The 55,913-nt window shown below is 60.0% G+C and carries 56 protein-coding genes; 24 read left to right on the top strand and 32 right to left on the bottom strand.

Features of this window, described 5'->3' with window-relative positions; all coding sequences use genetic code 11:
* Positions 1 to 74: 74 nt before the first annotated feature.
* The gene (locus tag QN377_RS09980; protein WP_094999426.1) at positions 75 to 359 is read right to left on the bottom strand and encodes a hypothetical protein; all 285 of its coding nucleotides are present in this window, start codon (positions 357 to 359) and stop codon (positions 75 to 77) included.
* A 235-nt stretch (positions 360 to 594) separates the two neighbouring features.
* Here QN377_RS09980 and leuS point away from each other — a divergent pair, with 235 nt between their 5' ends.
* From leuS to QN377_RS09955, 5 genes are all read left to right on the top strand, one after another.
* The gene (gene leuS / locus QN377_RS09975; protein ID WP_322213689.1) at positions 595 to 3,201 is read left to right on the top strand and encodes a leucine--tRNA ligase; all 2,607 of its coding nucleotides are present in this window, start codon (positions 595 to 597) and stop codon (positions 3,199 to 3,201) included.
* 89 nt (positions 3,202 to 3,290) lie between these two features.
* A complete protein-coding gene (gene lptE / locus QN377_RS09970) occupies positions 3,291 to 3,896 on the top strand; it encodes an LPS assembly lipoprotein LptE (RefSeq protein WP_094999428.1) in 606 nt (201 codons plus the stop codon).
* Between the two features lie 42 nt (positions 3,897 to 3,938).
* Positions 3,939 to 4,976 carry a DNA polymerase III subunit delta gene (gene holA / locus QN377_RS09965; protein WP_094999429.1) on the top strand — a complete coding sequence of 346 codons (1,038 nt, stop codon included), beginning with the start codon at positions 3,939 to 3,941 and terminating at the stop codon, positions 4,974 to 4,976.
* A gap of 174 nt (positions 4,977 to 5,150) precedes the next feature.
* Positions 5,151 to 5,300 carry an alternative ribosome rescue factor ArfA gene (gene arfA / locus QN377_RS09960; RefSeq protein WP_003444166.1) on the top strand — a complete coding sequence of 50 codons (150 nt, stop codon included), beginning with the start codon at positions 5,151 to 5,153 and terminating at the stop codon, positions 5,298 to 5,300.
* Positions 5,301 to 5,350: 50 nt separating this feature from the next.
* Positions 5,351 to 6,661, top strand: coding sequence for a lytic murein transglycosylase (locus tag QN377_RS09955; protein WP_094999430.1), 1,311 nt, complete (start codon positions 5,351 to 5,353; stop codon positions 6,659 to 6,661).
* 38 nt (positions 6,662 to 6,699) lie between these two features.
* Here QN377_RS09955 and QN377_RS09950 read toward each other — a convergent pair whose 3' ends face one another.
* The 13 genes from QN377_RS09950 to QN377_RS09890 form a co-directional block, all read right to left on the bottom strand.
* The gene (locus QN377_RS09950) at positions 6,700 to 7,650 is read right to left on the bottom strand and encodes an LD-carboxypeptidase (RefSeq protein WP_322213690.1); all 951 of its coding nucleotides are present in this window, start codon (positions 7,648 to 7,650) and stop codon (positions 6,700 to 6,702) included.
* 4 nt (positions 7,651 to 7,654) lie between these two features.
* Positions 7,655 to 8,695: a lipoyl synthase gene (gene lipA, locus QN377_RS09945; protein ID WP_094999432.1), complete on the bottom strand. Its 1,041-nt coding sequence runs from the start codon at positions 8,693 to 8,695 to the stop codon at positions 7,655 to 7,657.
* A gap of 1 nt (position 8,696) precedes the next feature.
* Positions 8,697 to 9,350 carry a lipoyl(octanoyl) transferase LipB gene (gene lipB / locus QN377_RS09940; RefSeq protein ID WP_094999433.1) on the bottom strand — a complete coding sequence of 218 codons (654 nt, stop codon included), beginning with the start codon at positions 9,348 to 9,350 and terminating at the stop codon, positions 8,697 to 8,699.
* On the bottom strand, positions 9,350 to 9,625 hold the full coding sequence (locus tag QN377_RS09935) for a DUF493 domain-containing protein (protein WP_016779266.1): 276 nt from the start codon (positions 9,623 to 9,625) through the stop codon (positions 9,350 to 9,352). Before QN377_RS09935 ends, lipB begins: the two co-directional genes overlap by 1 nt.
* A gap of 79 nt (positions 9,626 to 9,704) precedes the next feature.
* Positions 9,705 to 10,862 carry a D-alanyl-D-alanine carboxypeptidase family protein gene (locus QN377_RS09930; protein WP_094999434.1) on the bottom strand — a complete coding sequence of 386 codons (1,158 nt, stop codon included), beginning with the start codon at positions 10,860 to 10,862 and terminating at the stop codon, positions 9,705 to 9,707.
* Positions 10,863 to 11,038: 176 nt separating this feature from the next.
* Complete coding sequence (locus QN377_RS09925; RefSeq protein ID WP_094999435.1) at positions 11,039 to 12,028, bottom strand: septal ring lytic transglycosylase RlpA family protein; 990 nt, start codon at positions 12,026 to 12,028, stop codon at positions 11,039 to 11,041.
* Positions 12,028 to 13,038, bottom strand: coding sequence for a lytic murein transglycosylase B (gene mltB / locus QN377_RS09920; protein ID WP_094999436.1), 1,011 nt, complete (start codon positions 13,036 to 13,038; stop codon positions 12,028 to 12,030). Before mltB ends, QN377_RS09925 begins: the two co-directional genes overlap by 1 nt.
* Positions 13,039 to 13,055: 17 nt before the next feature.
* Positions 13,056 to 14,159: a rod shape-determining protein RodA gene (rodA, locus tag QN377_RS09915; RefSeq protein WP_165484550.1), complete on the bottom strand. Its 1,104-nt coding sequence runs from the start codon at positions 14,157 to 14,159 to the stop codon at positions 13,056 to 13,058.
* A gap of 31 nt (positions 14,160 to 14,190) precedes the next feature.
* Positions 14,191 to 16,086 carry a penicillin-binding protein 2 gene (gene mrdA / locus QN377_RS09910; protein WP_094999438.1) on the bottom strand — a complete coding sequence of 632 codons (1,896 nt, stop codon included), beginning with the start codon at positions 16,084 to 16,086 and terminating at the stop codon, positions 14,191 to 14,193.
* 12 nt (positions 16,087 to 16,098) lie between these two features.
* Positions 16,099 to 16,566, bottom strand: coding sequence for a 23S rRNA (pseudouridine(1915)-N(3))-methyltransferase RlmH (gene rlmH, locus QN377_RS09905; RefSeq protein ID WP_003444191.1), 468 nt, complete (start codon positions 16,564 to 16,566; stop codon positions 16,099 to 16,101).
* 9 nt (positions 16,567 to 16,575) lie between these two features.
* Entirely contained in the window at positions 16,576 to 17,070 is a 495-nt protein-coding gene (rsfS, locus tag QN377_RS09900; RefSeq protein WP_016779261.1) for a ribosome silencing factor, read from the bottom strand.
* A gap of 72 nt (positions 17,071 to 17,142) precedes the next feature.
* Positions 17,143 to 17,865 (bottom strand): nicotinate-nucleotide adenylyltransferase, encoded by a 723-nt coding sequence (gene nadD, locus QN377_RS09895; protein WP_232527619.1) that lies wholly within the window; start codon positions 17,863 to 17,865, stop codon positions 17,143 to 17,145.
* Positions 17,834 to 19,105: a glutamate-5-semialdehyde dehydrogenase gene (locus QN377_RS09890; RefSeq protein WP_322213695.1), complete on the bottom strand. Its 1,272-nt coding sequence runs from the start codon at positions 19,103 to 19,105 to the stop codon at positions 17,834 to 17,836. Before QN377_RS09890 ends, nadD begins: the two co-directional genes overlap by 32 nt.
* Positions 19,106 to 19,281: 176 nt before the next feature.
* Here QN377_RS09890 and QN377_RS09885 point away from each other — a divergent pair, with 176 nt between their 5' ends.
* Together QN377_RS09885 and QN377_RS09880 are read left to right on the top strand one after the other, a co-directional pair.
* Complete coding sequence (locus QN377_RS09885; protein ID WP_094999968.1) at positions 19,282 to 19,950, top strand: DNA-3-methyladenine glycosylase; 669 nt, start codon at positions 19,282 to 19,284, stop codon at positions 19,948 to 19,950.
* A 161-nt stretch (positions 19,951 to 20,111) separates the two neighbouring features.
* The gene (locus QN377_RS09880) at positions 20,112 to 21,428 is read left to right on the top strand and encodes a bifunctional DedA family/phosphatase PAP2 family protein (RefSeq protein WP_095019052.1); all 1,317 of its coding nucleotides are present in this window, start codon (positions 20,112 to 20,114) and stop codon (positions 21,426 to 21,428) included.
* A 2-nt stretch (positions 21,429 to 21,430) separates the two neighbouring features.
* Here QN377_RS09880 and QN377_RS09875 read toward each other — a convergent pair whose 3' ends face one another.
* The 3 genes from QN377_RS09875 to QN377_RS09865 are packed head-to-tail and all read right to left on the bottom strand — an operon-like array spanning position 21,431 to position 23,107.
* Positions 21,431 to 22,021 (bottom strand): LON peptidase substrate-binding domain-containing protein, encoded by a 591-nt coding sequence (locus tag QN377_RS09875; RefSeq protein ID WP_095019053.1) that lies wholly within the window; start codon positions 22,019 to 22,021, stop codon positions 21,431 to 21,433.
* Between the two features lie 10 nt (positions 22,022 to 22,031).
* The gene (locus QN377_RS09870; RefSeq protein WP_094999443.1) at positions 22,032 to 22,748 is read right to left on the bottom strand and encodes an LrgB family protein; all 717 of its coding nucleotides are present in this window, start codon (positions 22,746 to 22,748) and stop codon (positions 22,032 to 22,034) included.
* Positions 22,745 to 23,107, bottom strand: a complete 363-nt coding sequence (locus QN377_RS09865; RefSeq protein ID WP_094999444.1) for a CidA/LrgA family protein — start codon at positions 23,105 to 23,107, stop codon at positions 22,745 to 22,747. The genes QN377_RS09870 and QN377_RS09865 overlap by 4 nt, the downstream gene beginning before the upstream one ends.
* 166 nt (positions 23,108 to 23,273) lie before the next feature.
* Here QN377_RS09865 and QN377_RS09860 point away from each other — a divergent pair, with 166 nt between their 5' ends.
* Together QN377_RS09860 and QN377_RS09855 are read left to right on the top strand one after the other, a co-directional pair.
* Positions 23,274 to 24,956: a C13 family peptidase gene (locus QN377_RS09860; RefSeq protein ID WP_095019054.1), complete on the top strand. Its 1,683-nt coding sequence runs from the start codon at positions 23,274 to 23,276 to the stop codon at positions 24,954 to 24,956.
* 49 nt (positions 24,957 to 25,005) lie between these two features.
* Positions 25,006 to 25,647 carry an oxidoreductase gene (locus QN377_RS09855; protein WP_094999446.1) on the top strand — a complete coding sequence of 214 codons (642 nt, stop codon included), beginning with the start codon at positions 25,006 to 25,008 and terminating at the stop codon, positions 25,645 to 25,647.
* A 16-nt stretch (positions 25,648 to 25,663) separates the two neighbouring features.
* On the opposite strand, the gene QN377_RS09850 is transcribed toward QN377_RS09855, so the two are convergent.
* From QN377_RS09850 to QN377_RS09835, 4 genes are all read right to left on the bottom strand, one after another.
* Entirely contained in the window at positions 25,664 to 25,951 is a 288-nt protein-coding gene (locus QN377_RS09850) for a YceK/YidQ family lipoprotein (RefSeq protein WP_095019055.1), read from the bottom strand.
* Positions 25,944 to 26,573 carry a flavin prenyltransferase UbiX gene (ubiX, locus tag QN377_RS09845; protein WP_094999448.1) on the bottom strand — a complete coding sequence of 210 codons (630 nt, stop codon included), beginning with the start codon at positions 26,571 to 26,573 and terminating at the stop codon, positions 25,944 to 25,946. Before ubiX ends, QN377_RS09850 begins: the two co-directional genes overlap by 8 nt.
* Entirely contained in the window at positions 26,570 to 27,919 is a 1,350-nt protein-coding gene (mpl, locus tag QN377_RS09840) for a UDP-N-acetylmuramate:L-alanyl-gamma-D-glutamyl-meso-diaminopimelate ligase (RefSeq protein ID WP_094999449.1), read from the bottom strand. Before mpl ends, ubiX begins: the two co-directional genes overlap by 4 nt.
* Positions 27,920 to 28,108: 189 nt before the next feature.
* Positions 28,109 to 29,989 (bottom strand): sigma-54-dependent Fis family transcriptional regulator, encoded by a 1,881-nt coding sequence (locus tag QN377_RS09835; protein ID WP_094999450.1) that lies wholly within the window; start codon positions 29,987 to 29,989, stop codon positions 28,109 to 28,111.
* Positions 29,990 to 30,335: 346 nt separating this feature from the next.
* Here QN377_RS09835 and QN377_RS09830 point away from each other — a divergent pair, with 346 nt between their 5' ends.
* From QN377_RS09830 to QN377_RS09795, 8 genes are all read left to right on the top strand, one after another.
* On the top strand, positions 30,336 to 31,856 hold the full coding sequence (locus QN377_RS09830; protein WP_095020958.1) for an aldehyde dehydrogenase family protein: 1,521 nt from the start codon (positions 30,336 to 30,338) through the stop codon (positions 31,854 to 31,856).
* Between the two features lie 193 nt (positions 31,857 to 32,049).
* Entirely contained in the window at positions 32,050 to 33,495 is a 1,446-nt protein-coding gene (eat, locus tag QN377_RS09825; RefSeq protein WP_094999452.1) for an ethanolamine permease, read from the top strand.
* A gap of 52 nt (positions 33,496 to 33,547) precedes the next feature.
* Positions 33,548 to 34,948: an ethanolamine ammonia-lyase subunit EutB gene (locus QN377_RS09820; RefSeq protein WP_095020960.1), complete on the top strand. Its 1,401-nt coding sequence runs from the start codon at positions 33,548 to 33,550 to the stop codon at positions 34,946 to 34,948.
* Positions 34,949 to 34,950: 2 nt separating this feature from the next.
* On the top strand, positions 34,951 to 35,748 hold the full coding sequence (gene eutC, locus QN377_RS09815) for an ethanolamine ammonia-lyase subunit EutC (protein ID WP_095023464.1): 798 nt from the start codon (positions 34,951 to 34,953) through the stop codon (positions 35,746 to 35,748).
* Positions 35,749 to 35,960: 212 nt separating this feature from the next.
* Positions 35,961 to 36,614, top strand: a complete 654-nt coding sequence (locus tag QN377_RS09810) for a DedA family protein (RefSeq protein ID WP_094999455.1) — start codon at positions 35,961 to 35,963, stop codon at positions 36,612 to 36,614.
* 15 nt (positions 36,615 to 36,629) lie between these two features.
* The gene (locus QN377_RS09805) at positions 36,630 to 37,442 is read left to right on the top strand and encodes a zinc-dependent peptidase (RefSeq protein WP_094999456.1); all 813 of its coding nucleotides are present in this window, start codon (positions 36,630 to 36,632) and stop codon (positions 37,440 to 37,442) included.
* A gap of 101 nt (positions 37,443 to 37,543) precedes the next feature.
* Positions 37,544 to 38,071, top strand: coding sequence for an inorganic diphosphatase (ppa, locus tag QN377_RS09800; protein WP_016779241.1), 528 nt, complete (start codon positions 37,544 to 37,546; stop codon positions 38,069 to 38,071).
* A gap of 206 nt (positions 38,072 to 38,277) precedes the next feature.
* Positions 38,278 to 39,012 (top strand): LexA family transcriptional regulator, encoded by a 735-nt coding sequence (locus QN377_RS09795; protein ID WP_095019059.1) that lies wholly within the window; start codon positions 38,278 to 38,280, stop codon positions 39,010 to 39,012.
* A gap of 216 nt (positions 39,013 to 39,228) precedes the next feature.
* Here the strand turns inward: QN377_RS09795 and QN377_RS09790 are convergent, their stop codons facing one another.
* Positions 39,229 to 40,311: a PDDEXK nuclease domain-containing protein gene (locus QN377_RS09790; RefSeq protein ID WP_095019060.1), complete on the bottom strand. Its 1,083-nt coding sequence runs from the start codon at positions 40,309 to 40,311 to the stop codon at positions 39,229 to 39,231.
* 490 nt (positions 40,312 to 40,801) lie between these two features.
* Here QN377_RS09790 and QN377_RS09785 point away from each other — a divergent pair, with 490 nt between their 5' ends.
* From QN377_RS09785 to QN377_RS09770, 4 genes are all read left to right on the top strand, one after another.
* Entirely contained in the window at positions 40,802 to 41,044 is a 243-nt protein-coding gene (locus QN377_RS09785; RefSeq protein ID WP_019824297.1) for an exodeoxyribonuclease VII small subunit, read from the top strand.
* Entirely contained in the window at positions 41,041 to 41,928 is an 888-nt protein-coding gene (gene ispA / locus QN377_RS09780; protein WP_153327130.1) for a (2E,6E)-farnesyl diphosphate synthase, read from the top strand. Before QN377_RS09785 ends, ispA begins: the two co-directional genes overlap by 4 nt.
* A 132-nt stretch (positions 41,929 to 42,060) precedes the next feature.
* Positions 42,061 to 43,959, top strand: coding sequence for a 1-deoxy-D-xylulose-5-phosphate synthase (dxs, locus tag QN377_RS09775; RefSeq protein WP_094999460.1), 1,899 nt, complete (start codon positions 42,061 to 42,063; stop codon positions 43,957 to 43,959).
* A gap of 187 nt (positions 43,960 to 44,146) precedes the next feature.
* A complete protein-coding gene (locus QN377_RS09770) occupies positions 44,147 to 46,030 on the top strand; it encodes a TonB-dependent receptor domain-containing protein (protein ID WP_095019062.1) in 1,884 nt (627 codons plus the stop codon).
* Between the two features lie 98 nt (positions 46,031 to 46,128).
* On the opposite strand, the gene QN377_RS09765 is transcribed toward QN377_RS09770, so the two are convergent.
* The 10 genes from QN377_RS09765 to nrdR all read right to left on the bottom strand — a co-directional run bounded on the left by QN377_RS09765 (position 46,129) and on the right by nrdR (position 53,627).
* Complete coding sequence (locus tag QN377_RS09765; protein ID WP_095019063.1) at positions 46,129 to 46,920, bottom strand: cobalamin-binding protein; 792 nt, start codon at positions 46,918 to 46,920, stop codon at positions 46,129 to 46,131.
* Positions 46,920 to 47,339, bottom strand: coding sequence for an MFS transporter (locus QN377_RS09760; protein ID WP_094999463.1), 420 nt, complete (start codon positions 47,337 to 47,339; stop codon positions 46,920 to 46,922). Before QN377_RS09760 ends, QN377_RS09765 begins: the two co-directional genes overlap by 1 nt.
* Positions 47,336 to 47,953, bottom strand: coding sequence for a GTP cyclohydrolase II (ribA, locus tag QN377_RS09755; RefSeq protein ID WP_165446501.1), 618 nt, complete (start codon positions 47,951 to 47,953; stop codon positions 47,336 to 47,338). The genes QN377_RS09760 and ribA overlap by 4 nt, the downstream gene beginning before the upstream one ends.
* 223 nt (positions 47,954 to 48,176) lie before the next feature.
* Positions 48,177 to 49,136, bottom strand: coding sequence for a thiamine-phosphate kinase (gene thiL / locus QN377_RS09750; RefSeq protein ID WP_095019064.1), 960 nt, complete (start codon positions 49,134 to 49,136; stop codon positions 48,177 to 48,179).
* Positions 49,137 to 49,151: 15 nt separating this feature from the next.
* Positions 49,152 to 49,652: a transcription antitermination factor NusB gene (gene nusB / locus QN377_RS09745; protein ID WP_095019065.1), complete on the bottom strand. Its 501-nt coding sequence runs from the start codon at positions 49,650 to 49,652 to the stop codon at positions 49,152 to 49,154.
* Positions 49,649 to 50,125: a 6,7-dimethyl-8-ribityllumazine synthase gene (gene ribE / locus QN377_RS09740; protein WP_322213708.1), complete on the bottom strand. Its 477-nt coding sequence runs from the start codon at positions 50,123 to 50,125 to the stop codon at positions 49,649 to 49,651. The genes nusB and ribE overlap by 4 nt, the downstream gene beginning before the upstream one ends.
* Before the next feature lie 90 nt (positions 50,126 to 50,215).
* A complete protein-coding gene (gene ribBA / locus QN377_RS09735; RefSeq protein ID WP_094999467.1) occupies positions 50,216 to 51,307 on the bottom strand; it encodes a bifunctional 3,4-dihydroxy-2-butanone-4-phosphate synthase/GTP cyclohydrolase II in 1,092 nt (363 codons plus the stop codon).
* 16 nt (positions 51,308 to 51,323) lie between these two features.
* On the bottom strand, positions 51,324 to 51,986 hold the full coding sequence (locus QN377_RS09730; protein WP_086795767.1) for a riboflavin synthase: 663 nt from the start codon (positions 51,984 to 51,986) through the stop codon (positions 51,324 to 51,326).
* A gap of 46 nt (positions 51,987 to 52,032) precedes the next feature.
* A complete protein-coding gene (gene ribD / locus QN377_RS09725) occupies positions 52,033 to 53,166 on the bottom strand; it encodes a bifunctional diaminohydroxyphosphoribosylaminopyrimidine deaminase/5-amino-6-(5-phosphoribosylamino)uracil reductase RibD (protein WP_322213709.1) in 1,134 nt (377 codons plus the stop codon).
* Entirely contained in the window at positions 53,163 to 53,627 is a 465-nt protein-coding gene (nrdR, locus tag QN377_RS09720) for a transcriptional regulator NrdR (protein ID WP_029611200.1), read from the bottom strand. Before nrdR ends, ribD begins: the two co-directional genes overlap by 4 nt.
* Before the next feature lie 139 nt (positions 53,628 to 53,766).
* Here nrdR and QN377_RS09715 point away from each other — a divergent pair, with 139 nt between their 5' ends.
* The 3 genes from QN377_RS09715 to trxA are packed head-to-tail and all read left to right on the top strand — an operon-like array spanning position 53,767 to position 55,809.
* The gene (locus QN377_RS09715; RefSeq protein ID WP_322213710.1) at positions 53,767 to 54,216 is read left to right on the top strand and encodes a hypothetical protein; all 450 of its coding nucleotides are present in this window, start codon (positions 53,767 to 53,769) and stop codon (positions 54,214 to 54,216) included.
* A complete protein-coding gene (locus QN377_RS09710; RefSeq protein WP_094999469.1) occupies positions 54,213 to 54,902 on the top strand; it encodes a class I SAM-dependent methyltransferase in 690 nt (229 codons plus the stop codon). Before QN377_RS09715 ends, QN377_RS09710 begins: the two co-directional genes overlap by 4 nt.
* Positions 54,903 to 54,933: 31 nt before the next feature.
* Positions 54,934 to 55,809 (top strand): thioredoxin, encoded by an 876-nt coding sequence (trxA, locus tag QN377_RS09705; protein WP_094999470.1) that lies wholly within the window; start codon positions 54,934 to 54,936, stop codon positions 55,807 to 55,809.
* The last annotated feature ends 104 nt before the right edge of the window (positions 55,810 to 55,913 follow it).

Raw genomic sequence — 55,913 nt, 5'->3', positions numbered from 1 at the left:
GTAATGCATCAACCCGGAGGTACAACTTTCTTGATGCGGCTTTGTTGAAGGCCGGGCTTGAATCGCCGTATGGCCTAAGCTCCCTGCACCCTGTCTTTAAGCCAGATAACCTTGGCCCTGGGGGCATCCTGCATGTTCACGCTGCCTTGCGAGCGTTTAATTGCCTCACGCCCGATCCGGTTCAAATAGAGGTTGATCAACTCCAGCTCGGCATGACTCAAGCCTCGCAATTCCAACTCGACTGGGCGTTCATCACGTAATTGGACAGCCGTCTTTGCTGAATCAAGAGCCACACTCAAACGATCAATCAGCCGCTCATACACTTGCGATGTTGCTACGCTGCGTTGCAACTCTGCCATCCGTCCACCTCATTTAAGGAAATGAATCTCCCCCACAGGAGAGCTTAGCTGCGCTTGTAAAAGCGGCGTGCTGCTGCGACCAACGGAGTGATGAGGCAATCAGGGTTTCCCTCGATAGAGCGGGGTCATGTATGCTACGGGACTTCCTGTAACCCCTGCTCCAACCTGACCGGGCAACACTGTCGCCGGTCTATGTTGAAGAGGATTAGGCCACCCTTTATCAGTACAAGTAGCCATGCACGAACAATATCAGCCCCGTGAAATAGAAGCCGCCGCCCAATCATTCTGGGACAACCAAAAGTCCTTCGAAGTCAGCGAAGATCTAGGCAAAGAGACGTTCTACTGCCTATCGATGTTCCCGTACCCAAGCGGCAAGCTACACATGGGGCACGTGCGCAACTACACCATCGGTGACGTGATCTCCCGTTACCAGCGCATGCTCGGCAAAAACGTCCTGCAACCCATGGGTTGGGACGCCTTTGGCATGCCGGCCGAAAACGCCGCGATGAAAAACAAGGTCGCGCCGGCCAAATGGACGTACGAAAACATCGCCTACATGAAAACCCAGCTGCGCAGCCTGGGTCTGGCCGTTGACTGGTCGCGCGAAATCACGACCTGCAAGCCGGATTACTACCGTTGGGAACAATGGCTGTTCACCCGCCTGTTCGAAAAAGGTGTGATCTACCGTAAAAACGGCACCGTGAACTGGGACCCGGTGGACCAGACCGTTCTGGCCAACGAGCAAGTGATCGACGGCCGTGGCTGGCGTTCGGGCGCGGTAATCGAAAAACGCGAAATCCCGATGTACTACTTCAAGATCACCGCTTACGCGGATGAGCTGCTTGAAAGCCTCGACGACATGCCGGGCTGGCCCGAGCAGGTTAAAACCATGCAGCGCAACTGGATTGGTAAATCCCGCGGCATGGAAGTGCAGTTCCCTTACAACGTCGAGTCCATCGGCGCAGCAGGCGCGCTCAAGGTTTTCACCACCCGCCCTGATACCTTGATGGGCGCGACCTATGTCGCTGTGGCTGCCGAGCACCCGCTCGCCACCCAGGCAGCGCAGGGAAACCCCGAGCTGCAAGCGTTTATCGCTCAGTGCAAAGGCGGCAGCGTGGCAGAAGCCGACATGGCAACCCAGGAAAAAATGGGCCTGCCAACCTCCCTGTTCGTCGAGCACCCGCTGACCGGCGAAAAGCTTCCTGTATGGGTCGCCAACTATGTACTGATGCATTACGGCGACGGCGCGGTGATGGCTGTACCAGCACACGACGAGCGTGATTTCGAATTCGCCACCAAGTACAACCTGCCGATCAAGCCGGTTGTGCGTACCAGTGCTGGCGACGAGTCACCGGCACCGTGGCAGGACGCTTACAACGAGCACGGCCCGCTGATCAACTCCGGCGAATTTGACGGCCTGGATTTCGACGCCGCATTCGCCGCCATCGAAGCCGCCCTGGCTGCCAAAGGCCTGGGCCAGGCGCGCACCCAGTTCCGCCTGCGTGACTGGGGCATCAGCCGCCAGCGCTACTGGGGCTGCCCGATCCCGATCGTGCATTGCGATACCTGCGGTGACGTACCAGTGCCTGAAGCCCAGCTGCCAGTGGTCTTGCCAGAAGATGTCGTACCCGATGGCGCCGGTTCGCCACTGGCACGCATGCCTGAATTCTACGAGTGCAGCTGCCCTAAATGTGGCGCACCGGCCAAACGCGAAACCGACACGATGGACACCTTCGTCGAGTCGTCGTGGTACTACGCACGTTACGCCTCGCCGCACTATGAAGGCGGTCTGGTCGAGAAATCGGCAGCAGACCACTGGCTACCGGTGGACCAGTACATCGGCGGTATCGAACACGCCATTTTGCACCTGCTGTACGCGCGCTTCTTCCACAAGCTGATGCGTGACGAAGGCCTGGTCAGCTCCAACGAGCCGTTCAAGAACCTGTTGACCCAGGGCATGGTAATCGCCGAGACCTACTTCCGTACGCTGGACAACGGCGGCAAGGATTACTTCAACCCGGACGACGTGGAAATCGAACGTGATGCCAAGGCCAAGATCATCGGCGCCACGCTGAAGAGTGACGGCCTGCCGGTGGAAATCGGCGGCACGCAGAAAATGTCCAAGTCGCTCAACAACGGTGTTGACCCGCAATACATGATCGAACAGTACGGCGCAGACACCTGCCGCCTGTTCATGATGTTTGCTTCGCCGCCTGACGCAAGCCTGGAATGGTCCGACTCGGGCGTTGAAGGCTCCCACCGCTTCCTCAAGCGTGTATGGCGCCTGGCCCATGCCCATGTAGGCCAAGGCCTGCCGGGCGCGCTGGATATCGCCAGCCTGAACGATGAGCAAAAAGTCATTCGCCGTGCCATCCACCAGGCTATCAAGCAAGCCAGCCAGGACGTCGGCCAGCACCACAAGTTCAACACCGCCGTCGCCCAGGTGATGACCGTGATGAACGTGCTCGAAAAAGCACCGCAAGCGACTGAACAAGACCGCGCCCTGCTGCAGGAAGGTCTCGAGACTGTAGCTCTGGTACTGGCGCCGATCACACCGCACATCAGCCATGAGCTGTGGAACCGGTTGGGGCATGCAGGTGCAATCATCGACGCTGCATGGCCAACCCTGGATGAAACCGCGCTGGTTCAAGACACCCTGCAACTGGTTATCCAGGTCAACGGCAAGCTGCGCGGGCATATTGAAATGCCAGCTGCTGCCAGCCGTGAAGAGGTTGAAGCTGCTGCCCGCACCAACGAAAACGTACTGCGCTTTACAGAAGGCCTGACGATTCGCAAAGTGATCGTGGTACCAGGCAAATTGGTCAATATCGTCGCCAGCTAACTGGAACAGGCGCCCGCGTCATGCGCGGGCGCCCAACAAGACCTTCAGGGCCGCGTGGTCGGCCCATCTGGTTTCAAGGGGAGCAACACATGATCAAACGCAACTTGCTGGTGATGGGTCTCGCAGTTCTGTTGAGCGCCTGCGGCTTTCAACTGCGCGGTACCGGCACCAACCAGCTGACGATCACCGAACTCGATGTCAGCGCGCGCAACGCCTATGGCGACACTGTGCGCCAGCTGCGTCAGGTGCTGGAAAACAGCGGCGTGAAAATCACTGCCAACGCACCATACAAACTGGTTCTGACCGACGAGAAGGAAACCCAGCGTTCTGCCAGCTACACCGGCAATTCGGGTACCGCCGAGTATCAGTTGAACAACGTAGTGAAATACGAAATTCAGGGGCCGAGCCATCTGACGCTGCTGAGCGACAAGGTTGAAGCCTACAAAGTCTACCTGCAGGATGGCAGTAACGTGGCAGGCAGCACCCAGGAAGGCGACATGATCCGCAAGGAAATGCGCCGCGACCTGATCCAGCAACTGGTTCTGCGCCTGGAGCAATTGACCCCGGCCCAGCTGGAAGTACTGCAACAGCAAGCCGAAGCGAAGGCCAAGGCTGAAGCCGATGCCATCGAAGCTGCACGCAAGGCTCAAGAGGAAACTCCTCAACAGTCGCCTCTCGAACTGCAAAACCAGTAAGGCATACGGGGCGCTCAAGCGCCCCGCTATCGTTATGGTCCTATGAAACTCGCTCCCGCCCAACTCGCCAAGCATCTGCAAGGCCCCCTTTCGCCCGTCTACATCATCAGCGGCGATGACCCGTTGTTGTGCCAGGAAACCGCCGACGCCATCCGCAGTACCGCCCGCAAGCAGGGTTTCGATGAGCGCCAGGTGTTCAGCGCCGACGCCAGCTTTGACTGGGGCACGCTGCTGCAAGCCGGTGCCAGCATGTCGCTGTTTGCCGAAAAGCGCCTGCTGGAACTGCGCCTGCCTTCGGGCAAGCCTGGCGACAAGGGTGCTGCGGCGTTGATCGAATACTGCTCGCGCCCTGCCGAAGACACCCTGCTGCTGATCAGCCTGCCCAAACTCGACGGCAGTGCGCAAAAGACCAAGTGGGGCAAGGCGCTGATTGAAGGGGCGCAAACCCAGTTCGTGCAGATCTGGCCGGTGGACGCCAACCAGTTGCCGCAATGGATTCGCCAGCGCTTGTCGCAGGCCGGGCTGTCGGCCACCCATGATGCGGTGGAACTGATAGCAGCCCGGGTCGAAGGCAATCTTCTGGCTGCTGCGCAGGAAATCGAAAAGCTCAAGTTAATGGCTGAGGACGGGCAAATCACTGTCGAAACCGTGCAAGCCGCAGTGGCTGACAGTGCGCGGTTTGATGTATTTGGCCTGGTGGATGCGGTACTTAACGGCGAAGCTGCCCATGCCCTGCGTATGCTCGAAGGCTTGCGCGGTGAAGGCGTAGAGCCTCCTGTGATCTTGTGGGCCCTGGCGCGTGAGCTGCGCGTACTGGCCAATATTGCCCTGCAGTACAGCCAGGGCACGCCATTGGACAAGGCGTTCAGCCAGGCGCGACCACCGGTGTGGGACAAGCGCAAACCGTTGATGAGCAAAGCCTTGCAGCGTTATTCGGCGCAGCGCTGGGCACAATTGTTGTTGGACGCGCAGCGTATCGATGCCCAGATCAAGGGCCAGGCAGCAGGGTCTGCCTGGAGCAGCCTGAGTCGTCTGGTGCTGCTGATGTGCGGGCAACGCCTGAATCTGCCAGCTGAATAAACACTGCTTTCTGTGGGAGCGGGCTTGCTCGCGATACGGGCGTCGCGGCCTGACAGGCTGATAGCGTTGATGCTAACGCGAGCAAGCCCGCTCCCACCGATCACTATCCTGTGGACAATACGAAAAAACCGGCCGATGATTTGCGCTTGTTCAACTCAAGCGAGAGCACATGCCATGAGCAAGCGCCCCAACAAGGCCAAATCCATTGTTGCCCAACCCCTGTTCCGCAGCCGCCAGGAACGCCCCGCCAAAGGCAAAGGCAGCTACCGCCGCGAAGCCTTCCAGTCGAGAGACCGGGAGGCTTTTTACTTTCTGGCTGCCTGACGACGGGGATGATAAGGTCTGCTTCTGTTTTGCATTACCTGGACCTGCGCATGCTCTCACGTCATACACGCCGTTGGCCGATGCGCCAACTGATCGCTGCTTCCAGCGTCATCCTTTTAGTCGCCTGCGCAGAGAAACCGACCGCAGCCGATGCTCAAACCTTGCCTGTGGTACCTCCGGCACCTGCGGTCATCAGCAGCGCGCCAGTGCCAGGCACCGACACCCCTCTTGTTCAGCCCACTCAAAGCTTCAGCGAATGGCAAGCCGATTTCCGCGCCCAGGCGCTTAAAGCCGGAATCAACCCGCTGGTATTCGATAACGCCTTTGCCGGGATTACGCCAGACATGAGCGTGATCAAGGCCGACCGCAGCCAGCCCGAATTCAGCCGCCCGGTCTGGGAGTACCTGGACGGTGCCCTGTCGCCTTTGCGTGTACGTAATGGCCAGCGTTTGCTGGAGCAGAATGCCGAACTGCTGGGCCGCATCGAGCAGCGTTATGGCGTTGATCGCCAGGCGCTGGTTTCGGTCTGGGGCATGGAAAGCAATTTTGGCTCGTTCCAGGGCAACAAGTCAGTCATTCGCTCCCTCGCGACCCTGGCCTATGAAGGGCGGCGCCCGGAGTTTGCTCAAAGCCAATTGATCGCTGCACTGAAGATTATTCAGGAAGGCGATATAAGCCCCGAAAAAATGCTCGGCTCGTGGGCGGGCGCAATGGGCCAGACCCAGTTTATCCCCACCACCTATGAAACCCACGCCGTGGATTTCGATGGTGATGGCCGTCGTGATATATGGAACAGCTCGGCAGATGCCCTGGCCTCGACTGCCCACTACCTGCAAAGCTCGGGCTGGAAGCAAGGCCAGCCGTGGGGCTTTGAAGTGACGCTGCCTGCCGGGTTCGACTATGCCCTGGCTGATGGCGCAATCAAAAAGAGCGTTGCCGAATGGCAAAAACTGGGAGTCAAGGTACCTGCCAGCGCCGCAGGCTCAGAGCAGTTAAGCGCTGCCCTGCTGCTCCCTGCAGGCTATCGTGGCCCGGCGTTTCTGGTACTGGATAACTTCCGCGCCATCTTGCGTTACAACAACTCATCATCCTATGCACTGGCCGTGGGCTTGTTGTCGCAACGTTTCAACGGTGGCGGGACCATTTTGGCCGACTGGCCAAAAGACGACCGACCGCTGAGCCGCTCCGAGCGCGTCGAACTGCAAATGCTGCTGAGCCAGCGCAATTATGATGCGGGTAATGCAGACGGCATTATCGGCGCCAATACCCGCAAGGCTATTCGCAGCGCGCAGCAGGCCATGGGTTGGCCAGCAGACGGCTATCCGAGCCACAAGCTGCTGGAGAGTTTGCGTAGCCGGTAAGGTTGCTACCCTCTCCCTATGGGAGAGGGGCTTCAGGTTCAGGCGCTTACAACTACATCCTGCTCAAGCACCAGCAACTGCTGATCAGCATCAAGCCTGACCTGCGCCCCCATCGGCAAGGTCAGGTTCGGATCGCAATGCCCGCTGCGCCAACCGGCCAGCACCGGAATACCCAGACCGCCCAGCTCCTGGGTGAGCAACCGCTCCAGCGCCGCAACATCAACTCCGGCCACGTCCCCCACCAGCACTCCGCGCAACCTGTCGAGCTTGCCCGCCAGGCGCAAATGCGTCAGCAGACGGTCGACCCGGTACAACGCTTCGTTGACGTCTTCGATAAACAGGATGATGTCTTCGCTGTCCAGTTCAAACGCCGTGCCCATCACCGCGCAGATCATCGACAGATTGCCACCCAGCAAACGGCCACTGGCGCAGCCCGGGGCAATGGTCGTCAACGGCCAGGCCGCGGGATGCTCCAGCACGGGCGGCTGTTGCCCGCCGAGCATACGCAGCAATGAAGTTTCGGTAGGCGGTTGTTTGTTGCCCAGCAGATCAGCGTTCACCATAGGCCCGTGAAAGGTCACAAAGCCCGCGTAACGGGTGATCGCCAGATGCAACGCGGTGATATCGCTGTAGCCGACAAACGGCTTGGGATGACGACGCAACAGCTCAAAGTCGATGCCATCGAGCAAGCGCGGGCTGCCATAGCCGCCGCGCAGGCAGAAAATGGCATCAATGCTGTCATCGGCAAAAGCCTCATGCAGGTCGCGTAAACGCTCTGCATCAGAACCGGCAAGATAACCCTCCCGCTGCCACACCCCCGGATAGACCCGCAGCTGGTAGCCGCGTGCATGCATCCATTGGGTCGCGAGGTTCAGGTCAAGTTCGGCAGGGCCTGCCGGGGCGATCAGGGCGATCACCCCGCCAGCGGGCAACGCGGGCACCGCGCTATGGGCCTTGAAGGACACTGGCGCGGTGAGCCGGTTAGTCATGGAGTCAGGCACTCACCAGCATGGATTTGACCAGCTTGGCTTGTTCATCAGCGTGGTACGAAGAACGTACCAGCGGACCGGATGCCACGTTTTTAAAGCCCATCTTGTAGCCTTCCTCGGCAAACCACGCGAAGGTGTCCGGGTGTACGAAACGCTGGACCGGCAAGTGGTTGCGCGACGGTTGCAGGTACTGACCCAGGGTCAGCATGTCGATGTCATGTTCGCGCATGCGCTTCATCACTTCGATCACTTCCTCGTCTGTCTCGCCCAGCCCCAGCATCAGGCCCGACTTGGTCGGAATGTGCGGCATCATCTGCTTGAAACGTTGCAGCAGGGTCAGCGACCACTGGTAATCGGAGCCCGGACGCGCAGCCTTGTACAGGCGCGGCACAGTTTCGAGGTTGTGGTTGAACACGTCCGGCGGCTCGGCTGCGGTGATTTCAAGCGCAACATCCATGCGCCCACGGTAGTCCGGAACAAGTGTTTCGAGCAGCACGCCCGGCGACAGTTTGCGGATTTCGCGGATGCAGTCGGCAAAGTGCTGGGCACCACCGTCACGCAGGTCATCGCGGTCTACCGAGGTGATCACCACGTACTTCAGGCGCAGATCAGCGATGGCAATCGCCAGGCTTTCCGGCTCATTGGTGTCCAGTGGCTTCGGTCGGCCGTGGCCCACGTCACAGAACGGGCAACGACGGGTGCAGATGTCACCCATGATCATGAAGGTCGCGGTACCGCCCGAGAAGCATTCGCCCAGGTTCGGGCAGGAGGCTTCTTCGCACACGCTGTGCAGCTTGTGCTTACGCAGCAGGGACTTGATACGGTCGACTTCCGGAGAAACCGGAATGCGCACGCGAATCCAGTCAGGCTTCTTCGGCAGTTCGGTGGTCGGAATGATCTTTACCGGGATACGCGCAACCTTCTCGGCACCGCGCAACTTGACGCCGGTCTCAACCTTGGAACGGGCCTCGCTGGCGCGGGCCGCACGTTCTGAGATATCCAGCGTTGGGATCAGGGTTTGAACAGCGTCTTGCGCAGTAGTCATATCAATCGATTCCGCCCGTCAGGGTCGTCTGCTCAGCATAGTCGAGGTGTTTGACGAGCTGCGAGCGCAGCCGGGCACCAACCTCGGCAAATTCAATCGGCCCTGCATGGTCACGCAGCTGGGTCATCGCCAGCCCCGCATAGCCACAGGGGTTAATCCGTCGAAACGGTTCCAGGTCCATGTCCACATTCAGGGCCAGGCCGTGGAAGGAGCAGCCATTGCGGATCCGCAGGCCCAAAGAGGCGATTTTCGCGCCATCGACATACACGCCCGGCGCATCGGCCTTGGCTGCAGCGCTCACGCCATAGCTGGCGAGCAAGTCGATCAGGCACTGTTCCATCCGCGTGACCAGCTCACGTACGCCATAGCCCAGCCGGCGCACATCGAGCATCAGGTAGGCAACCAATTGGCCGGGGCCGTGGTAGGTCACCTGGCCACCGCGATCCGACTTCACCACCGGGATATCTCCCGGTAGCAGCAGATGCTCGGCCTTGCCTGCCTGGCCTTGGGTAAACACCGGCGGGTGCTGCACCAGCCAGACTTCATCTTGCGTGTCCGGCACAAGCTTGCGCTCATCGGTGAAACGCTGCATCGCCAGCCAGGTGCGCTCGTAATCAAGCTGGCCCAGCTCACGAATACCCAAGACCTGCGACATCACAACACCATATGTACGAAGCCGGTGGCTCGCAATTCGCTGTTGATGTTGTAGAGCTGATCCTGATCAGTGGCCACGATATGCAGCTGGATCGTCGTGTACTTGCCGTTGGTGCTCTGGCGCTCATCGACACGATCATCGTTGACCGTCGCGTGTTTCTTGACGATATCGATGATTTTGTCCTTATTGCCCACACCCGTGTCGCTGATCACCTTAACCGGGTAATCCACGTTGGGGAATTCGATCTTTGGCGCCTTTACTTCGGTATCGCTCATGGCGTATTGGCCTCGTAAGCCCGGAACAACAAAGGTGCCCCCGCGCAGGGTAGGCGCGGGGGCACACAGGTGGGTGCAATCAGTTGAACAGCCCGTAGAAGAATAGACGGATGCTATCCCACACGCGTCGGAAAATACCACCTTCCTCGACGGGCTCAAGGGCGATCAGGTCAGCACTGTGCACAACCTTGTCGTCAAGTTTGACCTCAACCTTGCCGATCACATCGCCTTTGGCGATAGGGGCCATCAGTTGCGGGTTCATGGTCATGCTTGCAGCCAGCTTTTTCAGTTGGCCTTTTGGCAGGGTCATGGTCAGGTCATCCGCCAGGCCAGCCTTGACCTGGTTGGTGGTGCCTTTCCAAACCGGAGCCTGAGCCAGCTCGGTGCCCTTCTGGTAGAAGGTCTGGGTTTCGAAGAAACGGAAACCGTAGGTCAGCAGCTTCTGGGTCTCTGCAGCACGGGCCGCTTCACTGTTGGTGCCGAACACCACGGCGATCAGGCGCATGCCATCACGTACGGCCGAAGACACCATGCAATAGCCGGCTTCGTCGGTGTGACCGGTTTTCAGACCATCAACGGTTTTGTCGCGCCACAACAACAGGTTGCGGTTAGGCTGCTTGATACCGTTCCAGAAGAACTCTTTCTGCGAGTAGATCGCGTAGTGAGTCGGGTCTTCGTGGATGATGGCGCGAGCCAGCAACGACATGTCGTGAGCCGACGAGTAGTGATCCGGATTCGGCAGGCCGGTCGGGTTCATGAAGTGGCTGTTGGACATGCCCAGCTCACCGGCGGTCTTGTTCATCATGTCGGCAAAAGCGTCTTCGCTGCCGGCAATGTGCTCGGACAGGGCGACGCTGGCGTCGTTACCCGACTGGATGATGATGCCATGCAGCAGGTCGCTGACCGACACCTGGGTGCCGACCTTGATGAACATCCGCGAACCACCGGTGCGCCATGCGTTTTCGCTGACAGTTACCGGGTCGTTTTCGCCGATCTGGCCACGACGGATTTCCAGAGTCGCGATGTAAGCGGTCATCAGCTTGGTCAGGCTGGCTGGCGGCAGACGCTGGTCGCCGTTGTTCTCGACCAGCACGTTACCGCTGCTGGCATCCATCAGAACATAGGACTTGGCTGCAAGTTGTGGTGGCGACGGCATCATCTCGACTGCCCAGGCGGCAGGAGTGACGATCAGCGGTACTAGCAGGCACAGGCGTTTGGCAAAGGTGGTGATGTTCATCCGTCTCTCGAAGTTGTTAATGGAAACTTACCCTCGCGGGCAAAACTGTACAGGCAGTCGTTTGACTGACTGCCGCGTATTCAGTTGCAGTCCCGGCCCCTGGAAGGGCTTTTATTCTTGACCTCTGCAACTGCGTTTGGGCCCCGACTGCTCAGGGCCCAACGCTTTGTTCAGTGTTACTGATCCGACGTCACAACGCTCGGCTGGCCCAGATTGGCCAGGCGCACGCTGTTTTGTGTTTGTGCCACCTCACCCGCCGAGGCTATTGGCCCCATGCGTACACGGTGCAAGGTTTGCTGATTGCGCACAATCGAACTGATAAACACGGGGGTACTGACCATGCCACTGAGTTTGGAACGAAGCAACTCGGCAGCGTCCGGATTGGCAAAGGCACCGACCTGAAGGTAGGTACCCTGGCCCTTGGCCATTGGACTGACCGGAACCACATCGGCAGCATGCTGCTGTGCGGGCGGCGTCCATTGTTCAACCTTACCGGTGGACACGGTCGGGGCGGTGTTCTGGGCCACTTTCGGTTCGTTGAGCATCAGCGGCGCAGGGCGACCGCGCTGAGCCCACCAGGCCTGAGGGTCAATACCTTCAACCTTGACCCGGGCCGTACCGGTTTCGGCATAGCCGAGCTTTTTGGCAGCAGCGTAGGACAAGTCGATAATACGATCCGAATAAAACGGGCCACGGTCGTTGACGCGCAGGATCACGGCCTTGCCGTTATCCAGGTTGGTCACCTTGACGTAGCTGGGCAGCGGCAAAGTCTTGTGCGCCGCGCTCATGCCGTACAGGTCATAGACCTCGCCATTGGCGGTGTTCTGGCCGTGAAACTTGGTGCCGTACCAGGACGCGGTGCCCGAGGCCACATAGGTCTTGGACTCTTGCATCGGGAAATAGGTCTTACCCAGTACCGAGTACGGCGCCGCCTTGTAAGGCCCGGTGTGCAGGGTCGGCGTGGCGTCGGGGATGCGCGAAACGTCAACATCCCACCACGGCGCACCGTCCTTGTGGGCACGGTTGATATCCAGGCCCGGCTTGGAACTGACCGCGGTCGATGTTTGCGGGGGCGTCGAGCGACTGCTCGAGCAGCTCACCAGCAGCAACGCCACAGCGGCGCAGGCGGCGAGTTTCAAAGGTGTACGGGTCGCTAGAAACGGCATTACTTGTTGCCCCGTGCTTGAACCAGCAGATCGGACAGTTGATGCACTGCCATGGCGTACATCACGCTTCGGTTATAGCGTGTGATCGCATAAAAGTTTTTCAGGCCCATCCAGTATTCAGGGCCGTCGGCGCCTTCCAGACGAAACGCCGTGACCGGCATATCGTCGCGCAACGCATCATGACTCGACCAGCCCAGCGCTCGCAACTCCCCGACGGTCTTGACCGGTTCGATCCCCTGGGTCAGGCCTTCATCGGCGCGATCACCGGTCACATCGGCGCGAATCACCACCGGCTCACCGGCTACCCAGCCATGACGTTTGAAGTAGCTGGCAACGCTACCGATGGCATCGTCCGGGTTGCTCCAGATATTGATATGGCCATCACCGTCGAAATCCACGGCATAGGCGCGAAAGCTGCTCGGCATAAACTGCGGCAAGCCCATGGCTCCGGCATAGGAACCCTTCAGGGTCAGCGGGTCAACCTGTTCTTCGCGGCTCAGCAACAGGAACTCTCGCAGTTCCTTGCGGAAAAACTCGGCGCGAGGCGGGTAATCGAAACCCAGGGTCGACAAGGCATCGATCACGCGGTAGTTACCGGTGTTGCGACCATAAAAGGTTTCGACGCCGATAATCGACACAATCACCTGGGCCGGAACGCCATATTCCTGCTCGGCGCGGGCCAGTACGGCTTCGTGCTCACGCCAGAAATCTACACCGCGGGCGACGCGAGCGTCGGTCAAGAACATCGGGCCGTATTCTTTCCACTGCTTGACCCGTTCGGCCGGGCGCGAAATGGCGTCGAGGATGCTCTGCTTGCGCTCGGCTTCGCGGAACACGCCCATCAGCTGCTCGCCGGCAAATCCGTAATCACGGGTCATTTCGCCTACGAACTCAGCCACCTGGGGCGAGCCTTCGTAGTCACCGGCCAGCGCACCCTGTGCGGTCCCGAACAGACCCAGCAGGCCTACCCACGACGCGTATCGAGCAGCCCAGCCACGCATTGCTTGCATTGAATAATTCACCTTAATCAAACTTGTGCGATCCACTTGCGATGTGTGTGGATCGACATCAAAACCCCGAACGCTGATAACAGCGTCACGAGCGAAGTGCCGCCGTAACTGATAAAGGGCAATGGCACGCCCACCACCGGCAGCAGGCCACTGACCATACCGATGTTGACGAAAACATAAACAAAAAACGTCATGGTCAGACTGCCTGCCAGCAATTTGCCGAACAGGGTCTGGGCCTGGGCAGTGATCACCAGGCCACGACCAATCAACAACAGATAAATAAGCAGCAGCGCGCAAATGCCGACCAGACCGAACTCTTCGCCCATCACCGCGATGATGAAGTCGGTATGGCTCTCGGGCAGGAAGTCCAGGTGCGACTGGGTACCCAGTAGCCAGCCCTTGCCGAACACCCCGCCCGAACCAATCGCGGCCTTGGACTGGATAATGTTCCAGCCAGTGCCCAGCGGGTCGCTTTCAGGGTCGAGGAAGGTCAGCACGCGCTGCTTCTGATAGTCGTGCATCACGAAGATCCACATGGCCACCGCCACTGGAACCGTCGCTGCCAGTACGCTGAGGATCCAGCGCCAGCGCAGACCGCCCATGAACAATACAAATGCACCGCCTGCCAGTACCAGCAGCGCCGTACCCAGGTCGGGCTGGCGCACAATCAGGGCAAAAGGCACCCCGATAAGCATCAGGCTGACCGCCACATGCTTGAGTTGCGGCGGCAAGGTTCGCTTGGACAGGTACCAGGCGATGGTCGCGGGCATCAGGATTTTCATGAACTCGGAGGGCTGAAAGCGAATCACCCCGGGGATATTGATCCAGCGAGTGGCGCCCATGGCGTTGTGGCCCATGACATCCACCACCACCAGCAACATCACCCCGATCAGATAGCCGATCGGTACCCAGCGCGCCATGAATCGCGGTTCCAGCTGGGCGATGATAAACATCGATACCAGCCCGATACCGAACGAAGTCGCCTGTTTGCTCAGCAAGTCCCAGCTTTTGCCGCTGGCCGAATACAGTACAAACAGGCTGCCAGCCGCCAGGGTCAGCAGCAGAATCAGCAGCGGGCCATCGATATGCAAACGCTGAAGCAGCGTGGCACGGCGACGCATCACGTCCTCACTGGAGAGGATGCGGTCAAAATTACTCATCATTGGCCGGAACCTCTGCCTTTACGGGGCCGCCGTACTCGGGTTTGAGTTTGCCGTCTTCACCCAGCAACCAGGCATCCATGACCTTGCGCACCACGGGCGAGGCGACACGACTGCCGGCTTCGCCGTTTTCAATCATCACCGAGACGGTGATCTGCGGGTTGTTGGCCGGCGCGAAGCCGACGAACAAGGCGTGGTCGCGGTGACGCTCCTGCACCTTGGAACGGTCGTATTTTTCGCCCTGCTTGATCGCCACCACCTGGGCCGTACCGCTCTTGCCGGCAATCAGGTATTGCGCGCCAACGCCCGCCACCCGCGCCGTGCCGCGAGCGCCATGCACCACTTGCTGCATGCCGTGGTTGACCTTGGCCCAGTTGGACGGGTCACGCAGGACAATATCCGGCACCGGGTCCGGGTCCACCGGCGGTACGCCCTCGATGGTCTTGGCCAGGTGCGGACGGATCCACTTGCCTTTGCTGGCGATCAACGCGGTGGCCTGGGCCAGTTGCAAGGGTGTGGACTGCATATAGCCCTGGCCAATCCCCAGAATCAGCGTCTCGCCCGGGAACCAGGCCTGGCGTCGGGTGGCACGTTTCCACTCGCGGGACGGCATCAGCCCGGCGGACTCTTCGAACATGTCCAGCGAGACCTTGCGGCCGATACCGAACTGGTTCATGTAGCTCGACAGACGGTCAATCCCCAGCTTGTGGGCCAGGTCATAAAAATAGGTGTCGTTGGAGCGCATGATTGCGGTATCCAGATCGACGTAGCCATCACCGCTACGGTTCCAGTTACGGTATTTGTGATCGTAATTGGGCAGCTGGTAATAGCCGGGGTCATACACCCGCGAGGAGCCGGTGATCACGCCGCTGTCCAGGCCGGCAATCGCCACTGCAGGCTTGATCGTCGAGCCCGGTGGATACAGGCCGCGCAGGATGCGGTTGAACAATGGTCGGTCAATCGAATCACGCAGCTCGGCATAGGCCTTGAAGCTGATGCCGGTCACGAACAGATTGGGGTCAAAACTCGGCTGGCTGACCATCGCCAGCACTTCCCCCGTCATCGGGTTGAGTGCCACCACTGCGCCACGACGCCCTGCCAGCGCCTCTTCAGCTGCTTCCTGCAGTTTGATATCGAGGCTGAGTACGATGTCTTTGCCAGGGATCGGGTCGGTGCGCTTGAGTACTCGCAACACGCGGCCACGGGCATTGGTTTCGACTTCTTCGTAACCCACCTGGCCATGCAGCTCGGCTTCGTAGAAACGCTCGATGCCGGTTTTGCCGATATGGTGGGTGCCGCTGTAATTGACCGGATCGAGGGTTTTAAGCTCTTTTTCGTTGATCCGCCCCATGTAACCCACCGAGTGCGCAAAATGCGCGCCTTGAGGGTAATGCCGCACCAGTTGCGCAACCACTTCAACCCCGGGCAGGCGGAACTGGTTTACGGCAATCCGGGCGATCTGTTCTTCGTTGAGCTCAAACAGAATGGGCACCGGCTCAAACGGCCGCCGCCCCTGCTTCATGCGCTTTTCGAACAGGGCGCGATCCTCGGGCGCAAGCTGCAACACTTCAACAATAACGTCGAGCACTTGCTGCCAGTCACCAGAGCGTTCGCGGGTCATGCTCAGGCTGAAGCTGGGGCGGTTGTCTGCGATCACCACGCCATTACGGTCAAAAATCAGACCGCGGGTAGGCGGGATCGGCTGCACATGCACCCGGTTGTTCTCTGACAAGGTGGAGTGGTAGTCGTACTGCACCACCTGCAGGTAATAAAGCCGCGCGAGCAGCACACAAATCAGCGTCACGACCACAATCGCACCGACCACGACTCGTCCGCGCACAAGGCGTGCGTCTTTCTCGTGGTCTTTAAGGCGGATCGGCTGAGTCATTCAGAGCGCTGACTATTTGTGATACGGGTGCCCGGACAGCACTGTCCAGGCGCGATACAACTGCTCACCGATCAGAATCCTCACCAACGGGTGCGGCAGCGTCAATGGCGACAGCGACCAGCGCTGGTCAGCGCGGGCACAGACTTCCGGCGCCAGCCCTTCCGGGCCACCGACCATAAAGTTCACCGTGCGCGAATCCAGGCGCCAGCGGTCAAGCTCAACCGCCAGCTGCTCGGTACTCCACGGTTTGCCGTGCACTTCGAGGGTTACGATGCGCTCGCCCGGGCCTACCTTGGCCAGCATGGCTTCGCCTTCCTGGCGGATGAAGCGGGCCACGTCAGCATTCTTGCCACGGGTGTTGAGCGGTATTTCCACCAGTTCAAGTGCCAGCTCGGATGGCAGACGCTTGGCATATTCATGCCAGCCTTCTTCCACCCACTTGGGCATACGCGAACCGACAGCGATCAAACGCAGGCGCACAGCGAACCCTTACTCTTGGTCTTTGTTGAGCTTCAGGAAGTGCTCATGGGTGTTTTCCGGGCTGTGGTGAGCAGCGCTGCCTGCACGGCTTTGTTCAGCACCGGCCCACAGACGCTCCAGGTCGTAGAACTGACGGGCACTGGCGGTCATCATGTGAACGATCACGTCGTCCATGTCCAGCAGAACCCAGTCGCTGTCGCCCTTGCCTTCTTCGCCCAGCGGCTTGACGCCCAGAGCCTTCACCGCTTCGCGGATCTTGTCGAGCATCGCACCGATCTGACGGTTCGAAGTACCGGTAGCGATGATCATGAAGTCAGTGATGCTGTGCTTGTCACGCACGTCGATGACCTGGATATCCTGGGCCTTGACGTCTTCCAGGGCGGCAACAGCAACCTTGACCAGCTCTTCACCCTTGAGAGGCTCGGCGCTGAAGGTTTTTTCCGGCAATGGCGCGCTTTTGAAGGTGCCTTTGCGCTTTACTTTGCTTACATCTTTGTCAGTCATATAAAACTCGTTTTGCTCGTATGTTCGGGTGTTTCAATACACGACAATTGGCGCCTTGAAACACACCCTTTTTCAGTTCGACGCACGGTAAAGCCCGTGCGCATCGATGTAGGCCAGGACCGCGTCGGGCACCAGGTAACGTACCGACTTACCGCTGGCCAGCAGTTGGCGGATCTGGGTGGCGGATACCGCGAGCGGCGTCTGCCAAACGAATGCAATCTGTCCGCTTGCCCCCTTCAGGGCCAGCGGGTCGCTTACCGAGCGCGCTGCCAGCAGGTTGCGCAAGGCATCCGGCGGTTCGCTGTCGGCATCCGGGCGCTGTAGCACCAGGATATGGCAATGCTGGAGCAACTCTTCCCAGCGATGCCATGTGGGCAGGCCGCAAAACGCGTCCCAACCCAACAGTAAAAACAACTGGTCATACGCGGCCATCTCGGCCCGCATCAATTCCAGTGTATCGATCGTGTAGGACGGTTTGTCCCTTTGCAGCTCCCGGGCGTCCACTACCAGCGTAGCCACTCCTGCGACAGCGCACTCGACCATCGCCAAACGGTCATGGGCTGACACCTGGGGGGTGTCACGGTGCGGCGGCCTGGCATTGGGGGTAAGACGCAGCTCGTCGAGCCCCATCATCTCCGCCACTTCCAGCCCGCCACGCAGATGACCGATATGCACCGGATCGAAGGTTCCGCCCAGTACGCCTATGCGCTGGGGTAACACGTCGATCACAGGTGCCGGCGCTGACGCTTTCAGCTTGACCAAGTCAGACTGGCTCCTGACCGCGCAACTGGCCATCGCCGACCACAATGTACTTCTCGCAGGTCAGACCTTCGAGACCCACCGGGCCGCGGGCGTGCAGCTTATCAGTAGAAATGCCAATCTCCGCACCCAATCCGTATTCAAATCCATCGGCAAAGCAGGTTGGTGTGTTGAGCATCACGGAACTGGAGTCCACTTCGGCCATAAAACGCCGGGCATCGCCCTGGTGTTCGGTGACGATCGAGTCGGTGTGATGGGAGCCATAGTGATTGATATGCTCAATCGCCTGGTCCAGACCCTCCACGATACGAATCGACAGGATGGCGTCCAGGTACTCGGTGCTCCAGTCGTCTTCAGTGGCGGCAACCACGTCGATCAACTCCCGGGTACGCTCGCAACCGCGCAGTTCGACGCCCTTGGCGCGAAATTGTTCAGCCATTGCCGGCAAAAATTCTGCCGCGACGGCCTGATCCACCAGCAGGGTTTCCATCGCGCCGCAAATGCCATAACGGTAGGTCTTGGCGTTGAACGCAATGCGCTGCGCCTTGGCAAGATCGGCATGGGCACTGACGTATACATGGCAGATGCCGTCCAGGTGTTTGATCACCGGCACCTTGGCATCACGGCTGACCCGTTCGATCAGCCCCTTGCCGCCGCGAGGCACGATGACATCAACGTACTCGGGCATGGTGATCAGCGCGCCGACAGCGGCACGATCGGTCACTTCAACCACTTGCACCACGGCGGGCGGCAAACCGGCTTCGGCCAGGCCGCGCTGGATGCACACTGCAATGGCACGGTTGGAGTGAATCGCCTCGGAGCCACCGCGCAGGATGGTTGCGTTGCCCGACTTCAAGCACAGGCTGGCAGCATCAATGGTCACGTTAGGACGCGACTCATAGATGATTCCGACTACACCCAGCGGTACACGCATCTTGCCGACCTGAATACCCGAAGGGCGGTAGCTCATGTCGCGAATCGCGCCGATGGGGTCTGGCAGGCTTGCCACCTGACGCAAACCGACAATCATGCTGTCGATGCGTGCAGGGGTCAGCGCCAGGCGCTCCAGCATGGCCGGCTCAAGGCCGTAGGCCCGGCCGGCGGCCAGGTCCAGTTCGTTGGCAGCAACCAGCTCCAGACGTGCGGCATCCAATGCAGCAGCAGCGCCGTGCAGGGCACGGTTTTTCTGCGCCGTACTGGCACGGCCGATCACGCGGGAGGCTTCGCGAGCAGCGCGACCCAGGCGGGTCATGTAGTCAAGAACGGACTCAGTCATGGTCTCAAGGGTCTTGGCAGGGAGGAAAGCGGCCGATTATAGCGGTCCCGCCGCCTCACGCACAGCGGTGGCAGGCGGATGGTCGAAATGGACCACAAATACACTGCGTTCAGCCCCGATTAAGCATGACTTGCTATGATCTGCACCTTTTCAGCTATCCACTGACCGTCCTGCACATGCCCATGATGCTGCCTGATGCCTTTTTCGATCGAGATGCCCAGCTTGTTGCTTGCCAACTGCTGGGCAAAGTCATTCGCCATCGGGTCAACGGGCTGTGGCTCAGCGCCCGGATTATCGAAACCGAAGCCTATTACCTCACCGACAAAGGCAGCCACGCCTCGCTGGGCTATACCGACAAGCGCAAGGCGCTGTTTCTCGATGGCGGGCATATCTACATGTATTACGCCCGCGGCGGCGACTCGCTGAATTTCAGCGCCCACGGCCCCGGCAACGCAGTGCTGATCAAATCGGCCCATCCCTGGCTTGATGAGCTGGCGGGCCCGGATAGCCTGGCGCAGATGCAACGCAACAACCCGGACGCCCAAGGCAACCCCCGGCCCGCACACAAACTGTGCGCGGGGCAAACCCTGCTGTGCAAAGCGCTGGGGTTGAAGGTGCGCGAATGGGATGCAAAATGTTTCGACCCCGAACGCTTGTGGGTCGATGACGTCAGAGAACAACCTTCGAAAATTATCCAGACCACCCGTCTGGGCATCCCCCACGGGCGCGACGAGCATTTGATGTACCGCTTTGTCGATGCTGACTACGCTGCGTATTGCACGCGTAATCCGCTGCGTCGCGGGCAGGTTGAGGGGCGGGATTTCATCACCCTGGAGCACAACTGATCCTGTGGGAGCGGGTTTGCTCGCGATGGCATCGCCGCAATTGTCCTGACAGACCGCGGGGCCTGCATCGCGTGCAAACCCACTCCCATAACTAGAGCCGGGCCAGCTTCAAGACTGTAGCGCCTACAAACAACCTAATAAGCAGACAAGGAAATCGGAACATGGGCCCATGGCTCGATAGCATCACCGGCTGGCTGACAGCCAACCCGCAGTGGCTGGGCCTCGCGGTGTTTATTGTGGCTTGCGTGGAGTGTCTGGCAATTGCCGGCATCATTGTTCCCGGCACCGTATTGTTGTTCGCCATTGCCGTCATGGCCGGCAGCGGCGCCCTGTCCCTGGGCCAAACCCTGCTGCTGGGCTTTCTCGGCGGGTTGCTCGGCGACGCGGTGTCCTACGCCCTGGGCAGGCGCTTCCACCAGAACATTCGCCGCTTACCCCTCTTGCGCACTCATCCCGAATGGATGAACGGGGCCGAGAGCTACTTCCATCGCTACGGTATTGTCAGCCTGTTGGTCGGGCGCTTTATCGGCCCGCTGCGGCCCATGCTGCCGATGGTGGCCGGGATGTGCGACATGCCGATCCCGCGCTTTATCGGCGTCAGCCTGCTGGCCGGAGCAGGCTGGTCGGTGGCGTACCTGCTACCGGGCTGGGCCACCGGTGCTGCCATTCGCCTGCCACTGCCCGAAGGCTTCTGGCTACAGGCCGCCATTGTTGCCGCAGGCCTTGCCGCCCTGCTGGGCCTGAGCATCAATGCCAGTATCCGTCGCCAACCCCGGGCCACGCTGCTGATCGGCACACTCAGCTTCGCCCTGCTACTGGCCGTCTTTATCGGTTATCCACACATGACCGCCTTCGACCAGGGCATCACGGCCCTGGTACAAGAGCATCGCAGCAGTGCCATGGACAGCGCCGCCGTGCTGGTGACGCAAATCGGCAACTTCCGTACCCAGTTTCTGGCGGCAGCCCTGGTGTGCGTCATTCTGCTGTTTACCCGGCAATGGCGGGCAATGTGGTTCTTTGGCGGGATCACGCTGTTTACCGCGCTGGCCAATACCGCGACCAAGCACTTCTTCGCCCGGGTGCGCCCAGAAGTGCTGGTGGACCCGCTGACCAGCTACAGCATGCCCAGCGGCCACAGCTCAGGGGCATTCGCATTTTTTGTAGCCCTGGCCATTCTGGCCGGGCGCAACCAGCCACAACGCATGCGCGTCACCTGGGTATTGCTGGGTTGCCTGCTGGCGATCACCGTGGCGATGTCGCGGGTGTACCTGGGCGCTCACTGGCCAACGGACATCACCGCTGGGGCCCTGCTCGCCATCACGGTCAACGCATTCGCTCTGGCGCTAAGCCAGCGATACATGCCCCTTGAGCCGATCCCGCAGAAAATCTGGTGGCTGATCTTGCCGTCAGTCACTGCGCTCTACGGGTTTTTCATGCTCGGGCACTTGTCCAGGGAACTGCTGCGCTACGCCTACTGAGATCAGTTGAGGGCTTCGCCCTGGATCTCATCGAGCAGCACTTGTATCCCGTCCAGACGCTGCTGCGGGTCATTGACCTGCAGCAGTTCGATCTTGTCTGCCTCGGCAAAGGGCAACAGGTACGCCAGTTGATTGGACAGCGACTGTTGCCCCGCCACCTCGGTGTTCATGTTCAGGGCCGCCACCATCGGGTGCTCGGCCAGCGCCTTGAGCAAGGCCAGCAGGTCCTGGTCTTCTTCCTGCAGGGGCTGCTCGGGGGCGTCATCCAGCCACTCGATTTGCGCCAGCAGTAGCTGATCGCGCTGCAACTCAGTGCCCAGCACTTCAAAGCGCCGCCCGCCCTCGACGCGAATGCCCAGCAGGCCGTTGTCCTGCTGCTGAAAATCGCGAATCAGGGCTTCACAGCCAATCCCGGCGATACCCTGGGGTGCATTGCCGACCTCACGGCCATCCAGGATGCACACCACACCAAAGCCTGTGCCCTGCTTCATGCAGCGGGCAACCATGTCCAGGTAGCGCGCCTCAAATATCTGCAAATCCAGCACACAACCTGGAAACAGCACGGTATTCAAAGGAAACAGCGGCAATGTCATAGCTTCACCCTTACACCATGAGGGTCACGGCCAACGGCAGGAACACCGCCGTACCCAGACCCATCAGACTCATCGCCAGCGCCGCGAAGGCGCCACACTCTTCACTTTCCTGCAGGGCCACCGAAGTGCCAACCGCGTGCGCCGTCATGCCCAGGGCCATACCTCGGGCCTCCGGGCTGTGAACCCCGAGCAGGCGCAACAGGCCCGGCCCGCAAATTGCGCCGATCACCCCGGTAATCAGCACAAACACTGCTGCCAGCGCCGCCACACCACCAATCTGCTCGGCCACCAGCATGGCAATCGGTGAGGTCACCGACTTGGGCGCCAGGGTCATCAGCATCATGTGCTCGGCCCCGAACCACCAGGCCAGGCCCACCACCAACGCAGTGGCGAACACGCCGCCAATTACCAGCGTAGTAAAAATGGGCCAGAACAACTGCCGGATCCGCCGCAGGTTCAGGTACAGCGGCACCGCCAGCGCCACCGTTGCGGGGCCCAGCAAAATACTCAGGATATCGGTGCTCTTGCGGTACTCCGCGTAGCTCAGGCCGCAACTGAGCAGCACACCGATCACCAGCAGCATCGAGGCCAGCACCGGCTGCAGGAAGAGCCAGCGGGTTTTCTCGTAAGCGGCGAGCACCAGTTGATAGGCGCCCAGGGTGATACCGATACCAAACAACGGATGATGGATGACTGACTCCCAGGCGCCCTGCCATTGCAGATTCATGGCCGCTCCTCGGGATGGCTGTGATTCTTGAGCAGACGCTGCATCAGTACGCCGACGAATGCCATCGAGATCAATAGCGACAGCACCAGCGCCCCGACAATCGCCCAGAAGTCAGCGGCAATATCGGCGGCGTACACCATCACGCCCACCGCGGGCGGCACCAACAGCAAGGGTAAATAACGCAACAACCCGCCGGCAGCCTGACTCAATGGCTCGCTGACTTGACCGCGCACCATCAAGAAGCCCAACAACAGCAGCAATCCGATAATGGGCCCGGGCAATACGGGGACGAACAAGTGATTGAGGGCGGTACCGAGCAATTGAAACAGCACCAGCCAAGTCAAGCCGCGTAGCAACATTTCACCTCTCCAGCGAATATTTTTGTGCCGCATTATAAGCACGTCCTACCGACCAACGGCCCAGGCTTGCACCTTGGCATACAATAACTGCCGATGTTTCATCCGGGCCTATAGACAGCTTCCATTGCTGCGGCATACTCGGTGGCTTAATTATCCGGATCCCGTTATGCGCCCATTTGCCCCCCTTGCTTTGACCCTGCTGCTGACGGCCTGTGGAGACGGTGAATCACTGTTACCGCCCGACGCACGCCTGCCCGATGGCGGGCGCTATCGAGGCGAAGTGGTCAACGGGTTGCTGCAGGGCCAGGGCCGTATCGACTATCCGAATGGCAATTGGTACGCAGGGGAGTTCAAAAATGGCCAGTGGCACGGCCAGGGCGAGTGGCACGCCAGCAATGGCGATAGCTATCGCGGCGGTTTCGCGCAAGGCCTGTACAGCGGCCATGGCCGCCTGACCACCCACGACAGCACCTACGAGGGCGGGTTCAAGCTGGGCAACCGCGAGGGCGAGGGCACGCTCAAGCAAGGCACCCTGAGCTATCGCGGCGACTTCAAGGATGACCAGTTCTCGGGCGATGGCCATCTGGAGCTGGAAGACGGCAGCCAGTACCAGGGCCAGTTTGCCCACGGCAAACCCCACGGCACCGGCAGGCGCAGCGATGCCAGCGGCAATGAGTTCGTCGGCGAGTTCGTCAATGGCGAACTTGAAGGCAACGGCATCTTCAACAGCGCCGACGGCGACCAGTACGAGGGCGCGTTCAAGCACAACCAGCTCAACGGCAAGGGCCGCTATGAGAATGCCGACGGCGATGTGTGGAGCGGCGACTTCAAGGACGGCGCATTAACCGGCAAGGGCGAACTGACAGGCATCGACGGCAGCCACTACAGCGGCATGTTCAACGAGTGGCGCTTCAACGGTCCCGGCCATTTGAACCTGCCCGACGGCAGCACCTATGTGGGCGAGTTCGCCGCAGACACCTATCAGGGCCAGGGCACCCTGACCCTGAGCGACGGTACCGTACAAAGCGGCTACTGGCTAAACGGCCAGCGAGTGCGCGATGCCAAAGGGACAGTCTTGCCCGACCCGCTGGAGCTGGGGCTGCTCAACCAGGGCACATTGCTCAACAAGGCGCTGGACGGCGTTGCCCCATCCACCCCGGCAATCGAGCTGTACAGCCTGGTGCTGGCGGGCGACGGCAAGCAGAGCGTGTTCAAGCGCGAAGCCGATTACGTCAGCGACATGCTGGCCAGCCGTTTTGGCAGCCGTGGCCGGATCACCCTGGTGAACCACCGCGACCATCTGCTCGATAGCCCCATGGCCACCCGCGAAAACCTGTACCGCGCGGCAAAAACCCTGGCCGGGCGCACCGGCCCTGAAGACCTGATTTTCATTTATCTGACCAGCCACGGCACCCAGGAACACGAGCTGGTACTCGATCAACCGCGCATGGAGCTGGCAGACCTGCCCGCCGACGAGCTGGCTGCAGCCTTGGCCCCACTGAAAAACCGCGACAAGATCATCGTGATTTCATCCTGCTATTCAGGCGGTTTTATCCCCGCGCTCAAGGATGAAAAAACCCTGATCATGACCGCATCCCAGGCTGACCGCGTGTCTTTTGGCTGCTCTGAAGAAGCCGACTTTACCTACTTCGGCAATGCCTTGTTTGCTCAGGCGCTGAACCAGACCGACGACCTGCAAAAAGCCTTCAAACTGGCCAGGCAGTACGTGGCCGAACGCGAACAAGCGGATGGCTACGAGCCATCCGAACCGCAAATCTGGGCGCCAAAAGGCGTTCTGAACCACTGGCAACGCTTGCGTCAACAACAAGCGAAACAGGCTTTGCAGTAAGGAAATAACCCTGGAATGGCTAAGCTGGTTGTATCAAGGGAGAAACATTATGCACTTGACGCCTTCACATATTTTGCTCGCAGGCGCTACCGGCCTTACCGGCGAACTGCTACTTGACCGCCTGCTCAACGAGCCCACCATCACCCGCGTGCTCGCCCCTTCACGCAAGCCTCTGGCGGCACATCCGCACCTGGAAAACCCGGTAGGTGACCCCGCCGTGTTCCTGCCTCAACTCAGTGGCCGGGTCGATGTCGCCTTCTGCTGCCTGGGCACCACGATCAAGCAGGCAGGTTCCGAGGCAGCCTTCCGCGCGGTGGATCACGACATGGTGGTGGCTTTCGCCAAACGCGCGCGGGAGATGGGCGCACGCCATCTGGTGGTGGTCAGTGCCATCGGCGCCGATCCCAAGTCCTCGGTGTTCTATAACCGGGTCAAGGGTGAAATGGAGCAGTCGCTGCGCGCGCAAAACTGGCCGCAACTGACCATTGCCCGTCCTTCCCTGCTACTGGGCGATCGCGTCGAGCCACGTCTGGCCGAACAGATCGCCGGGCCACTGTCCAAACTGATTCCGGGCAAGTACCACGGTATCGAAGCCTGCCAGCTGGCCCGTGCGCTGTGGCGCCTGGCACTGGAAGAACAGGACGGCGTGCGGGTGATCGAATCCGATGAGTTGCGCAAGCTGGGTAAATAGTCACCCGCCCTGCTGGCTACAAACCACCGCTGGCCTGAAACCCGGCACCCAGCACCGTCAGCACGGACAACGGCAACAGCACGGTATCGAGCAACGCGCTGGCGGGCAGGTCCAGGCCCGGATAGCGCGGAGCCTCGGCGCCAAAGCGATCCTTGGCACAGCACCCGCCCTCAAGGGCATACACGTCCAGCCGCGTACCCGAGTACACAACGGGAGCGCCCGGCTTGGCCGCATCCAGCGTTCGCACGCTGGCGCAACCACAAACTAGAGCCGCCACCAGCAGGGCCAATAGCGCCTTACTCATCGCCGCCCACATGGTACTCGCCCCAGCGCGGGAGCATGTCCTGGGGGATATTGAGCAGGTTGAGAATGCGCGCCACCACAAAATCCACCAGGTCATCGATAGTCTGCGGTTGATGATAAAAGCCGGGCGATGCAGGCACTATCACCGCGCCCATATTGGACAGCTTGAGCATGTTCTCCAGATGGATACTGGAATACGGCGCCTCACGCGGCACCAGAATCAGCTGGCGACGCTCCTTGAGCGTCACGTCTGCGGCGCGCTCGATCAGGTTGTTACAAGCGCCGGTGGCAATCCCCGACAGGGTGCCGGTGGAACACGGCACCACCACCATCGCAGCGGGTGCTCCCGACCCCGAAGCCACGGGCGACATCCAGTCCTCCTTGCCGTATACGCGAATCTGCCCTGCGGCAGCGCCCGTATATTCAGTCAGAAAAGCCTGCATTGCTTGTGGCTTTGGCGGCAGGCTGACATCCGTTTCGGTTGCCATGACCAATTGTGCGGCCTTGGAGATCAGGAAGTGGACTTCGCGGTCTTCGCGCACCAGGCAATCGAGCAGGCGCAAGGCGTACGGCATGCCGGAAGCACCGGTGACCGCCAGGGTTATGCGTTCCGGGCCACTCATTGCAGCGCTTCCGCCAGCTTGCCATGCAGCCCGCCGAAGCCGCCATTGCTCATGATCACCACATGGGTACCGGGCTTAACCTGGGCCTTGACCTCGGCAATGATGGCGTCCAGCGAATCGCACACCTTGGTCGGCACCGGGCTCGATGCCACCGTCGCGGCCAGATCCCAACCCAGATTGGCCGGGGCATACCAGACCACATGATCCGCCTGCACCACGCTTTGCGGCAGGCCATCACGGTGGGCTCCGAGCTTCATGGAGTTGGAGCGCGGCTCAATCACCGCGATCAAGGGCGCGTCACCAATGTGCTTGCGCAGGCCATCGAGGGTGGTCGCGATCGCAGTTGGATGGTGGGCAAAGTCGTCGTAGAGGGTAATGCCGTGGACTTCGGCGACTTTCTCCATACGTCGTTTCACGCTTTTGAAAGCGCTCAACCCATCAATCGCCATGCTCGGCACCACGCCGACATGGCGCGCTGCGGCCAGGGTCGCCAGGGCGTTGGCCACGTTATGCTGGCCGGTCATATTCCAATCGACGGTACCTTGCAGCGCGCCGTCAAACAGCACCTCAAAGCGAGAGCCGTCATCACTGAGCAGCCTGGCTTGCCATTGACCATCGACGCCCGTGGTTTGTACCGGCGTCCAGCAGCCCATTTCGATTACACGCTGCAATGCAGGCTCGGTGGTCGGGTGGATAACCAGCCCTTCACTCGGGATAGTGCGCACCAAATGGTGGAATTGCCGCTCAATAGCCGGCAAGTCCGGGAAGATGTCAGCGTGATCGAACTCGAGATTGTTGAGGATTGCCGTGCGCGGACGGTAGTGGACAAACTTCGAGCGCTTGTCGAAAAAGGCGCTGTCATATTCATCGGCTTCTACCACAAAGAACGGCGTATCACCCAGACGGGCCGACACGGCAAAGTTCTGCGGCACACCGCCAATCAGGAAACCCGGGGCCATGCCCGCGTACTCCAGCACCCAGGCCAGCATGCTGCTGGTCGTGGTTTTACCGTGGGTACCTGCCACGGCAAGTACCCAGCGGCCTTGCAGCACATGGTCAGCCAGCCATTGCGGGCCGGACACGTAAGGCAGGCCCTTGTTGAGCACGTACTCAACTGCGGGGTTGCCACGGGACAGCGCATTGCCGATCACTACTACATCTGGCGCCGGATCGAGCTGAACCGGGTCATAGCCCTGGGTTAGTTCAATACCTTGAGCCTGCAGCTGGGTGCTCATCGGCGGATAGACGTTGGCGTCTGAGCCAGTAACGTGATGGCCCAGTTCTTTGGCCAGAACCGCCAGCGACCCCATGAAAGTGCCGCAAATACCCAAAATATGAATGTGCATAGTTGACCTCGTAAACCATCGGCGAAGGGTAGCGTAGCAAGGTTCTTTTCGCACCTGATGATTCTGAAACCCTCACCCTAGCCCTCTCCCTGAGGGAGAGGCGACTAAAAGCAAAAGCGGATTTGCGCAACGCCTCAGGTCAGCCCCCTCACCCTCCGGGAGACGGTTGGGGTGAGGGGCTTTTAAGCATTACCGCTCAATCCCATGCTTGCGCAGCTTTCTATACAGGGTGTTGCGGCTCACCCCCAGTTGCAGCGCGGTATGGGTCATATGCCAGCGGTGCAGTTCGAGCGCCAGCAACAAGGCCTGCTTTTCGGCATCCTCAAGCGGGTATTCACATGCTTCAGGGGCTTTGGGCGGAGCCAGGCGAATAGTGGCCGGCAGATCTTCGTACTGGATCACGTCGTTTTCGCAGAGTGCAGCCAGGGTTCGCAGCACATTGCGCAGCTGACGCACGTTGCCTGGCCAGGCAAAATCCAGCAACGCCTCACGTGCCGCCGGGCTGATAAACAGGCGCTGCCCTCCCGCCTCTTCGGCCAGCAAGAAGTCCAGCAACTGCGATTTGTCCGTGCGCTCGCGCAACGCTGGCAAACCGATTTCCAGTCCATTAAGGCGGTAATACAGGTCTTCACGAAAACTGCCGTCCGCCACGCGCTCCTGCAAGTTACGGTGGGTGGCGCTGATAATGCGCACGTTGACCGCCATCGGCTCGCCACCAATGGGCACCACCACACGGTCCTCCAGCACTCTTAACAACCGGGTTTGCAACGCCAGCGGCATATCGCCAATTTCATCCAGAAACAGAGTGCCGCCATCGGCCTGCTGCAACTTGCCCTGCATGCCTTCCTTGCGTGCCCCGGTAAAACTGCCACCGCGATAGCCGAACAGTTCGCTCTCGATCAGGCTTTCGGGGATCGACGCGCAGTTGAGCGCCACAAACGGCTTACTGCTGCGCAAGCTGGCTTGATGCACAGCCTTGGCAAAGGCTTCTTTGCCGGAGCCGGTTTCACCATTGACCAGCAGCGGCACATCGCGCTCAAACACCCGTAATGCCCGGCGAAAATCTGTCTGCAGGGCCTCATCACCCAGGCAGATGCTGCTCGGGCGCGGTGGCTCGGCTTGCACCATGACCGGGGCAGGCCCGTTCCGTGGCTGGCCGCGCAGTGCCGCAAATAATCGACGCCCGTCGCGGGTATGCAGCGGCCAACTGGCATTCGCCTGGAGGGTGGCCCGACTGAAAAGCTCATCCCGCGGGCAATCGAAAACACTGTCGACCGATTGCCCGAGCAAACTGCCACGCACATGCCCTAGCAGGTTCAGGGCACTCTGGTTAACCGCGCCTATAACTCCATCGCCATCAAACGCCAGCATGCCTTCGCTGAACAATCCGACAGACTCGGCGTGCAGATGAAAACGCAGCAGCCACTGATTCTGAAAGTGCCCGAGGAAGTAGCTGTTTTCGATGATTTTCGCTGACAGATTAACCAGCGCCATCGTATGAAACTGGCTCTGACGGGAAGCCTCATGGCGGGCCGAAGACACGTCGAGCACCGCCAGCAACTCGCCCTGCGGATCGAACACCGGGCTGGCCGAGCAGGTCAGCCCGGTGTGCCGGCCACGAAAGTGTTCATCCTGATGGATGGTCAGTGCCTGACGCTCGACCAGGCAGGTACCGATGCCGTTGGTACCCTCCCTGGCTTCGCTCCAGTCGGCTCCCAGCCACAGCCCCGCCTGCTCGAACACCTTGCGTTCGGAGGGGGCAGTGACACAGTTGAGGATCACGCCACGGGCATCAGTCAATAGCACCGCGTGCCCGGCACCGGAGAGTTGCTGATGCAGGCTGTTCATTTCGTGACCGGCGATTTTCAGCACCTGCTGCAAACGCTCGCGGCCTTCAAGGATACGGCCTTGCTCAAGTACGGTCGGGGCGATGGTTTGCGCAGGATCGAGGTGATAGTCCTCCAGGCAACGCTGCCAGGAACGGACGATGGACGGGTCACACCCTTGCGGGCGACCGCGGGTGACATCAATGACTTGCCGTGCGTGACGGCGCAAATCGGTGCTGTGCATTTCTTATTGTTCTCCGCTCTGTCTCGGTGGTCCCGTGCTCAACAGAGGCAACTCGCCCTCAGCGGCAACAAAGATCCAGTCCAAACCGAACGCCCAGCATCCTCTTGCTCACCGGCCTTTGCAATCGCGAACTGACCGGCCGGTCATCGGTTGTGCCAGGACTGGTACAAATTGTCACCACAGCTGTATCAGGTGTGCCACAAGCCCCTCTCCCCAACGACCGGGTAAAACCCGCAAAGCCTTGGAAGACAAGGCCTGCACAAAGATGGCCCAGCCCTTGCTCATACTTTTGCCAGCGCCACAGCGCGTCCTCCCATAAGCACAATAAAGCCAGGAGACACTCACCATGCGTTACGCACAACCCGGTACTGAAGGCTCGATTGTTTCGTTCAAGAGCCGTTACGGTAACTACATCGGCGGCGAATTCGTGGCACCGGTCAAAGGCCAGTATTTCACCAACACCTCGCCGGTCAACGGCAAAGCCATTGCCGAATTCCCGCGTTCTACTGCCGAAGACATCGAAAAAGCCCTCGACGCTGCCCACGCCGCTGCTGATGCCTGGGGCGCGACCTCAGTGCAGGCACGTTCGCTGGTGTTGCTGAAGATTGCTGACCGCATTGAGCAAAACCTCGAACTGCTGGCCATTACCGAAACCTGGGACAACGGCAAAGCCGTACGCGAAACCCTGAACGCCGACGTGCCGCTGGCCGCGGATCATTTCCGTTACTACGCCGGCTGCATCCGCGCTCAAGAAGGCAGCGCCGCCGAAATTGACGGCAATACCGTGGCGTATCACATCCACGAACCGCTGGGCGTGGTCGGGCAGATCATTCCGTGGAACTTCCCGCTGCTGATGGCCGCCTGGAAACTTGCCCCTGCACTGGCGGCGGGCAACTGCATCGTGCTCAAACCGGCTGAACAAACGCCGCTGAGCATCACCGTTTTTATGGAGCTGATCGGCGACCTGCTGCCACCTGGCGTCCTCAACGTCGTGCAGGGGTTCGGTAAAGAAGCAGGCGAAGCGCTGGCTACCAGCAAACGCATTGCCAAGATCGCCTTCACTGGCTCCACACCTGTAGGCGCTCACATCATGAAATGTGCCGCCGAGAACATCATCCCGTCGACCGTGGAACTGGGTGGCAAGTCGCCAAACATCTTCTTTGAAGACATCATGCAGGCCGAGCCGGCCTTTATTGAAAAAGCCGCTGAAGGTCTGGTGCTGGCATTCTTCAACCAGGGCGAAGTGTGCACCTGCCCGTCGCGGGCGCTGGTGCAGGAGTCGATCTACGACGACTTTATGAAAGTGGTGATGCGCAAGGTCGAGGCAATCAAGCGTGGAGACCCGCTGGACACCGACACCATGGTCGGCGCCCAGGCCTCCGAGCAGCAATTCGACAAGATCCTGTCCTACCTTGAAATTGCCAGGAACGAAGGCGCTGAACTACTGACCGGCGGTGCCGTAGCCAAGCTCGAAGGCGATCTGGCAACCGGCTATTACATCCAGCCGACCCTGCTCAAGGGCACCAACAAAATGCGCGTCTTCCAGGAAGAAATCTTTGGCCCGGTGGTCAGCATCACCACCTTCAAGGACGAAGCCGAAGCGCTGGCGATTGCCAACGACACCGAGTTTGGCCTCGGCGCCGGCCTGTGGACCCGTGACATCAACCGCGCCTATCGCATGGGCCGTGCCATCAAGGCGGGTCGCGTGTGGACCAACTGTTACCACCTCTACCCGGCACACGCCGCGTTCGGCGGGTACAAAAAATCCGGCGTCGGCCGTGAAACCCACAAAATGATGCTCGACCACTACCAACAGACCAAAAACCTGCTGGTGAGCTACGACATCAACCCGCTGGGTTTCTTCTAACCCAGAACCCTGTAGGAGCGGGTTTGCTCGCGAAAGGATCGCTGCGCTGTACTGAACGACCGCAGCGCCTGCATCGCGAGCAAGCCCGCTCCCACAAACTAGCATCAATAGCTCTACACCGGGCCTTCTGGCCTAGCTCTTGCTTATCTCCCTGTCATATTTTCTCAAACTATAAAAGAACAGGTGAATTCCCATGCCTAGCGAACCTACTGCCGCTGCGGCGGCGTCCTCTGTCGATTTCGAAAAAGTCGGCTCCGATTATTTCCAACAACGTGAACTGAAAAAAGGCGCTGCCGGCTGGGTCCTGCTGGTGGGCCTGGGCGTGGCCTATGTGATTTCCGGCGACTACGCCGGCTGGAACTTCGGCCTGGCCCAGGGCGGCTGGGGCGGAATGTTTATCGCCACATTGCTGATGGCCACCATGTACTTGTGCATGTGCTTTTCACTGGCCGAACTGTCCTCGATGATCCCCACTGCCGGTGGCGGCTACGGCTTTGCCCGCAGTGCTTTCGGGCCCTGGGGCGGGTTCCTCACCGGTACGGCGATCCTGATTGAATATGCCATCGCCCCTGCCGCGATTGCCTGTTTTATCGGCGCCTATTGCGAGTCGCTGTTCGGTATTGGCGGCTGGATGATCTACCTGGCGTTCTACATCATCTTTATCGGCATCCATATTTTCGGGGTCGGGGAAGCGCTCAAGCTGATGTTCATCATCACCGCCGTGGCGGCCATTGCCCTGGGGGTGTTTCTGGTCGCGATGGTGCCGCACTTCAGCGTCGCCAACCTGCTGGATATCCCGGTCACCGAGGCCAAGGGCGCCAGCGCATTTCTGCCCTTCGGTTATGTCGGTGTCTGGGCAGCCATCCCTTATGCGATCTGGTTTTTCCTCGCTGTCGAAGGCGTGCCGCTGGCTGCTGAAGAAACCAAGAACCCCAAGCGTGACCTGCCTCGCGGGCTGATCGGCGCCATGCTGGTTCTGGCCACCTTTGCCCTGCTGATTCTGGTGATCGGCCCGGGCGGCGCCGGCGCGCACCACTTGATGGCATCGGGTAATCCGCTGGTCGAAGCCCTGAGCAAGGCGTATGGCGGCTCGACCTGGATGGGCGGCTTTGTGAACCTGGTGGGCCTGGCCGGTTTGATTGCCAGCTTCTTCTCGATCATTTACGCCTATTCACGTCAGATCTTCGCCTTGTCCCGCGCCGGCTATTTGCCGCGCAAACTGTCCGAAACCAACAAGAGCAAGGCGCCGGTGCTGGCCTTGATCATTCCCGGCATTATCGGTTTTGGTCTGTCACTGACCGGCCAGGGCGACTTGCTGATTCTGGTGGCGGTATTTGGCGCGACCATTTCCTATGTGCTGATGATGGCCGCGCATATCACCCTGCGTATTCGCCGCCCTAAAATGGAGCGCCCGTATCGCACGCCGGGCGGGATTTTCACTTCGGGCACTGCTTTGGTGCTTGCCTGTGTCGCGGTGGTGGCCGGCTTCCTGGTTGACCCGCGGGTGGTGATTGGCGCTGCGGTGATCTATGGAGTATTAATTGCCTACTTCGCTTTTTACAGTCGGCACCATTTGGTGGCCGGTACGCCGGAAGAGGAATTCGCGGCTATTCAACAGGCCGAAAAAGCCTTGCACTGACCGCTGAGAATCCCGCCAGACGCCTTGCGTCTGGCGTCATGGAGCACCCTGTATGGCAACGTTCTCACATGCGGTTGGCACTCAGACCTACCGTTTCGATAGCCTTAAAGATGTAATGGCCAAGGCTGGCCCGGCCCGTTCCGGGGATTTTCTGGCCGGCGTGGCTGCGCAAAACGACGGCGAACGGGTGGCCGCGCAAATGGCGCTGGCTGACATCCCGCTCGCCTATTTTCTGCAAGAAGTTCTGATCCCCTACGAGACCGATGAGGTCACCCGGCTGATTATCGACAGCCATGATCTTCAAGCCTTCGCTCCGGTCAGCCACCTGACCGTCGGTGGCTTTCGCGACTGGCTGCTCAGCGACGCAGCCAGCGAGGACAGCCTGCGGGCCCTGGCGCCGGGCCTGACCCCGGAAATGGCCGCCGCCGTGTCGAAGATCATGCGCGTACAGGACCTGATTCTGGTCGCGCAAAAGATCCGTGTGGTTACCCGGTTTCGCGGCACCATGGGCCTGCGCGGCCGACTTTCGACACGCCTGCAACCCAACCACCCCACCGATGACCCGGCCGGCATTGCCGCCAGCATTCTCGACGGGCTGCTCTACGGCAACGGCGATGCCATGATCGGCATCAACCCGGCCACTGACAGCATTGCCTCGATCTGCGACCTGCTGAACATGCTCGACGCCATCATCCAGCGCTATGAAATCCCCACCCAGTCCTGCGTACTGACCCACGTCACCACCTCGATCGAAGCCATCAATCGCGGCGTGCCGCTGGATCTGGTATTTCAGTCCATTGCCGGCACCGAGGCCGCCAACGCCAGTTTTGGCATCAACCTGAATGTGCTGCAGGAAGGCTACGAGGCAGGTTTAAGCCTCAATCGCGGGACTCTGGGCAATAACCTGATGTATTTCGAAACAGGTCAGGGCAGCGCGCTGTCGGCCAACGCCCATTTCGGCGTGGATCAACAAACCTGTGAAACCCGCGCCTACGCCGTGGCACGGCATTTCAAGCCGTTTCTGGTCAATACCGTGGTCGGTTTTATCGGCCCCGAGTACCTGTACAACGGCAAGCAGATCATCCGCGCCGGCCTTGAGGACCACTTCTGCGGCAAGCTGCTGGGTGTGCCCATGGGCTGTGATATCTGCTACACCAACCATGCCGAAGCGGACCAGGACGACATGGACACCCTGCTGACATTGCTGGGGGTGGCCGGGATCAACTTCATCATGGGCATTCCGGGGTCGGACGACATCATGCTCAACTATCAGACCACGTCGTTCCATGACGCCCTGTATGCCCGCAAAACCCTGGGGTTAAAACCCGCCCCGGAGTTTGAACAGTGGCTCAGCAAGGTGGGCATTTTTACTCAGAACGATGGCCGCATCGAGTTCGGCCATCAGCTGCCACCTGCATTTCGCCAGGCGCTGGCTCATTTGGGAGGACGCTAGGCATGGCCGACAACCTTAACCCGTGGCTGGAACTGCGCCGCCTGACCCCCGCACGTATTGCCCTGGGACGCACCGGCACCAGCATGCCGACCCAGGCCCAGCTCGACTTTCAATTCGCCCATGCCCAGGCCCGGGATGCGGTGCATTTGCCGTTTGATCACCCCGGCCTGAGTGCACAGTTAACCGAGCGCGGGCGCGAGAGTCTGCTGTTGCACAGTGCCGCGGCTGACCGCCATAGCTACCTGCAACGCCCGGATCTGGGACGCAAGCTCAACGACGACTCTGCGCAGCAATTGCGCGACTACGCAGCGGCCAACCCCGGCGGCATCGATGTCGCCGTGGTGGTAGCGGATGGTTTGTCGGCACTGGCCGTGCATCGCCACACCTTGCCCTTCCTGGCACGCATGGAAGAGCACACGACGACTGAAGGCTGGTCGCTGTCGCCGGTGATTCTGGTAGAGCAAGGGCGAGTTGCCGTGGCCGACGAAATTGGCGAACTGCTGGGCGCACGCATGGTGGTGATGTTGATCGGCGAACGCCCCGGGCTCAGCTCCCCCGACAGCCTGGGGCTGTACTTCACCTACGCGCCGAAAATCGGCCTGACCGATGCGTATCGCAACTGTATTTCCAATGTACGGCTTGAAGGCCTGAGCTACGGCATGGCCGCTCATCGGCTGGCGTACCTGATGCGCGAAGCCTGCCGGCGGCAATTATCGGGAGTGAATCTGAAGGATGAAGCCCAGGTGCAGACCCTGGATGTCGAGGCGCCCAGCGAAAACTTTCTGCTCAAGGGCGATTAACTCTGCGTAGTAGCTGCCGAAGGAACGAGGCTGCTGCTACGGCTTTTGACTACCAATACACGCTTCGCTACAAACTCACACTGCAGAATTCGTCTCAATCCGTATAATCCGGTTCTTCAAAAAAGTACGAAAAAACTACAATTGTTGTAGTTAACTACGCATCCCTACCCGCACAGACCTGCAGAGCCGGGTCATCAACACAGGTGCTTCACATGGATTTCAACCCGATCGACATTATCCTGCACCTCGATGTGTACCTCGACATGCTGGTAAACAATTACGGGCCATGGATCTACGCCATCCTGTTTCTGGTGATTTTTTGCGAAACCGGTCTGGTGGTCATGCCGTTTTTGCCGGGTGATTCGCTGCTCTTTATCGCGGGCGCCGTAGCTGCCGGCGGCGGCATGGACCCGGTACTGCTCGCAGGCTTGCTGATGCTGGCTGCGATCATGGGCGACAGCACCAACTACGTTATCGGACGAACGGCAGGCGAGCGCTTGTTCAGCAACCCGAATTCGAAAATCTTCCGTCGCGACTACCTGGAAAAAACCCACGACTTCTATGAGCGTCATGGCGGTAAAACCGTAACCATGGCCCGTTTCCTGCCGATTTTCCGCACCTTCGCTCCGTTTGTTGCCGGTGTGGCGCGCATGTTCTACCCGCGCTTCTTTATGTTCAGCGTATTCGGTACCATCCTGTGGGTTGGCGGCCTGGTCACTCTGGGTTATTTCTTCGGCAATGTGCCATTTATCAAGAAGAACCTGTCGCTGCTGGTGGTGGGCATCATTCTGCTGTCGCTGGTACCGATGATTATTGGCGTGATCCGCAGCCGTCTGGGCCGTACTCCAGCCAAAGCCAAAGCCTGATCGGGAGACACCACCATGTGGTCTCTAAGTGAATGGCGGCGCCAGCGAATCCTTGCGCAGCACCCGGTAACGCCTGACGTATGGCACAACGTGCGCCAGCATCTGAGCATTCTCGACGGGCTGAATGACGAGCAGGACAAATGGCTGCGCGACAGCAGCGTATTGTTTCTGCAAGCCAAGCACCTCACCCCCATGCCCGGGGTTGAGCTGACCGAAGAGGGCCGGCTGTTGCTGGCCGCTCAGGCGCAATTGCCGCTGCTCAACCTGGGTGACCTGGACTGGTACCAGGGCTTTCACGAAATCGTGCTCTACCCCGACGACTTCGTCAGCCCCCAGCGCCATCGCGATTCCAGCGGTGTAGAGCATGAATGGGAAGGCCATCACAGCGGTGAAGCCTGGCAGCATGGGCCGGTCGTTCTGGCATGGCCGGGCGTTCTGGCCAGCGGTGGCTGGGAAGGCTACAACCTGGTCATCCACGAACTGGCGCACAAGCTGGACATGCTCAATGGTGCCGCGAATGGCATGCCGCCCTTGCACAGCAGCATGCATGTCAGTGACTGGACCCAAGCCATGCAACAGGCCTACGACCATCTCAATCACTACCTCGACCACCACAACCCCGACCACGCGCCTATCGACCCCTATGCCGCCGAAAACCCGGCGGAGTTCTTTGCGGTCACCAGCGAGTACTTTTTCAGCGCACCCGACCTGTTGAACCATGCCTACCCGCTGGTCTATCAACAACTGAGCCTGTTTTATCGTCAGGACACGCTGGCACGCCTCAAGCAGCTGCAAAGCGAACACCCCGAATACCGCGCGCAGCACTGATCGCCCAAGGGTGACGTCCTTATAGGAATACGCCTATAATCGCCGCCACTTTTTGGCCAAATCGGCCAAACAAACTGGCCTACTAACGGGGGCACCGCCCAATGAGCTACAGCAAGATTCCGGCTGGCAAAGACCTGCCGAATGACATCTACGTCGCTATCGAGATTCCGGCTAACCACGCGCCGATCAAATATGAAATCGACAAAGACAGCGATTGCCTGTTCGTTGACCGCTTCATGGCCACCCCGATGTTCTACCCGGCCAACTACGGTTTTATCCCTAACACCCTGGCTGACGACGGTGATCCGCTGGACGTGCTGGTGGTTACCCCTTACCCGGTAGCTCCAGGCTCGGTTATCCGTGCTCGCCCGGTTGGCATCCTGCACATGACTGACGACGGCGGCGGCGATGCCAAAGTGGTTGCAGTGCCTCACGACAAACTGTCCCAGCTGTACGTTGACGTGAAAGAGTACACCGACCTGCCACCCCTGCTGATCCAGCAGATCCAGCACTTCTTCGAGAACTACAAAGATCTCGAAAAAGGCAAATGGGTGAAGATCGAAGGTTGGGGCGATGCTGAAGCTGCCCGCGCCGAAATCACCAAATCGGTTGCGGCCTACAAAGGCTAAGCAAGCGGTTAAAAAAACCTCGGCTCGCCGGGGTTTTTTTATGCCTGCATAAACGCAATAAAACAGCCTGTTTACGGCGCGCAAAATGCCCAGTCAATGCCAGTAGGAAATATCGCTGCAAGTCTAGGAATTTTCTGGTTTTACCGTTTTTTTTTGAACGCTTAGTTTATTTAAACAGGCTTGGCTTGCCCGTAGACTCTGTGTTCATGAATACATCCGGTGATCGCCTGAAAGCCCTCCTGCGGGAGTGCCATTTAACCGCTTCGGACTTCGCAGCCAATCGCCGCGTTACGCCGCAGCACGTCAACAACTGGTTCAAACGGGGCATTCCGATGGCTCGCCTGGACGAAATCGCCGAACTGCTGTGCGTCAACAGCCGCTGGCTACGTACCGGCGAGGGCGTCAAGCATCCGGGCCTTGTCAGCAGCAACGATGAAAAATCGCCTGCCCAGACCGGACAGCCCAAACCGGCTAATGCCTGCGATATTGACGCGCCCTTCTACAACGAAACCTTGCACCCCGACGGATCAGGCAAAACCCATGTGGTGAAAATTCCTGATTGCACCGTGCGGCTCAGTTGCTCGACCCTGCAGGCCCTGGATGTCAGCCCCGACCAGGCCATTTGCGCACCCATGATTGGCAACAGCATGGCGCACAGGATCCAGGATGGTTCCACAGTCGCCATCGACCGCAGCCTGACCCAAATCGTCGACGGTGAAATCTACGCGCTCGAGCAGGATGGCATGCTGCGCATCAAATACCTCTACCGCCTGCCCAACAACGGCCTGCGCATCCGCAGCCACAACTGCCTGGAGTATCCGGACGAAGTCTTTGACGCAACAGAAGTCCATGCGCAGCAGATACGGATACTGGGCTGGGTATTCTGGTGGTCCACGCTTAGCCAGCGACGCCCGCCAGTGCCTTACAAACTGGACGAATAACCTTAGGTCTGGGAAAAGTACTCAAACCCCAGTATGATTCGTCGCACTTGTGCACTCCCCCTCGCGGCACGCGAGCCGGAATGCAGGGCCAGGCAGCAAAAAGCCGCTACGCCCCACACCCAGCCACAACGCGCTGGATGTCCCGATTGAAGGCGAGTACGGCTTACCAAAAATAAGCCAAACCCGCCCCCGAGAAGCCGGCCACAAGCCGGCTTTTTAATGCCTGAAATAATCCTCGTTCACTCGACACTCCTCGATAGCGACGCCATCACCCGCCAGTTCGCGTTCGATCTGTTCGATGCTGGGCAAACTGGTCTGCAACTCTGCTGGCAGTGACTCTACCAACTGGTACTCGGCCACGCCGATGGGCCGGGTGTTATCGCGCAAGGCGTACTCGGCCACCACCTTGTTCTTGCTGGAGCACAGCAACAGGCCGATGGTGGGGCTGTCCTGGGGATCCTTGACCTGCCCATCCACGGCGGCCAGATAAAAACCCAACTGCCCAAGGTGCTCCGGTTTGAATTTACCGGCCTTGAGTTCAACCACTACATAGCAGCGCAGCTTGAGGTGGTAGAACAGCAGATCGATGAAAAACTCGTCACCTCCCACATTCAAAAGCACTTGTTTGCCGACGAAGGCAAAACCTGCGCCCAGCTCCAGCAAAAAGTCGGTGACATGCCTGACCAAAGCAGTTTCTATCTCTCGTTCATGCGCATCAGCGCCAAGGCCAAGAAAGTCGAAACGGTAAGGATCTTTCAACGATTCACGGGCCAAATCGGACTGGGGTTTGGGCAAGAAGTTTTCAAAATTGCTCACGGCCTTGCCACTGCGCTCCAGTAAACGACCCTCGATCTGCATGACCAGCGTATTTCGCGACCAGTTGTGTTCGATGGCCTTGGCCGCATACCAGCGGCGGGTTTCTGGGCCGGGGAGTTTGTCCAGCAGCACCAGATTGTGCCCCCAAGGCAATTGTGCAACAGCCTGCTGCACAATTGCCGTATCAGGCCATGCCTGGGCAAAGGCACGCATATATTTGAGGTTGCGTGGCGAGAAACCTTTCATGTGCGGGAAGGCTGCGCGCAGATCCAGCGCCAGACGCTCAATCACTTTCGTGCCCCAACCTTGCTGTGTCTGGCGGGTCAAAATGTCGTGACCGATTTGCCAGTACAGCAGTACCAGCTCGCGGTTCACCGCCAACGTGGCGCGCTGCTGGGCGCCATGAATGCGGCCTTTAAGATCGCTCAACCAGTCACTGTAGCCCTCGGGCTGCGCACTCAAACCAACAGGAGTTTCACTCATGGCTTTTTCTCTCGTGACCACGCCAGCGTGCTCGAAACATCTGCAGTGCACAGATCCAATCGCTGGCAGGGCACACAACATAAGCCTTTAAATTCGGTCTTTTCGTACGACACTTCGCTTTCATTCTCGTGAAACTTCCGAGAAAAATCCCGTTCGCTTGCGCCTGCCAATTTCGGGAAATAGTCTCGGGCCATCGCTGCAAAATCAGCGGTCGGGTTTAGTCGCCCGATCTGTAATCCGGCGCAAGGCAACACCTCCGCAAGGTGCTTTTTACGGCCTGCGTTTTATGGTGGCCGTGCGCAGGGCGCCCTTGTGGCGCGCCGGGTTCCGGATGCACCGGTCGACTAACCTGCGTACGGCTGCCACCCACTCGTTTAGTAGCGACAAGTGAAAACCCCCTCACCTGGATACATGGGCGCCCTGTCGATTTGCCCCAAAACCCGCCGTCTGCTAGTGTCAGCCGGTTTTAACGCCTACCGAGAATGCCGCCATGGCCCGCAAAAAAGCTTCCCCGGATTTCGAACAGTCACTCGCTGACCTGCAAACACTGGTCGAGCGTCTGGAAAATGGCGAGCTGTCGCTGGAAGATTCCCTGACCGCCTTCGAACAAGGCATCCGCCTGACCCGTGATTGCCAGGGCGCACTGGCCCAGGCCGAGCAGAAAGTACAGATCCTGCTTGAGCGTGACGGTGAGCTGGCACAAGAGCCTTTTGATGCGGAACAGTCCGAATGATTGATGCTTACCAGATCAGCAGCCAGGCCCGTGTCAATGCGGCGCTTGAAAGCCTGTTTGTCGCTCCGGCTCCCGAGCTGGCCCGTCTTTATGAGGCCATGCGCTACAGCGTCATGAATGGCGGCAAACGGGTTCGCCCGCTGCTGGCCTATGCCGCCTGCGAAGCCCTCGGCAGTACACCTGAGCAAGCCAATGGCGCGGCCTGTGCCGTGGAATTGATCCACGCCTATTCGCTGGTGCACGACGACTTGCCCGCAATGGACGATGACGATCTGCGTCGCGGCCAGCCAACCACCCACAAAGCGTTCGACGAAGCCTGCGCCATTCTGGCGGGCGACGGCCTGCAAAGCCTGGCGTTCAGCGCTTTGCTCGACCCGCGCCTGAGCAACCTGGACGCCGACACCCGTTTGCGCATGGTCACGGCCCTGGCTTTTGCTGCAGGCCCGGCGGGCATGGTCGGCGGGCAAGCGATCGACCTCGGTTCGGTGGGGCTCAAGCTTGACCAGGCCGCGCTGGAATACATGCACCGGCACAAGACCGGCGCCCTGATCGAAGCCAGCGTGCAACTGGGCGCCCTGGCCAGCGGTCATGCAAACGAAGACAACCTGCACGCACTGAGCGTTTATGCACGGGCCATTGGCCTGGCGTTTCAGGTTCAGGACGACATTCTGGATGTTGAAAGCGATACCGCAACTCTGGGCAAACGCCAGGGGGCCGACATAGCACGGGACAAACCGACCTACCCCGCCCTGATGGGGCTGGAGCAGGCCAAAGGCTATGCGCTTGAGCTGCGCGACCAGGCGCTCAACGCCCTGCGACATTTTGATGCAGCCGCCGAACCGCTGCGTGAACTGGCACGTTATATCGTTGAGCGACGCCACTAAAGGGCGCTGCTCAGTAACGTTTTCTGACAGCTCTAATGCCAAGGTCTTACGAACGAATGCCAGACTGCGTGGGCAGCTTACGTTCCATAAGGTAAACTGCCGCCTCTTCTTATACCTATAACGATTCGCCTGATGCCAACGACGTTTCAAGAGATTCCCCGCAACCGTCCGACTACGCCCCTGCTTGACCGGGCAGGCACGCCTGCGGGCCTGCGCCGCCTGGCAGAAGCCGAGCTGGAAACCCTGGCCGATGAGTTGCGCCTGGAATTGCTCTATACCGTCGGCCAGACGGGCGGGCATTTCGGTGCCGGCCTGGGTGTCATTGAGCTGACCATCGCGTTGCACTACGTGTTCGACACCCCGGACGACCGGCTGGTGTGGGACGTGGGCCATCAGGCGTATCCGCATAAAATCCTCACGGGCCGTCGCGAGCAGATGGCAACGTTGCGTCAGAAAGACGGCATTGCCGCTTTCCCGCGTCGTGCCGAGAGCGAGTACGACACCTTTGGTGTCGGCCACTCCAGCACCTCGATCAGCGCAGCGCTGGGCATGGCCATTGCCGCCCGCCTGCAAAAAAGCGAGCGCAAGGCGATTGCCGTGATCGGTGACGGCGCATTGACTGCGGGCATGGCGTTTGAGGCGTTGAACCACGCCCCCGAAGTCGACGCCAACATGCTGGTGATCCTCAACGACAACGACATGTCGATCTCGCGCAATGTTGGTGGTTTGTCCAACTACCTGGCCAAGATCCTGTCGAGCCGCACCTATGCAAGCATGCGCGAAGGCAGCAAAAAGGTGCTCTCGCGTCTGCCTGGCGCGTGGGAAATTGCGCGACGCACAGAAGAATACGCCAAGGGCATGCTGGTACCCGGCACCCTGTTCGAAGAGTTGGGCTGGAACTATATCGGCCCGATCGATGGCCACGACCTGCCGACCCTGATCGCGACGCTGCGCAATATGCGCGACCTCAAAGGGCCGCAGTTTCTGCATATCGTCACCAAAAAAGGCAAGGGCTTCGCTCCGGCCGAAGCGGACCCGATCGGCTATCACGCCATCACCAAGCTCGAACCGCTCAATGCTCCGAAAGCTGCACCGAAGGCACCCAGCGGGCCCAAGTACTCCGCCGTGTTTGGCGAGTGGCTGTGCGACATGGCCGCTGCCGATGAGCGCCTGGTGGGCATCACCCCGGCCATGAAAGAAGGCTCGGATCTGATTGCGTTCAGCGAGCGGTATCCAAAGCGCTATTTCGACGTGGCGATTGCAGAGCAACATGCCGTGACCTTTGCTGCCGGCATGGCCTGCGAAGGCTCCAAGCCGGTAGTGGCAATTTACTCGACGTTCCTGCAGCGCGGTTACGACCAGCTGGTGCATGACGTCGCGGTGCAGAATCTTGACGTGCTGTTCGCCATCGACCGTGCCGGCCTGGTGGGCGAAGACGGCCCGACCCACGCAGGCAGCTTCGATCTGTCGTTCCTGCGCTGCATCCCGGGCATGCTTATCATGACCCCGAGCGATGAGAACGAACTGCGCAAAATGCTCACCACCGGCCACCTGTACAACGGCCCGGCGGCAGTGCGTTACCCTCGCGGCACAGGCCCGAACGCAGTGATCGAAAAAAACCTCGAGCCGCTGGAAATCGGCAAGGGCGTGATTCGTCGCCAGGGTTCGAAAGTCGCCATGCTGGTATTCGGCGTGCAACTGGCAGAAGCCCTGCAAGTGGCAGAAAAAATCGACGCCACCGTGGTCGACATGCGCTTCGTCAAGCCGATGGATGAAGAGCTGGTTCGCGAAATGGCTGCCAGCCATGAGCTGCTGGTGACCATCGAAGAGAACGCTGTCATGGGCGGCGCAGGCGCCGGCGTCAGCGAGTTCCTGGCCCGTGAAAACGTGCTCAAGTCTGTGCTGCACCTGGGCTTGCCGGATATTTACGTCGAACATGCCAAACCGAGCCAGATGCTGGCCGAATGCGGCCTGGATGCGGCAGGTATCGAAGCCTCGGTACGTCAGCGCATGGAACTCCTGGGGCTCTGAGCCACTTGGTCTGCGCGATTTCGTAGCAGCTGCCGCAGGCTGCGTTCGATTGCGAAGCGATCGTAAATCCGCCCCCCTCGGTGATACTGATACACCGCGAGGCATGGTTTACGGTGGCTACGCCACCGAACGCAGCCTCGTTCCTACGGCAGCTGCTACGGTCCGCCCAACACCCTGTTGAGACACCATGAAACGCCTTCGTCTTGCCCTGATCCTCGGTTTTATCCCCGCCTGCCCTTTGCTTGCAGAGCCGCTGGAGCGCGAAGATGCGCTCAAACTCCCGCAGATCCTGATCACCGGCAATCGCCAGGTCGAGGCTCGCTCGGACAGCACAAGCGCCAACAGCGTGTTCACCCGTGACGATATCGACCGCCTGCAACCCACCAGCCTGACCGACTTGCTCGGCCGGGTACCCGGTGTACAAGTGGCCCGCAGCGGTGGACGCGGCGGTTTGCCGGGGATTTACATTCGCGGCACCAAGTCGGCGCAAAGCCTGGTGCTGGTCGACGGCCAGCGCATGGCCAATGCCACTTCGGCCGACAGCAATCTGCAGTACCTCAATATCGATCAGATCGAGCGGGTTGAAGTGCTGCGCGGCTCGCGCTCGGTGATCTACGGCAGCGATGCGATTGGCGGTGTGATCCAGATTTTCACCCGACGCGGTGCCGATCAAGCCCCGCAGCTTCGCCTGCATAGTGCAGTGGGCAGTTATGGCAGCTCGCAAAACAGCCTGGGCATCTCCGGTGGCGACGGGCAAACGCGCTACAACCTCAGTGGCAGCCTGGAACAAACCGCCGGGATCAACCGCACCCACGAATCCTTCCCCAGCGACAGCGACCACGACGCCTATCGCAACAAGTCACTGAGCCTGAACCTGAGCCACTACCTGAACCAAGAGCTTGAAATTGGCCTGACGGCCATGAAAAACGTCGGCAAGACCGAACTCGACAATTCGTTCGGGCGCTGGGACCCGCAGACCCAGACTGTCAGTGGCCAACAGCTCTACAGCGATTTTGATATCAGCAGCGTCGGCAGTTTTATCGACGCGCAACTGAACGAACGCTGGAACTCGCGCCTGGAGCTGGGCCACAGCGAAAACCGTGAAAAAACCCGGGACAAACTCAGCGCCGAGATCTACAGCTTCAACACCTATCGCGACTCGCTGAACTGGCAGAACAACCTGACGCTGGACGATCAAAACAGCCTGATCCTCGGCGCCGACGCCTATCAAGACCGGGTACGCAGCAGCACCGTTTTCGAGGAAGACAGCCGCTGGAACCGCGCCGCGTTTGTTCAGCACCGCTTCCACGGCGAGTACTTCTCGACCGAGCTGGGCCTGCGTCACGACCAGAACCAGCAATTTGGCAGCCACAACACCTGGAGCGCCAGCCTGACGGTGCCGCTGAACGCCGACAACGACGTTATGCTGACTTACAGTGAAGGGTTTCGCGCACCGACGTTCAATGACTTGTACTACCCGCAGTTCGGCAATCCCGATCTCAAGCCGGAATACTCAAAAAGCTACGAGCTGCAATGGCGCAGTCAGCTAAGTGAGACCAGTCGCCTGGAAACCTCGCTGTATCGCACCGATATTCGCGACGCGATTGTGGCCGATGCCGACTTTATTCAGCAGAACATCGGCGCAGCACGGATCACCGGTTTCGAAAGCGCGTTGCAGCAAGAATGGTTCGGCTGGCAGAGCAGCCTGGGTATCGCGATTATTGACCCGCGCGATCGTGATACCGGCCATACCCTGAGCCGACGCGCACGCCGTACCTTGAGCCTGGATCTGGATCGGCAATTTGACAAGGTAGGTGTCGGCGCCAGCTGGCAAGCGGTGAGCAGCAGCTTCAATGATGAAGACAACAAGCAGCCCGTTGGCGGTTATGGCTTGCTGGGATTACGCGGCAACTGGCAGGCCAGCTCAGAAGTGCGGCTCGACCTGAAGGTCGATAACCTGCTGGACAAAAGCTTCACCCGCGCGCTGTACAGCTATGACGGCAACTACTATGGCTACCGCGAAGAACGGCGCTCGCTGCAGCTGGCAATTACCTGGACGCCGACGTTCTAAACCTGTGGGCGCGGGATGGCTCGCGATAGCATCACCGCGACTTACCTGACACTGCGCATCACCTGCATCGCGAGCAAGCCCGCTCCCACAGATAATTTTTATCTCTGTAATTGCTCACACAATCTGGCCGTCGCTTCCAGCATCTGCCCGCTCGGACGCTCCAGGCCCTTGTCGGCCAATAGCAGCAAACGCCCATGCTTGACCGCATCGATCTGCGGCCAGGCTTTCCAGGCATCCAGCTGCGCCTGGGTGCCGGCGATAATCACCTCAGGATTACGCTGTAACACAGACTCTATACCAACCTGCGGCGCCGGCAGTTTGAGGTCGTCAAACATATTGCTTGCCCCGCACACTGCCAGCGCATCACTGATGATTTGCCCGCCGCCGATGGTGTACAGCGGCTGATCCCACACCTGATAAAACACCCGCACAGGCACGTCAGTCCGGTACTGTTCACGCAGTTGTGCCAGACGTTGGCGCAGTTGCGTTGCCTGCTCCCTTCCACGCTGCGGGCGACCCAGGGCGATGGCCAGGGTTTCAACCTGATCGGCCAGTTGATCGAGGCTTGCCGGTTCGGCGGTGAAGGTGGGGATATTCAGGTTACGCAATTGCTCGCGCTGGGCAACACCCACACTGCCTGGCCAAAGCAAAAGCAGGTCGGGTTGCAGGCTGAGCAGACGCTCCATGTCCAGTTGCCCGTAGCGGCCCACAGAAGGCACGCCGGCAAGCTCAGGTAACGGCTCCCCTGCTTCCAGACGCCCTACCAGCAAATCGGCGGCGCCGAGTTCGACAACCATTTCAGAAAGGGACGGTGACAGGCTCACCACGCGGCTGACAGCCTGGGCAGAAAAGCTGACAGTCAGCAACAGAGCTGCCAGCCAGACGCGCATCAGCCTACCTGGCGGGGGACGCGATAGAGGTAAAACAGCACCAGCGTTGACAGTACCAGCAGCAATAGCGGTACGCCTTCAAGCCCGACAAACACCGCCAGCGTGGCAATCCAGGTGGGCAGCCCCGCCGCCAGCAGGGACCGCTGACGTGCACGCGCCAACTCATCCCAAGCTGCAGGTTCCTGTGGGGTGTCGAGGGCTTTCTGCAGATTGATCAGGCCATGTTTGTAAGGCCCGAACGTGCGCAGGGTGACGAACATCGAAGCCACGCCCGCAATAAATAACGGCATTGCCAACTCAGGCAGCAACGGCTCGGCGCTGCCGAAAAACCAGCAGACCAGCACCAGAGGCAGCAGGGTCAGCAGCAGCTGTTGCCACCAACTGAAACTCAGGCGCCGACGACGCTGGCCACGGGTCATGCCGGGTCAGCCTCGCTCTGATGCTGGTTACCCATCATGTGCCCTAGCTTGTTGGCTTTGGTCGCCAGGTACAGCTTGTTGTGCGGGTTGTGCCCGGTGTGCAGCGGCACACGCTCGGCCACGGTGATGCCCATGTCAGTCAGGGCTTTGACCTTGCGCGGATTGTTGGTCATCAGGCGCAGCGAATGCACGCCTACGTGCTCCAGCATCGGCAGGCAAATGGCGTAATCGCGCTGGTCGGCGGCAAAGCCGAGGCGCTCGTTGGCTTCAACGGTATCGGCGCCGCCATCTTGCAACTCGTAGGCACGGATTTTGTTGAGCAAGCCGATGCCACGGCCTTCCTGACGCAGGTACAGCAATACGCCACGACCTTCGCGGGCAATGGCCTGCAAGGCGGCTTCAAGCTGCGAGCCGCAGTCGCAGCGCTGGCTGAACAGGGCGTCACCGGTCAGGCATTCGGAATGCACACGCCCCAGAACCGGCGCACCGTCTGTAACGTCGCCCAAACTGAGCACAACGTGTTCACGACCCGTGGCCTTCTCAAGGAAGCCATGCATAGTGAACTCGGCAAAGGGGGTGGGTAATTTGCAAGCGGCAACGAAAACGACAGGCACCGTGTGCTCCTGATCAGTTTGAGTACTGGAAATTCGCAGAGGCGACATTGTAACAGGAGGTTCCTACAGACGCTTAGGCTGAATTACCGAGGATAAATATCTAAAAGTTTGATGACTTACGCTACACAGGCCCCGTGGGAGCGGGCTTGCTCGCGAAACAGGCGATGCGGTGTATCAGGCTGAACGTGGCGCTGCCATCGCGAGCAAGCCCGCTCCCACAGGGTCACGCACGAAAATGCTGATAGCCGTGGACTGCCGGAGTAATGTCCAGGCCTTCGTCATCCAGCAGCGTGACGCCCTGCCCTTCAACCACGCGACCAATCACATGGATAGGCCAGCCATCGGCCAGCAGGGTCGGCACCTCAACCTCAGGCAAGGTAAACGCCAGTACATAGTCATCCCCGCCGCTCAACGCTGCCTGTTGCGCTCCCGCCTCGCCCAGGAACTCTTCCAGCGCCAGCGAGACCGGCACCCGGTCGAGTTCAATCGCCAGCCCCACCTTCGACGCCGCCGCGATATGCCCGCAATCGGCCAGCAGGCCATCGGAAATATCCAGCGCCGAGGTGGCTTTACCACGCAGGGCCTGGCCCAGCGCCAACTGCGGTTGTGGCGACCAGTAATGGGCCAGCAACGGTTCGCCGATCATCGATGCCGCGGTGCGCTGCCCCAGCACCAACGGCAACGCCCCGGCCGCATTGCCCAGCTCGCCACCCACACACAGCAGGTCACCGGGGCGCGCGCCGCTGCGGGTCAGGGCATGGCCCGTGGGCACTCGCCCGAAAACTGTAAGGGTCAGACACAATGGCCCGCGCGTGGTGTCGCCACCGATAAGGCGCAGGCCACAGGTCTGGGCCATCAGGTTCAAACCACGGGCATAGGTTTGCAGCCACTCGGCGTCAAACGTCGGCAGGGTCAGGGCAAGGGTAAATGCGACAGGAGTTGCGCCCATGGCCGCCAAATCACTGGCCGCCACTGCCAGCGAACGCTGACCGAGCAGGAAAGGGTCGCAGGGATCTGCGAAGTGCACCCCGGCTACCAGGGTGTCGGTGGAAATCGCCAGCTGTTCCCCGAAGGGAACATCCAGCAGGGCGCAGTCGTCGCCAATACCCAGGGCAACACCCTCGCCGCCCTGCGCACAGGGCGCGGCAGCGAAGAAGTTGCGGATCAGCTCAAACTCGCCCATGGCCGACAGCGCGGTTTAGCGCTTGTAAGCCTTTACTTCAGCTTCACGCAGGCGTGGCGCCAATTTGTCGAGCACACCGTTGACGAACTTGTGGCCGTCGGTGGAGCCGAACACTTTCGCCAGCTCGATGCCTTCGTTGATCACAACGCGGTAAGGCACGTCAACACGCTTGATCAGCTCCCAGGTGGACAGGCGCAGAACAGACAGCTCAACCGGATCGAGTTCTTCGATGGTGATGTCCAGGCACGGAACCAGGGCAGCATCGATCTCGCCTTTGTGCGCAGGCACGCCGTGCAGGATTTCACGGAAGTAGGCAGCATCAACGTCGGAGAAGTCGTTATCGACGCGGAATTGCGCTTCGATTTCGTTCAGCGACTGCTTGGCCATGTGCCATTGGTACAGGGCCTGAGTTGCGAGTTGACGCGCTTCACGGCGCTTGGCGCTCTTGGAAGGCTTGCCAGCGTCCGCAGGTTTCGGGTCGCGCGGGTTGAAACGATCGCTTTCGTCGGAAATCACTTGGCCTCCAACTGTGCCAACAGGCTAACCATTTCAAGGGCGGACAAGGCAGCTTCTGCGCCTTTGTTGCCAGCTTTGGTGCCCGAGCGCTCGATGGCTTGTTCAATCGAGTCAACGGTCAGCACGCCGAAGGCAACCGGTACGCCGAACTGCATGGACACTTGGGACAAGCCCTTGGTGCACTCGCCAGCAACGTATTCGAAATGCGGAGTACCGCCACGAATCACGGCGCCCAGGGCGATGATGGCGGCGAATTCGTTGCGCTGGGCAACTTTTTGCGCGACCAGCGGGATTTCAAACGCGCCAGGTGCGCGGATGATGGTGATGTCGCTTTCGTTCACACCGTGGCGAACCAGGGCATCAACGGCACCACTCACCAGGCTTTCGACGACGAAGCTGTTGAAACGGCCAACTACGAGTGCGTAGCGACCTTTGGGGGCGATGAAGGTACCTTCGATGGTCTTCAGGGGCATTCGGTATGTCTCGTATTAAAGAGCCAGAGCGCATTTGCATGCGCTCTTTAGGATATTGGGCCACGAATTCGGACTGGACACGACCGGTCTTTATTCGGAGGGCACGTATTCTACAACTTCCAGATCGAAACCGGATATGGCATTGAACTTCATTGGTGAACTCATCAGGCGCATTTTGCGTACACCGAGGTCACGCAGGATCTGCGAACCGGCACCGACGATGCTGTAGGTGGTCGGTTTTTTCACCGGCGCGTGGTCTGCCGTTTCGCGGATATTGGCCAGCAATACATCGCCATCCAGGGGGTGACCGAGCAACAGCACCACACCGCTGCCGGCCTCAGCCACCGCGCTCATGGCGGCGCGCAGGCTCCAGCGGCCGGGCTGCTTGACCATCAGCAGGTCGCGCAGCGGGTCCATGTTATGCACGCGCACCAGAGTCGGTTCTTCGGCGCAGATCTTGCCCAGGGTCAGTGCCATATGCACATCGCCTTCGACTGAATCACGATAGGTCACCAAATTGAATTGGCCCAGCTCGCTGTCCAGTGGCTGCTCGGCAATCCGCTGAACGGTACGTTCGTGAATCATGCGGTAGTGGATCAGGTCGGCAATGGTGCCGATCTTGATGCCGTGCTCGGCCGCGAAAGCTTCCAGTTCAGGGCGACGGGCCATGGTGCCATCGTCGTTCATCACTTCGCAGATCACTCCGCTTGGCTCGAACCCGGCCATGCGCGCCAGGTCGCACGCCGCTTCGGTGTGCCCTGCACGGGCCAGGGTGCCACCGGCTTGTGCCATCAGCGGGAAGATGTGGCCGGGGCTGACGATGTCTTCAGCCTTGGCGTCTTTTGCAGCAGCGGCTTGTACCGTGCGGGCACGATCAGCCGCCGAAATGCCGGTGGTCACACCGGTAGCGGCTTCAATCGAGACCGTGAACTTGGTGCCAAAACCGGAACCGTTGCGCGGTGCCATCAACGGCAGCTTGAGCAGTTCGCAACGCTCGCGGCTCATCGGCATGCAGATCAGGCCACGGGCAAAGCGCGCCATAAAGTTGATGTGCTCGGCCTGACAACACTCGGCGGCCATGATCAGGTCGCCTTCGTTCTCGCGGTCTTCGTCATCCATAAGGATGACCATCTTGCCTTGGCGGATATCTTCAACCAGTTCTTCGATGCTGTTGAGCGCCACGCGGCACCCCCTTACGTCAGGATTTGAGAAAGCCGTTGGCGGCCAGAAAACTTTCGCTGATGCCACCCGAGGTCGGCTCGGCAGCTTTGTCACCCAGCAGCAAACGCTCAAGGTAGCGCGCCAGCAAATCGACCTCGAGGTTGACCCGGCGACCCGGACGGTAGTCCCCCATGATGGTTTCGCTCAGGGTGTGCGGAATGATGGTCAGCGAGAACTCGGCGCCATTGACCGCGTTCACCGTCAGGCTGGTGCCGTCGACCGTGATCGAGCCTTTATGGGCAATGTACTTGGCCAGTTCTTTGGGTGCACGGATGCGGAACTCGATGGCACGGGCGTTCTCCTCACGGGAGATCACCTCGCCCACGCCATCAACGTGGCCGCTGACCAGATGACCGCCCAGGCGCGTGGTCGGGGTCAGGGCCTTTTCCAGGTTGACCCGGCTGCCGCTTTTCAAGTCGTTGAACGCGGTGCAATCGAGGGTCTCGCGGCTGACGTCAGCGGCAAAGCCGTTGCCCGACAGCTCAACGGCGGTCAGGCACACGCCATTGATGGCGATACTGTCGCCGAGTTTGACGTCGCTCAGGTCGAGCTTGCCGGTGTCGATGGAAACTCGCACATCACCGCCCTTGGGGGTCAATGCACGGATGCTGCCGATGGATTCAATGATGCCGGTAAACATGGCGTTCCCCTTGAGAACAAAGCCTGCGTAACACGAAGGCTGAGAATTATACGCTCGCTGACGGCACAGGTATGGCAGTGACTCGCCAGTCATCGCCTACCGCGCGCATGTCGGTAATTTTGAGCAATGGCGCTTCGCTCATATGGGTCAGCGGCAGCTCCAGTAATGGCCGCGCCGTAGAGCCCAAAAACTTGGCCGCGACAAATATCTGGTATTCATCCACCAACCCCTGCTCGGCAAAGGCCCCCGCCAGACGCGGCCCGGCCTCCACCAGCACTTCGTTGACACCGCGGGCGGCCAGCGCCTGCAACAACTTGCGCAGGTCGACCTGGCCATTGGCGCCGTGGATCACCAGGCACTCGGGCCCGGTACGGTATTGCTCGGCAGGCGACACGCAGGTGGCAACCAGCGCTGGCCCGGCCTTGAAGAACGGTGCATCCAGCGGCACCCGCAAACGCCCGTCGATCAACACCCGCAACGGCGGACGACTGAGCGCCAGCGCGGTCAGCTCGGGGCTCAGGCCCAGTTCAGGGCCGCGCACGGTCAGGCGGGCGCCATCGGCCAGCACGGTATCCGCACCCGTCAGCACCACACTGGCCTGGGCCCGCAAGCGCTGCACCGCCGAGCGCGCTTCTGGCCCGGTGATCCACTGGCTTTCGCCGTTGGCCATCGCGGTGCGGCCATCAAGGCTCATGGCCATTTTGACCCGTACAAACGGCAGGCCGTGTTCCATGCGCTTGAGAAAACCAGGGTTCAACGCCCGGGCATCGGCTTCCAGCACACCACTGCGCACTTCAATACCGGCATCGGCCAAACGCTTGAGGCCACGCCCGGCAACTTCCGGGTTGGGGTCCTGCATGGCTGCAACCACACGCGCCACACCTGCGCTAATCAGCCCTTCGGCGCACGGTGGGGTGTGCCCATGATGGCTGCACGGCTCAAGGGTGACATAGGCCGTGGCGCCCCGCGCCAGCTCGCCCGCAGCGCGCAAGGCGTGGACTTCGGCATGGGGCTCGCCGGTGCGCACATGCCAGCCTTCGCCGACGATCTGCCCGTCACGTACGATGACGCAACCGACACGGGGGTTGGGGTGGGTGGTGTACAGCCCGTTGCGCGCCAGCTCGATGGCCCGCGCCATGTAATGGGTGTCTAAAATCGATTGTTCTGTGGACTGGATCATTCTTTGGAAGGCTCACGGGCAAGACGGTCGATCTCTTCGCGGAACTCGTTCAAGTCCTGGAAACGTCGATAGACCGAGGCAAAGCGGATATAGGCCACTTCGTCGAGCTTTTGCAACTCGCCCATGACCAGTTCACCAACAACCAGCGATTTGACTTCGCGTTCGCCAGTGGCGCGCAGCTTGTGCTTGATCCGGGCCAGCGCGGCTTCAAGACGCTCGACACTCACCGGGCGCTTTTCCAGCGCACGCTGCATGCCGGCGCGCAGCTTTTCTTCATCGAACGGCTGGCGGCTGCCGTCCTGCTTGATAAGGCGGGGTAATACCAACTCAGCTGTTTCAAAGGTGGTGAAACGTTCACCACAGGCCAGGCATTCACGCCGGCGGCGCACCTGGTCGCCCTCGGCAACCAGACGCGAGTCGATGACTTTAGTGTCGTTGGCACCGCAGAAGGGACAGTGCATGGTGGCAGCCAACAAAAATGGGGAGCGCCATGTTAGCGCATCCCACTGGCAAGACAAGCCATAGGCTTTACGGTATACAGACGGGCTACTATCTTTTACACAATCTGATACACCGACTGACCTGCCGCTGGAGCCGTGTATGCCGCTACGAACGCTTGTTTTGCTGTGCCTTGCCAGTTTGCTGGTGGCTTGTAGCAGTGAGCCCCCAAAATCGGCACAGCCCCAAGTGCTGACGCAGCCAAAAACCGATGCCCCGGCCGACCTGGGCCCGCTGCCGTCTCATCAGCGCGAGTTGAGCGGAGTGCTGACCGGTGTGCCGGCAGGCGCCGAGGTCGAGTTGGCCATGCTGATCGTTGACGATCGTGGCCGCCCCCAAGGCTTGATGGCCAGCAGCAAGATCCTCGGCAACAGCCAGGCGCTGCCCTTCAAGCTGCGCTTCAACCCGCAAGCCTTCCCGACCGGCATGCGGGTCGAGCTGCGCGGCCGCGCCAGCCAGTCCGGGCAATTGATCCTGCATCTGCCTTCGCGGATCATCAACCAGCCCACCACGCAGGCGCTGGGTACCCTGGCCTTCGTCAAAGCACCATGAATATACCGTTTGGCCTGCAGCAGTCGTTGAGCGAGTTGCTGGGTGATGCGCGGCTGGTGGCGACCGACTTGCCCGGCACCGCGCTCAAACTCTGGTTGATCGATGCCCACAATATGGATCGCGCCTTCACCCCCGACGAAACCCGGCGCATTCTCTACGAACCTCCCTACTGGGCCTTTTGCTGGGCCAGCGGGCTGGCGCTCGCACGCTTTCTGGCCGAGCAACCGCAGTGGGTCAAGGGCAAGCGCGTTCTGGATTTTGGTGCCGGTTCGGGCGTTGCAGCGATTGCAGCAGCCAGGGCCGGGGCGCTGGAAGTGGTGGCCTGTGACCTTGACCCGCTGGCACTGGCGGCCTGCAGGGCCAATGCCCAGCTCAACGATGTCGCGCTGGGCTACTCCAGCGATTTTTTTGCCGAGGCAGACCGGTTCGATCTGATCCTGGTGGCTGACGTGCTCTACGACCGCGAAAACCTGCCGCTGCTGGATCAGTTCCCTAGCCGCGGCCAGCAGACCCTGGTAGCCGATTCCCGCGTACGCGACTTCAAGCACCCGCTTTATCGGCAACTGGCCATGCTCAAGGCCCTGACCCTGCCCGACCTGGCCGAGCCCCACGAATTTCGCAACGTCAGCCTGTATCACGCACAACGCGAGCCTGTGCCTTTCAGCCACTGCGCCCAGCCTTTATAGTTGCTCTTATTTACCTGCTTCGAGACACGAAATGAATCAGCCTACGCCTTCTTACAGCTTCGACGTGACCTCCACTGACTTCGACAGGCTGGTGGTCCAGGCCTCATTCGACCAACCCGTACTGGTAGATTTCTGGGCCGAGTGGTGCGCTCCCTGCAAGGTGATGCTGCCGATCCTGGAGCAAATTGCCGAGGACTATCAGGGCGAACTGCTGCTGGCCAAGGTCAACTGTGATGTCGAGCAGGATATTGTTGGCCGCATTGGCATTCAGACCTTGCCCACCGTGGTGCTGTTCAAGGACGGCAAAGTGGTCGACGGTTTCCAGGAAGCCCAGCCGGAATCAGCGATCCGTGCCATGCTCGCGCCCCATGTGGTGATGCCTGAAGCTGCGGTTGAAGACCCGCTGGTTCAAGCCCAGGCGCTGTTTGCCGAAAGCCGTTTTGCCGATGCTGAAGCCTTGCTCAAAAGCATCCTGACTGAAGACAACAGCAACGCCAAAGCGCTGATCCTGTATGGCCGCTGCCTGGCTGAACGTGGCGAACTGACTGAAGCACAAGCGGTGCTGGATGCGGTCAAGAGCGACGAGCACAAGGCCGAACTGGCCGGGGCCAAGGCGCAACTGACGTTCTTGCGCCAGGCAGCGGACTTGCCGGATGTGGCCGACCTGAAGACCCGCGTGGCACAAAACCCGCAGGACGACGAAGCGGCGTATCAACTGGCAATCCAGCAACTGGCACGCCAGCAATATGAAGGCGCACTGGACGGGCTACTGAAACTGTTCACCCGCAACCGCAGCTACAACGAAGGCATCACCCACAAGACCCTGCTGCAGGTGTTCGACCTGCTGGGCAATGATCACCCGCTGGTCACCACCTACCGCCGCAAGCTGTTTGCTGCGCTGTACTAAACCCCGATACATATCTGTAGATAATCTGTTGCAGGTCAAGCCCTATTGTGGGAGCGAGCCTGCTCGCGAACGACCTTCGCGAGCCTGTCTCTTATACACATCTC

Source organism: Pseudomonas sp. CCC4.1, assembly GCF_035019225.1.
In the GTDB taxonomy this organism is placed as follows: Bacteria; Pseudomonadota; Gammaproteobacteria; order Pseudomonadales; family Pseudomonadaceae; genus Aquipseudomonas; species Aquipseudomonas bubulae.
This window is presented reverse-complemented; position numbering and strand designations above follow the sequence as displayed.

Excerpts from the sequence above, each read along its gene's own strand:
- QN377_RS09980 (WP_094999426.1), bottom strand. The coding sequence starts at position 359 with ATGGCAGAGTTGCAACGCAGCGTAGCAACATCGCAAGTGTATGAGCGG.
- leuS (WP_322213689.1), top strand. The coding sequence starts at position 595 with ATGCACGAACAATATCAGCCCCGTGAAATAGAAGCCGCCGCCCAATCA.
- lptE (WP_094999428.1), top strand. The coding sequence starts at position 3,291 with ATGATCAAACGCAACTTGCTGGTGATGGGTCTCGCAGTTCTGTTGAGC.
- holA (WP_094999429.1), top strand. The coding sequence starts at position 3,939 with ATGAAACTCGCTCCCGCCCAACTCGCCAAGCATCTGCAAGGCCCCCTT.
- arfA (WP_003444166.1), top strand. The coding sequence starts at position 5,151 with ATGAGCAAGCGCCCCAACAAGGCCAAATCCATTGTTGCCCAACCCCTG.
- QN377_RS09955 (WP_094999430.1), top strand. The coding sequence starts at position 5,351 with ATGCTCTCACGTCATACACGCCGTTGGCCGATGCGCCAACTGATCGCT.
- QN377_RS09950 (WP_322213690.1), bottom strand. The coding sequence starts at position 7,650 with ATGACTAACCGGCTCACCGCGCCAGTGTCCTTCAAGGCCCATAGCGCG.
- lipA (WP_094999432.1), bottom strand. The coding sequence starts at position 8,695 with ATGACTACTGCGCAAGACGCTGTTCAAACCCTGATCCCAACGCTGGAT.
- lipB (WP_094999433.1), bottom strand. The coding sequence starts at position 9,350 with ATGTCGCAGGTCTTGGGTATTCGTGAGCTGGGCCAGCTTGATTACGAG.
- QN377_RS09935 (WP_016779266.1), bottom strand. The coding sequence starts at position 9,625 with ATGAGCGATACCGAAGTAAAGGCGCCAAAGATCGAATTCCCCAACGTG.
- QN377_RS09930 (WP_094999434.1), bottom strand. The coding sequence starts at position 10,862 with ATGAACATCACCACCTTTGCCAAACGCCTGTGCCTGCTAGTACCGCTG.
- QN377_RS09925 (WP_094999435.1), bottom strand. The coding sequence starts at position 12,028 with ATGCCGTTTCTAGCGACCCGTACACCTTTGAAACTCGCCGCCTGCGCC.
- mltB (WP_094999436.1), bottom strand. The coding sequence starts at position 13,038 with ATGCAAGCAATGCGTGGCTGGGCTGCTCGATACGCGTCGTGGGTAGGC.
- rodA (WP_165484550.1), bottom strand. The coding sequence starts at position 14,159 with ATGCGTCGCCGTGCCACGCTGCTTCAGCGTTTGCATATCGATGGCCCG.
- mrdA (WP_094999438.1), bottom strand. The coding sequence starts at position 16,086 with ATGACTCAGCCGATCCGCCTTAAAGACCACGAGAAAGACGCACGCCTT.
- rsfS (WP_016779261.1), bottom strand. The coding sequence starts at position 17,070 with ATGACTGACAAAGATGTAAGCAAAGTAAAGCGCAAAGGCACCTTCAAA.
- nadD (WP_232527619.1), bottom strand. The coding sequence starts at position 17,865 with ATGGCCAGTTGCGCGGTCAGGAGCCAGTCTGACTTGGTCAAGCTGAAA.
- QN377_RS09890 (WP_322213695.1), bottom strand. The coding sequence starts at position 19,105 with ATGACTGAGTCCGTTCTTGACTACATGACCCGCCTGGGTCGCGCTGCT.
- QN377_RS09885 (WP_094999968.1), top strand. The coding sequence starts at position 19,282 with ATGCCCATGATGCTGCCTGATGCCTTTTTCGATCGAGATGCCCAGCTT.
- QN377_RS09880 (WP_095019052.1), top strand. The coding sequence starts at position 20,112 with ATGGGCCCATGGCTCGATAGCATCACCGGCTGGCTGACAGCCAACCCG.
- QN377_RS09875 (WP_095019053.1), bottom strand. The coding sequence starts at position 22,021 with ATGACATTGCCGCTGTTTCCTTTGAATACCGTGCTGTTTCCAGGTTGT.
- QN377_RS09870 (WP_094999443.1), bottom strand. The coding sequence starts at position 22,748 with ATGAATCTGCAATGGCAGGGCGCCTGGGAGTCAGTCATCCATCATCCG.
- QN377_RS09865 (WP_094999444.1), bottom strand. The coding sequence starts at position 23,107 with ATGTTGCTACGCGGCTTGACTTGGCTGGTGCTGTTTCAATTGCTCGGT.
- QN377_RS09860 (WP_095019054.1), top strand. The coding sequence starts at position 23,274 with ATGCGCCCATTTGCCCCCCTTGCTTTGACCCTGCTGCTGACGGCCTGT.
- QN377_RS09855 (WP_094999446.1), top strand. The coding sequence starts at position 25,006 with ATGCACTTGACGCCTTCACATATTTTGCTCGCAGGCGCTACCGGCCTT.
- QN377_RS09850 (WP_095019055.1), bottom strand. The coding sequence starts at position 25,951 with ATGAGTAAGGCGCTATTGGCCCTGCTGGTGGCGGCTCTAGTTTGTGGT.
- ubiX (WP_094999448.1), bottom strand. The coding sequence starts at position 26,573 with ATGAGTGGCCCGGAACGCATAACCCTGGCGGTCACCGGTGCTTCCGGC.
- mpl (WP_094999449.1), bottom strand. The coding sequence starts at position 27,919 with ATGCACATTCATATTTTGGGTATTTGCGGCACTTTCATGGGGTCGCTG.
- QN377_RS09835 (WP_094999450.1), bottom strand. The coding sequence starts at position 29,989 with ATGCACAGCACCGATTTGCGCCGTCACGCACGGCAAGTCATTGATGTC.
- QN377_RS09830 (WP_095020958.1), top strand. The coding sequence starts at position 30,336 with ATGCGTTACGCACAACCCGGTACTGAAGGCTCGATTGTTTCGTTCAAG.
- eat (WP_094999452.1), top strand. The coding sequence starts at position 32,050 with ATGCCTAGCGAACCTACTGCCGCTGCGGCGGCGTCCTCTGTCGATTTC.
- QN377_RS09820 (WP_095020960.1), top strand. The coding sequence starts at position 33,548 with ATGGCAACGTTCTCACATGCGGTTGGCACTCAGACCTACCGTTTCGAT.
- eutC (WP_095023464.1), top strand. The coding sequence starts at position 34,951 with ATGGCCGACAACCTTAACCCGTGGCTGGAACTGCGCCGCCTGACCCCC.
- QN377_RS09810 (WP_094999455.1), top strand. The coding sequence starts at position 35,961 with ATGGATTTCAACCCGATCGACATTATCCTGCACCTCGATGTGTACCTC.
- QN377_RS09805 (WP_094999456.1), top strand. The coding sequence starts at position 36,630 with ATGTGGTCTCTAAGTGAATGGCGGCGCCAGCGAATCCTTGCGCAGCAC.
- ppa (WP_016779241.1), top strand. The coding sequence starts at position 37,544 with ATGAGCTACAGCAAGATTCCGGCTGGCAAAGACCTGCCGAATGACATC.
- QN377_RS09795 (WP_095019059.1), top strand. The coding sequence starts at position 38,278 with ATGAATACATCCGGTGATCGCCTGAAAGCCCTCCTGCGGGAGTGCCAT.
- QN377_RS09790 (WP_095019060.1), bottom strand. The coding sequence starts at position 40,311 with ATGAGTGAAACTCCTGTTGGTTTGAGTGCGCAGCCCGAGGGCTACAGT.
- QN377_RS09785 (WP_019824297.1), top strand. The coding sequence starts at position 40,802 with ATGGCCCGCAAAAAAGCTTCCCCGGATTTCGAACAGTCACTCGCTGAC.
- ispA (WP_153327130.1), top strand. The coding sequence starts at position 41,041 with ATGATTGATGCTTACCAGATCAGCAGCCAGGCCCGTGTCAATGCGGCG.
- dxs (WP_094999460.1), top strand. The coding sequence starts at position 42,061 with ATGCCAACGACGTTTCAAGAGATTCCCCGCAACCGTCCGACTACGCCC.
- QN377_RS09770 (WP_095019062.1), top strand. The coding sequence starts at position 44,147 with ATGAAACGCCTTCGTCTTGCCCTGATCCTCGGTTTTATCCCCGCCTGC.
- QN377_RS09765 (WP_095019063.1), bottom strand. The coding sequence starts at position 46,920 with ATGCGCGTCTGGCTGGCAGCTCTGTTGCTGACTGTCAGCTTTTCTGCC.
- QN377_RS09760 (WP_094999463.1), bottom strand. The coding sequence starts at position 47,339 with ATGACCCGTGGCCAGCGTCGTCGGCGCCTGAGTTTCAGTTGGTGGCAA.
- thiL (WP_095019064.1), bottom strand. The coding sequence starts at position 49,136 with ATGGGCGAGTTTGAGCTGATCCGCAACTTCTTCGCTGCCGCGCCCTGT.
- ribE (WP_322213708.1), bottom strand. The coding sequence starts at position 50,125 with ATGCCCCTGAAGACCATCGAAGGTACCTTCATCGCCCCCAAAGGTCGC.
- QN377_RS09730 (WP_086795767.1), bottom strand. The coding sequence starts at position 51,986 with ATGTTTACCGGCATCATTGAATCCATCGGCAGCATCCGTGCATTGACC.
- ribD (WP_322213709.1), bottom strand. The coding sequence starts at position 53,166 with ATGATCCAGTCCACAGAACAATCGATTTTAGACACCCATTACATGGCG.
- nrdR (WP_029611200.1), bottom strand. The coding sequence starts at position 53,627 with ATGCACTGTCCCTTCTGCGGTGCCAACGACACTAAAGTCATCGACTCG.
- QN377_RS09715 (WP_322213710.1), top strand. The coding sequence starts at position 53,767 with ATGCCGCTACGAACGCTTGTTTTGCTGTGCCTTGCCAGTTTGCTGGTG.
- QN377_RS09710 (WP_094999469.1), top strand. The coding sequence starts at position 54,213 with ATGAATATACCGTTTGGCCTGCAGCAGTCGTTGAGCGAGTTGCTGGGT.
- trxA (WP_094999470.1), top strand. The coding sequence starts at position 54,934 with ATGAATCAGCCTACGCCTTCTTACAGCTTCGACGTGACCTCCACTGAC.